This is a genomic window from Acidovorax sp. GW835-FHT14B10 (genome assembly GCF_058793725.1).
Window position 1 is genome coordinate 112710 of record NZ_JBXAGC010000007.1, and the last position, 47249, is coordinate 159958.

The 47249-nt window shown below is 66.4% G+C and carries 43 protein-coding genes, 1 pseudogene and 1 riboswitch (1 of these 45 only partly in view); of the genes and pseudogenes, 29 read left to right on the forward strand and 15 right to left on the reverse strand.

Features of this window, described 5'->3' with window-relative positions:
• The 8 genes from murC to thiC all read left to right on the forward strand — a co-directional run.
• Window positions 1-37, forward strand: the 3' end of a protein-coding gene (murC, locus tag AC1Q5S_RS07745) for a UDP-N-acetylmuramate--L-alanine ligase (protein ID WP_303835231.1). It extends 1397 nt beyond the left edge of the window; the window shows 37 of its 1434 coding nt (coding positions 1398-1434); its start codon lies beyond the left edge, outside the window; it ends in the stop codon at window positions 35-37.
• Window positions 34-1047, forward strand: coding sequence for a D-alanine--D-alanine ligase (locus AC1Q5S_RS07750; protein ID WP_303835229.1), 1014 nt, complete (start codon window positions 34-36; stop codon window positions 1045-1047). Before murC ends, AC1Q5S_RS07750 begins: the two co-directional genes overlap by 4 nt.
• Window positions 1044-1838: a cell division protein FtsQ/DivIB gene (locus tag AC1Q5S_RS07755; RefSeq protein ID WP_303835227.1), complete on the forward strand. Its 795-nt coding sequence runs from the start codon at window positions 1044-1046 to the stop codon at window positions 1836-1838. The genes AC1Q5S_RS07750 and AC1Q5S_RS07755 overlap by 4 nt, the downstream gene beginning before the upstream one ends.
• A 50-nt stretch (window positions 1839-1888) precedes the next feature.
• The gene (gene ftsA, locus AC1Q5S_RS07760; protein ID WP_303835225.1) at window positions 1889-3118 is read left to right on the forward strand and encodes a cell division protein FtsA; all 1230 of its coding nucleotides are present in this window, start codon (window positions 1889-1891) and stop codon (window positions 3116-3118) included.
• A gap of 319 nt (window positions 3119-3437) precedes the next feature.
• Window positions 3438-4679, forward strand: a complete 1242-nt coding sequence (ftsZ, locus tag AC1Q5S_RS07765; protein ID WP_092697651.1) for a cell division protein FtsZ — start codon at window positions 3438-3440, stop codon at window positions 4677-4679.
• 285 nt (window positions 4680-4964) lie between these two features.
• Window positions 4965-5888, forward strand: coding sequence for a UDP-3-O-acyl-N-acetylglucosamine deacetylase (gene lpxC, locus AC1Q5S_RS07770; RefSeq protein WP_303834745.1), 924 nt, complete (start codon window positions 4965-4967; stop codon window positions 5886-5888).
• A gap of 207 nt (window positions 5889-6095) precedes the next feature.
• Window positions 6096-6272 (forward strand): hypothetical protein, encoded by a 177-nt coding sequence (locus AC1Q5S_RS07775; protein ID WP_303834743.1) that lies wholly within the window; start codon window positions 6096-6098, stop codon window positions 6270-6272.
• Between the two features lie 42 nt (window positions 6273-6314).
• A riboswitch (TPP riboswitch) is annotated at window positions 6315-6434 on the forward strand.
• 78 nt (window positions 6435-6512) lie between these two features.
• A complete protein-coding gene (gene thiC / locus AC1Q5S_RS07780) occupies window positions 6513-8405 on the forward strand; it encodes a phosphomethylpyrimidine synthase ThiC (RefSeq protein ID WP_303834741.1) in 1893 nt (630 codons plus the stop codon).
• A 177-nt stretch (window positions 8406-8582) separates the two neighbouring features.
• Here the strand turns inward: thiC and AC1Q5S_RS07785 are convergent, their stop codons facing one another.
• The 10 genes from AC1Q5S_RS07785 to gspG all read right to left on the reverse strand — a co-directional run bounded on the left by AC1Q5S_RS07785 (window position 8583) and on the right by gspG (window position 18135).
• A complete protein-coding gene (locus tag AC1Q5S_RS07785) occupies window positions 8583-9971 on the reverse strand; it encodes a GspE/PulE family protein (protein WP_422205368.1) in 1389 nt (462 codons plus the stop codon).
• A gap of 12 nt (window positions 9972-9983) precedes the next feature.
• Window positions 9984-12218 (reverse strand): type II secretion system secretin GspD, encoded by a 2235-nt coding sequence (gspD, locus tag AC1Q5S_RS07790; RefSeq protein ID WP_303834737.1) that lies wholly within the window; start codon window positions 12216-12218, stop codon window positions 9984-9986.
• Window positions 12219-12222: 4 nt separating this feature from the next.
• A complete protein-coding gene (gspN, locus tag AC1Q5S_RS07795; protein WP_303834733.1) occupies window positions 12223-13038 on the reverse strand; it encodes a type II secretion system protein N in 816 nt (271 codons plus the stop codon).
• A 27-nt stretch (window positions 13039-13065) separates the two neighbouring features.
• Window positions 13066-13608, reverse strand: coding sequence for a type II secretion system protein M (locus AC1Q5S_RS07800; RefSeq protein WP_303834731.1), 543 nt, complete (start codon window positions 13606-13608; stop codon window positions 13066-13068).
• Window positions 13605-14867, reverse strand: coding sequence for a type II secretion system protein GspL (gene gspL, locus AC1Q5S_RS07805; RefSeq protein WP_492238594.1), 1263 nt, complete (start codon window positions 14865-14867; stop codon window positions 13605-13607). Before gspL ends, AC1Q5S_RS07800 begins: the two co-directional genes overlap by 4 nt.
• Window positions 14868-14925: 58 nt before the next feature.
• Window positions 14926-15933: a type II secretion system minor pseudopilin GspK gene (gene gspK, locus AC1Q5S_RS07810; protein WP_422204819.1), complete on the reverse strand. Its 1008-nt coding sequence runs from the start codon at window positions 15931-15933 to the stop codon at window positions 14926-14928.
• A complete protein-coding gene (locus AC1Q5S_RS07815) occupies window positions 15930-16592 on the reverse strand; it encodes a prepilin-type N-terminal cleavage/methylation domain-containing protein (protein ID WP_422204842.1) in 663 nt (220 codons plus the stop codon). The genes gspK and AC1Q5S_RS07815 overlap by 4 nt, the downstream gene beginning before the upstream one ends.
• Window positions 16593-16779: 187 nt before the next feature.
• Complete coding sequence (gene gspI, locus AC1Q5S_RS07820; RefSeq protein WP_026436619.1) at window positions 16780-17139, reverse strand: type II secretion system minor pseudopilin GspI; 360 nt, start codon at window positions 17137-17139, stop codon at window positions 16780-16782.
• Window positions 17136-17525, reverse strand: a complete 390-nt coding sequence (locus AC1Q5S_RS07825) for a type II secretion system protein GspH (protein ID WP_303834719.1) — start codon at window positions 17523-17525, stop codon at window positions 17136-17138. The genes gspI and AC1Q5S_RS07825 overlap by 4 nt, the downstream gene beginning before the upstream one ends.
• A gap of 169 nt (window positions 17526-17694) precedes the next feature.
• Window positions 17695-18135, reverse strand: coding sequence for a type II secretion system major pseudopilin GspG (gspG, locus tag AC1Q5S_RS07830; RefSeq protein WP_303834747.1), 441 nt, complete (start codon window positions 18133-18135; stop codon window positions 17695-17697).
• A gap of 71 nt (window positions 18136-18206) precedes the next feature.
• Here gspG and AC1Q5S_RS07835 point away from each other — a divergent pair, with 71 nt between their 5' ends.
• Complete coding sequence (locus AC1Q5S_RS07835; protein ID WP_422204822.1) at window positions 18207-18662, forward strand: type II secretion system protein N; 456 nt, start codon at window positions 18207-18209, stop codon at window positions 18660-18662.
• Here the strand turns inward: AC1Q5S_RS07835 and AC1Q5S_RS07840 are convergent.
• The 3 genes from AC1Q5S_RS07840 to ilvA form a co-directional block, all read right to left on the reverse strand.
• Window positions 18652-19248, reverse strand: a complete 597-nt coding sequence (locus tag AC1Q5S_RS07840) for a histidine phosphatase family protein (RefSeq protein WP_303834714.1) — start codon at window positions 19246-19248, stop codon at window positions 18652-18654. The genes AC1Q5S_RS07835 and AC1Q5S_RS07840 overlap by 11 nt on opposite strands.
• Before the next feature lie 98 nt (window positions 19249-19346).
• Window positions 19347-20153, reverse strand: a complete 807-nt coding sequence (locus AC1Q5S_RS07845) for an adenosylcobinamide-GDP ribazoletransferase (RefSeq protein ID WP_303834711.1) — start codon at window positions 20151-20153, stop codon at window positions 19347-19349.
• Between the two features lie 85 nt (window positions 20154-20238).
• Window positions 20239-21798: a threonine ammonia-lyase, biosynthetic gene (gene ilvA, locus AC1Q5S_RS07850; protein WP_303834709.1), complete on the reverse strand. Its 1560-nt coding sequence runs from the start codon at window positions 21796-21798 to the stop codon at window positions 20239-20241.
• 358 nt (window positions 21799-22156) lie between these two features.
• Between ilvA and AC1Q5S_RS07855 the strand changes: the two genes are divergently transcribed.
• On the forward strand, window positions 22157-22606 hold the full coding sequence (locus AC1Q5S_RS07855) for an OsmC family protein (RefSeq protein ID WP_303834707.1): 450 nt from the start codon (window positions 22157-22159) through the stop codon (window positions 22604-22606).
• A gap of 43 nt (window positions 22607-22649) precedes the next feature.
• Here AC1Q5S_RS07855 and coq7 read toward each other — a convergent pair whose 3' ends face one another.
• Window positions 22650-23267 carry a 2-polyprenyl-3-methyl-6-methoxy-1,4-benzoquinone monooxygenase gene (gene coq7 / locus AC1Q5S_RS07860; protein ID WP_422204826.1) on the reverse strand — a complete coding sequence of 206 codons (618 nt, stop codon included), beginning with the start codon at window positions 23265-23267 and terminating at the stop codon, window positions 22650-22652.
• Window positions 23268-23752: 485 nt separating this feature from the next.
• Here coq7 and AC1Q5S_RS07865 point away from each other — a divergent pair, with 485 nt between their 5' ends.
• The 10 genes from AC1Q5S_RS07865 (at window position 23753) to AC1Q5S_RS07910 (ending at window position 35774) form a co-directional block, all read left to right on the forward strand.
• Complete coding sequence (locus tag AC1Q5S_RS07865) at window positions 23753-24787, forward strand: porin (RefSeq protein ID WP_303834703.1); 1035 nt, start codon at window positions 23753-23755, stop codon at window positions 24785-24787.
• Between the two features lie 358 nt (window positions 24788-25145).
• Window positions 25146-25496, forward strand: a complete 351-nt coding sequence (locus AC1Q5S_RS07870; protein WP_492238595.1) for a hypothetical protein — start codon at window positions 25146-25148, stop codon at window positions 25494-25496.
• A gap of 366 nt (window positions 25497-25862) precedes the next feature.
• Entirely contained in the window at window positions 25863-26924 is a 1062-nt protein-coding gene (locus AC1Q5S_RS07875; RefSeq protein WP_303834699.1) for a porin, read from the forward strand.
• Window positions 26925-27263: 339 nt separating this feature from the next.
• On the forward strand, window positions 27264-28478 hold the full coding sequence (locus tag AC1Q5S_RS07880; protein ID WP_303834697.1) for a porin: 1215 nt from the start codon (window positions 27264-27266) through the stop codon (window positions 28476-28478).
• Window positions 28479-28756: 278 nt separating this feature from the next.
• Window positions 28757-29737 carry an ABC transporter permease gene (locus tag AC1Q5S_RS07885; protein WP_303834695.1) on the forward strand — a complete coding sequence of 327 codons (981 nt, stop codon included), beginning with the start codon at window positions 28757-28759 and terminating at the stop codon, window positions 29735-29737.
• The gene (locus AC1Q5S_RS07890; protein ID WP_303834693.1) at window positions 29737-30954 is read left to right on the forward strand and encodes a M20 aminoacylase family protein; all 1218 of its coding nucleotides are present in this window, start codon (window positions 29737-29739) and stop codon (window positions 30952-30954) included. The genes AC1Q5S_RS07885 and AC1Q5S_RS07890 overlap by 1 nt, the downstream gene beginning before the upstream one ends.
• A 227-nt stretch (window positions 30955-31181) precedes the next feature.
• The gene (locus AC1Q5S_RS07895) at window positions 31182-32759 is read left to right on the forward strand and encodes an ABC transporter substrate-binding protein (protein ID WP_303834691.1); all 1578 of its coding nucleotides are present in this window, start codon (window positions 31182-31184) and stop codon (window positions 32757-32759) included.
• Between the two features lie 85 nt (window positions 32760-32844).
• The gene (locus AC1Q5S_RS07900) at window positions 32845-33756 is read left to right on the forward strand and encodes an ABC transporter permease (protein ID WP_303834689.1); all 912 of its coding nucleotides are present in this window, start codon (window positions 32845-32847) and stop codon (window positions 33754-33756) included.
• Between the two features lie 36 nt (window positions 33757-33792).
• On the forward strand, window positions 33793-34764 hold the full coding sequence (locus AC1Q5S_RS07905; RefSeq protein ID WP_303834687.1) for an ABC transporter ATP-binding protein: 972 nt from the start codon (window positions 33793-33795) through the stop codon (window positions 34762-34764).
• Complete coding sequence (locus AC1Q5S_RS07910) at window positions 34761-35774, forward strand: ABC transporter ATP-binding protein (RefSeq protein WP_303834685.1); 1014 nt, start codon at window positions 34761-34763, stop codon at window positions 35772-35774. Before AC1Q5S_RS07905 ends, AC1Q5S_RS07910 begins: the two co-directional genes overlap by 4 nt.
• 112 nt (window positions 35775-35886) lie before the next feature.
• Here AC1Q5S_RS07910 and AC1Q5S_RS07915 read toward each other — a convergent pair whose 3' ends face one another.
• On the reverse strand, window positions 35887-36810 hold the full coding sequence (locus AC1Q5S_RS07915; RefSeq protein WP_303834683.1) for a LysR family transcriptional regulator: 924 nt from the start codon (window positions 36808-36810) through the stop codon (window positions 35887-35889).
• Window positions 36811-36939: 129 nt separating this feature from the next.
• Between AC1Q5S_RS07915 and AC1Q5S_RS07920 the strand changes: the two genes are divergently transcribed.
• The 9 genes and pseudogenes from AC1Q5S_RS07920 to AC1Q5S_RS07960 all read left to right on the forward strand — a co-directional run.
• A complete protein-coding gene (locus AC1Q5S_RS07920) occupies window positions 36940-39057 on the forward strand; it encodes a 3-hydroxyacyl-CoA dehydrogenase NAD-binding domain-containing protein (protein ID WP_422204832.1) in 2118 nt (705 codons plus the stop codon).
• A gap of 94 nt (window positions 39058-39151) precedes the next feature.
• Window positions 39152-40351 carry an acetyl-CoA C-acyltransferase gene (locus AC1Q5S_RS07925; RefSeq protein WP_422204834.1) on the forward strand — a complete coding sequence of 400 codons (1200 nt, stop codon included), beginning with the start codon at window positions 39152-39154 and terminating at the stop codon, window positions 40349-40351.
• Window positions 40352-40421: 70 nt separating this feature from the next.
• The gene (locus tag AC1Q5S_RS07930) at window positions 40422-41618 is read left to right on the forward strand and encodes an acyl-CoA dehydrogenase family protein (RefSeq protein ID WP_303834677.1); all 1197 of its coding nucleotides are present in this window, start codon (window positions 40422-40424) and stop codon (window positions 41616-41618) included.
• Between the two features lie 10 nt (window positions 41619-41628).
• A complete protein-coding gene (locus tag AC1Q5S_RS07935) occupies window positions 41629-42759 on the forward strand; it encodes an acyl-CoA dehydrogenase family protein (protein WP_303834675.1) in 1131 nt (376 codons plus the stop codon).
• A 110-nt stretch (window positions 42760-42869) separates the two neighbouring features.
• The gene (locus AC1Q5S_RS07940) at window positions 42870-43700 is read left to right on the forward strand and encodes an oxepin-CoA hydrolase, alternative type (protein WP_303834673.1); all 831 of its coding nucleotides are present in this window, start codon (window positions 42870-42872) and stop codon (window positions 43698-43700) included.
• Between the two features lie 22 nt (window positions 43701-43722).
• On the forward strand, window positions 43723-44952 hold the full coding sequence (locus AC1Q5S_RS07945; protein ID WP_422204838.1) for a CaiB/BaiF CoA transferase family protein: 1230 nt from the start codon (window positions 43723-43725) through the stop codon (window positions 44950-44952).
• Between the two features lie 68 nt (window positions 44953-45020).
• On the forward strand, window positions 45021-46028 hold the full coding sequence (locus AC1Q5S_RS07950) for a Bug family tripartite tricarboxylate transporter substrate binding protein (RefSeq protein WP_303834669.1): 1008 nt from the start codon (window positions 45021-45023) through the stop codon (window positions 46026-46028).
• Window positions 46029-46080: 52 nt separating this feature from the next.
• Entirely contained in the window at window positions 46081-47094 is a 1014-nt protein-coding gene (locus tag AC1Q5S_RS07955) for a Bug family tripartite tricarboxylate transporter substrate binding protein (protein WP_422204840.1), read from the forward strand.
• A gap of 60 nt (window positions 47095-47154) precedes the next feature.
• Window positions 47155-47249 (forward strand): annotated as a pseudogene (locus AC1Q5S_RS07960) (electron transfer flavoprotein subunit beta/FixA family protein); the annotation flags it as partial.

A 47249-nucleotide genomic window follows, 5' to 3' on the forward strand; every position in this document is an offset into this window, starting at 1 on the left:
TAATGAGCTACTGTCGCAGACAGGGAAAGCGCAATGAACACATTTGGTTCCAATATTGATGCGCGTGCGCTGGGCAAGGTGGCGGTGCTGATGGGCGGCGCGTCGGCCGAGCGCGATGTGTCGCTGATGTCCGGCCGCGGCGTGCTGCAGGCACTGCGCTCGCGCGGCGTGGATGCCCACGCGTTCGATCCCGCGCACCGCGATCTGGGCGAACTCCAGCGCGGCGGCTATGACCGCTGCTTCATTGCCCTGCACGGGCGCCATGGCGAAGACGGCACGGTGCAGGGTGCGCTGGAATTGCTGGGCATTCCGTACACCGGTCCTGGCGTGATGGCGTCCAGCATGTCGATGGACAAGATCATGACCAAGCGCATCTGGCGCGCCGAAGGGCTGCCCACACCCGACTGGCGCCTCGTGGCCAGCGCCGAGGAAACCGCGCAGGCCCTGCAGGCGCTGGGCACGCCCATGATCGTCAAGCCGGCGCGCGAGGGTTCGACCCTCGGGCTGACCAAGGTCTCCACGCCCGAGGCATGCGCGCAGGCCTATGCGCTGGCGTCGCGCTACGACCCCGAGGTGCTGTGCGAGCAGTTCATCGAGGGCGACGAAACCACCTGTCCGGTGCTGGGCGAAGGCGCCGGTGCCTATGCCCTGCCGGTGATCCGCATCGTCGCGCCCCAGGGCAACTACGACTACCAGAACAAGTATTTCACCGACGACACGCAATACCACTGCCCGAGCGGCCTGCCCGAGGCCGAGGAGCGCGAGATCCAGCGCCTGGTGGTGCAGGCCTTCCGTTCGCTGGGTTGCCGTGGCTGGGCGCGGGCCGACATCATGATCCGCGCCAGTGACCGCAAGCCCTTTTTGCTGGAAATCAACACCTCGCCGGGCATGACCGGGCATTCGCTGGTGCCCATGTCGGCCCGCGCCCTGGGCATCAGCTACGAAAACCTGTGCGTGGGCGTGCTCGCCACGGCCACGCTGGACACACCGCCGGGCGCCACGCTCAGCCCCGCGCAAGGCCAACCGCAGGAGACCACCGCGCCATGAACCAGTCGCTGCCCGCACCGCTGGACGTCAAGCTCATGAACCTGACCGCATCGGTCCTGTTCCTGTGCTGCGTCCTGCTGCTGCTGGCAGCGGGGACGCGCTGGGTCTTGCGCTACCCCGGTTTTTCGGTGGCGCGCATCGTGGTCCAGGGGGAGTTGGTGCACAACAACGCCGTGACCTTGCGGGCCAATGTGGCGCCGCAGCTGGTGGGCAACTTTTTCACCATCGACCTGCGGGCGGCGCGCGCCGCCTTCGAGCAGGCGCCCTGGGTGCGCAAGGCCCTGGTGCGGCGCGAATTTCCGCGCGGCCTGCGGGTGGTGCTGCAGGAACACGATGCCGTCGCCTACTGGGGGCCCGACACGGGCGCGGCACTGGTCAACCGTGAGGGCGAGGTGTTCGAGGCCAACGTGGGCGATGTGGAGCAAGAAGGCTTGCCCCGCCTGATGGGCCCCCAGGGTAGTTCGGCCGAAGTGCTGCGGATGCATGGTCTGCTGCAGCCGGTGTTCGAGCCGCTGGGCATGGCGGTCGAGGCGCTGGAGCTGACGGGGCGCGGTGGCTGGCGCGCCACGCTCGACAGCAACGCCGTGCTGGAGCTGGGGGGCGGCACGCCGCAGGAGGTGGTGGAGCGCACGCAGCGCTTCACCCGCACGCTGACGCAAGTGGCGGCGCAATACCGGCGCCGCGCCGACGCGCTGGAGTCGGCCGACCTGCGCCATGCCGGAGGCTACGCACTGCGCCTGCGCGGGGTGACGACCGTGACCGCGGAAGCGGCGGCAAAGACGAAGAAATAGCCGCGGGGAGCGGCCGCGACTGGACAGGACAACGAAGGGCAGACACTGATATGGCAAGAGAATACAAAGACGTGGTGGTGGGGCTGGACATCGGCACGGCCAAGGTCATGGTCGTGGTGGCCGAGGTGCTGCCCAATGGCGAACTCAAGCTGGCCGGCCTGGGCGTGGCGCCGAGCAATGGCCTCAAGCGCGGCGTGGTGGTGAACATCGATGCCACGGTGCAGAGCATCCAGCAGGCGCTGAAAGAAGCCGAGCTGATGGCCGATTGCAAGATCCAGCGCGTCTATACCGGCATCACGGGCAGCCATATCCGGGGGCTCAACTCCAGCGGCATGGTGGCCGTGAAGGACAAGGAAGTCACCGCCGCCGACGTGGCGCGCGTGGTCGAGACGGCCAAGGCCATCAACATCAGCAGCGACCAGCGCCTGCTGCTGGTGGAGCCGCAGGAATTCGTGATCGACGGGCAGGACGTGAAAGAGCCCATCGGCATGAGCGGCATCCGCCTGGAGGCCAAGATCCATATCGTGACCGGTGCGCAGAGCGCGGCCGAGAACATCATCAAGTGCGTGCGCCGCTGCGGCCTGGAAGTCGAGCAGCTCATGCTCAACCCGCTGGCCAGCAGCCAGGCCGTGCTGACCGACGACGAGCGCGAACTCGGCGTGGTGCTGGTGGACATCGGCGCCGGCACCACCGATGTGGCGATCTTCACCGGCGGCGCCATTCGCCATACCGCCGTGATTCCGATCGCCGGTGACCTGATCACCAGCGACATCGCCATGGCGCTGCGCACGCCCACGAAGGACGCCGAGGACATCAAGGTCGAAAGCGGCTACGCCAAGCAGTTGCTGGCCGATCCCGAGGCGCAGGTCGAAGTGCCTGGCCTGGGCGACCGCAGTCCGCGCATGTTGTCCAAGCAGGCGCTGGCGGGGGTGATCGAGCCGCGTGTCGAGGAGATTTTCTCGCTGGTGCAGCAGGTGGTGCGCGAGTCGGGTTACGAAGAAGTGCTGTCCTCGGGCATCGTGCTCACCGGCGGCAGTTCGGTGATGCCCGGAATGATCGAACTGGGTGAAGACATTTTCCTGAAGCCCGTGCGCCGCGGCATCCCCAAGTATTCCAGTGCCCTGTCGGACATGGTGGCCCAGCCCCGTGCCGCCACGGTCATGGGCTTGCTCGAAGAGGCCCGGCTGGCGCGGCTGCGCGGCTTCAAGGTGGCGCAAAAGAGCGGGTCGATGAAGACCGCGTTCGGGCGCTTCAAGGATTTCATCGTGGGGAATTTCTGAAATGCAGCGACAACCCCCTGAGCGACTTCGTCGCTTCCCCCTTCTCTCGCGCTGTGCGCGGGAAGGGGGACGCCGCCAGCGCGGCGGGGCGGCCCTTGCGCGGCGGCCCTTGTCTGGGCTGCGCCAGTTTCATGGGCTGTGGGCGGCGTGCGGCACGGGGGATCAATAACATGAAATATCCACTGTGGCTGGCGCGTGGGAGCCCTCACCGAATACCGCGCGAGCGATGGCGATGTACAGGACCGCCACGCACTACAAGAAAAATGACCCCATCTCTCAATTGGCAATTGCATACGAATCTAGAACCAGGAGCTCCAACATGACCATCGAAATGATCGAAGCCGAAGAATTCAACCAGGGCACCCAGATCAAGGTGATCGGCGTGGGCGGTGGCGGCAGCAACGCCGTTGAACACATGATTGCCCGCAGCGTGCAGGGCGTGGAGTTCGTCAGCGCCAACACCGACGCGCAGGCGCTCACCCGCAGCTCGGCCCATCGCACCATCCAGCTGGGCCAGAGCGGCCTGGGCGCGGGCAGCAAGCCCGACAAGGGACGGGACGCTGCCGAGGCGGCGGTGGACGACATCCGTGCCGCCATCCAGGGCGCCCACATGCTGTTCATCACCGCCGGCATGGGCGGCGGCACGGGCACCGGCGCAGCGCCCGTGATCGCGCGCGTGGCCAAGGAAATGGGCATTCTCACCGTGGGCGTGGTCACCAAGCCCTTCGACTGGGAAGGTGGCCGCCGCATGACCAATGCCGACAACGGCCTGGCCGAACTCGAAGCCAATGTCGATTCGCTGATCGTGGTGCTCAACGAGAAGCTGCTCGAAGTGCTGGGCGATGACATCACCCAGGACGAAGCGTTTGCGCATGCCAACGACGTGCTGAAAAACGCCGTGGGCGGCATCGCCGAAATCATCAACGAATACGGCCATGTGAACGTCGACTTCGAAGACGTGCGCACCGTGATGGGCGAGCCCGGCAAGGCCATGATGGGCACGGCCACCGCCAGCGGCCCCGACCGCGCCCGCATCGCCGCCGAGCAGGCCGTGGCCTGCCCGCTGCTCGAAGGCATCGACCTGTCGGGCGCCAAGGGCGTGCTGGTGCTGGTGACGGCCGCCAAGGGCAGCCTGAAGCTGTCCGAGTCGCGCCTGGCCATGAGCACCATCAATGCCTACGCCTCGCCTGATGCGCATGTCATCTACGGCGCCGCCTACGACGACAGCCTGGGCGACGAGATCCGCGTCACCGTGGTGGCCACGGGCCTGTCGCGCCCCAACGCACGCCGCCAGCCCATTTCGGTGGTGCAGGGCGGTCTGCGCACCGGCACAGACAACATGGCCTACCAGATGCCCATGACTGTTGGCGGTGGCATGGGCGGTGCCGTCGGGGTGGCCGGTGGCATGGTCGGTGGTTCCCAGGCCGATTACGGCGGCATGTCGGTGCCCAGCGTCTGGCGCACCAACCGCACGCAGGCGGCCGCCCGCGTGGATGCGCTCTCGTCGGGTGGCATGGACGATCTGGAGATTCCGGCTTTCCTGCGCAAGCAGGCGGATTGATAGAGGACAACCCCCTGTGGCGCTGCGCCGCTCGGGGCAGCCCCCAGAGGTGGCTGCTCTTCGGGACCGTCCAAACCTGCGCAGGCAGGCTTGGAGCCGCGGCCCTCAGCCCCTTCTCTCGCATCGCTGCGCGATGCGGGAAGGGGGACGATGCCCTCGCTGCGGGGCGGCCCTTGCTAGGCATCCCTGGCACGGGTTGCGCCGGTCTCGGCCACTCCGTTTTCTATCAGGGTCATAGCAAGGCGCAGGGTGGTTGGCGCAGGGCTGGCCCACTAAAATCCCCAGATGCTTCAGCAACGCACCCTCAAGACGATCACCCGCGCTGTTGGCGTGGGGCTGCACAGCGGCCAGCGGGTCGAGTTGACCCTGCGGCCGGCACAGCCCGACACGGGCATCGTGTTTCGCCGCGTGGATCTGCCCCAGCCCGTGGACATCCCCATCTGCGCGACGGCGGTGACCGATACCCGCCTGGCATCGACCATTGGCACGGGCAATGCCAAGGTGCACACCGTGGAGCACCTGATGTCGGCCTGTGCAGGCCTCGGCATCGACAACCTGTATGTGGACATCACGGCAGAAGAGGTCCCCATCCTCGATGGTTCCTCGGCATCGTTTGTCTTTCTGCTGCAAAGCGCAGGCATCGAGTTGCAGAACGCGCCGCGCCGCTTCATTCGCGTGACCCGGCCGGTCGAGGTGCGCCAGGGCGAGGGGGCCGCAGCCAAGTGGGCAAGGCTCACGCCCTACCATGGCTACAAGCTCAGTTTCGAGATCGATTTCGACCACCCGGCGGTCGACTCCACGGGCCAGCGGGTCGAGTTCGACCTGGGGGCCGGCAACTACAGCCGCGATATTGCGCGCGCGCGCACCTTTGGCTTCACGCGCGACGTGGAAATGATGCGCTCCAGCGGCCTGGCGCTGGGCGGAGGGCTGGACAACGCCATCGTGATGGACGACTACAAGGTGCTCAACAGCGAGGGCTTGCGCTACGACGACGAGTTCGTCAAACACAAGATTCTCGACGCCATGGGCGACCTGTACCTGGTCGGCAAGCCCCTGCTGGCGGCCTACAGTGCCTTCCGTTCGGGCCACGCCATGAACAACCTGCTGCTGCGCGAGCTGCTGGCGCAGCGCGACGCCTGGGAAGAAGTGACGTTCGAGGACGAGCGCCAGGCGCCCCGCGGATTCCTGCAACCCGCGCGGGCCTGGTGAACATGAACGTCCCCCTGAGCGACCTCGCGCCTCGGTGCCGCCGCCAGAGGCGGCAGCTCTTCAGGCACGTCCAAGCTTGCGCAGGCAGGCTTGGAGTCGCGGCCCTCAGCCTCCAGGGGGACGACGCCCTCGCTGCGGGGCGGCCCTTGCCTGGCGTCCCTGGCCAGCGCTGCGCAAGTTTTCGCCGCGCAGGGGGGGGGCGCTGAAATGCTGCTGTTTCGCTGGCTGTCCATGGCACTGCTGCTGGCTGCAGCGGTTTCCTTTGCGTTCTATGCCGGCACGGGCCAGGCGCGCTACAAGCGCTTTGGCCTGGTGGTGCTGAAGTGGACCCTCATCGCGGCGGTCTTTTTCTTTGCCGTGCTGTTCATCGGGCGCCTGGCCTGAAAACCGGCACGGCAGCAGCCGCCGCCGCGCTGGCCTATACTCGCGCCTGCTCCGGGGTGTGCTGATGCACTGAGATGCGGAGGCCTGAAATGCGGGCCCAGACGCGAACCCGACGAACTTGATCCGGTTCATTCCGGCGGAAGAAGAGCCGATCCCTCCATGCCCCAGTTGTCCCGTGCAGCTGCGGGGGAGCAGGTCCATTCCGGAGCAGCCCCGCCACCGGAACCAGGAGACTGCCCCATGAATGCCCCCGAACCTGTCGCCCGCGAGAAATTCGCCGAACTGCTCGCCCTCACCCGCGAACCATTCCCTGCCTCGCGCAAGGCCTATATCCCCGGCCACCTGCACGCCGACCTGCGTGTGCCCGTGCGCGACATTGCGCTGACCAACGGCGAGCAGGTCAGCGTGTACGACACCTCGGGCCCCTACACCGACCCGAACGCCGTGATCGACGTGCGCCAGGGCCTGGCCAGTGTGCGCGGCGGCTGGATCACCGGCCGCGGCGACGTGGAGCATTACGAAGGCCGCGCTCCCGTGGCGCTTGACGACGGGCAAAAGAGCGAGGACGCCACCCGCCTGGCCCAGCTGCGCACCGAGGCCGCCGCCCTGCAGCGCAAGCCGCTGCGCGCCAAGGCCGGCGCCAACGTAACGCAGATGCACTACGCCAGGAAGGGCATCATCACCCCCGAGATGGAGTACGTGGCCATCCGTGAAAACGGCAAGCGCGAGTGGATGCAGCAGTACCTGGCCGACGCGGGCCGTGAAAAGCGCCTGATGGGCAACCCCCTGGGCGCGAGCATCCCCCGCATCATCACGCCCGAGTTCGTGCGCGACGAAGTGGCCCGGGGCCGCGCCATCATCCCCGCCAACATCAACCACCCCGAGGTGGAACCGATGGCGATTGGCCGCAATTTCCTGGTCAAGATCAACGCCAACATCGGCAACTCGGCCGTCACCTCCAGCATCGAAGAGGAAGTGGAAAAGCTCGTCTGGGCGATCCGCTGGGGCGCCGACAACGTGATGGACCTCTCGACCGGCAAGAACATCCACACCACGCGCGACTGGATCGTGCGCAACTCGCCCGTGCCGATTGGCACCGTGCCGATCTACCAGGCGCTGGAGAAGGTGGGCGGCATCGCCGAAGACCTGACCTGGGAGATCTTCCGTGACACGCTGATCGAGCAGGCCGAGCAGGGCGTGGACTACTTCACCATCCACGCCGGCGTGCGCCTGGCCTACATCCACCTCACGGCCCAGCGCCGCACCGGCATCGTTTCGCGCGGCGGCTCCATCATGGCCAAGTGGTGCATGGCGCACCACCGCGAGAGCTTTCTGTACGAGCACTTCGAGGACATCTGCGACATCATGAAGGCGTACGACGTGTCGTTCAGCCTGGGCGATGGCCTGCGCCCTGGTTGCGCATCTGACGCCAACGACGAAGCGCAGTTCGCCGAACTGCACACGCTGGGCGAACTCACCCAGGTGGCCTGGAAGCACGACGTGCAGACCATGATCGAAGGCCCCGGCCATGTGCCCATGCACATGATCCAGGCCAACATGACCGAGCAGCTCAAGACCTGCCACGAGGCGCCGTTCTACACCCTGGGCCCGCTGACCATCGACATCGCGCCGGGCTACGACCACATTGCGTCCGCCATCGGCGCCGCCATGATCGGCTGGATGGGCACGGCCATGCTGTGCTACGTGACCCCCAAGGAGCATCTGGGCCTGCCCGACCGTGATGACGTGAAGCAGGGGATCATCGCCTACAAGATCGCCGCCCACGCGGCCGACGTGGCCAAGGGCCACCCCGGCGCCCGCTCGCGCGACGATGCCCTCTCCCAGGCGCGCTTCGACTTCCGCTGGCAGGACCAGTTCAACCTGGGCCTGGACCCCGAAACGGCCAAGGAATACCACGACGAAACCCTGCCCAAGGACTCGGCCAAGGTGGCGCATTTCTGCTCCATGTGCGGGCCCAAGTTCTGCTCGATGAAGATCACGCAGGAAGTGCGCGACTTCGCTGCGCAAAAGGGCATGGCCGAGGCCGAGGCGCTGGCGGCGGGCATGGAGACCAAGGCCGAGGAGTTCCAGCGCGGCGGTGGCAGCCTGTATGTGCCGATCCAACCGGTCTGACGGTTGCTATTAAAAAAGAGCTTCTGGCGCTTTCTGTATAGGTGCTGGACGCTCTTTGTGGCGAATGGCGCTTATACGGTAAACGCTTGCAGCCATTGAACAGGTCGCATTGCGCGCCCGAATTTCCCGTGGCGGTACAGGGTGCAACGGCGCCAGCCACCGTCGCACCCCAGGGGATCAGTCCCTCGTTACCCGCACCACTTCTTCGCGGCTGGTGATGCCGGCGGCGATCAGGCGCTCCCCGTCGTCGCGCATCAGCGCCATGCCGTTGGACAGTGCCACGGCGCGGATGTCGGCCTCGGAGGCCTGGTTGTGGATCTGGGCGCGGATGGTGTCGTTGGTCACCAGCATCTCGAACACCCCCGTGCGGCCCGCGTAGCCGGTCTGGCCGCAGGCGTCGCAGCCCTGGCCGGTGCAGTGGGTGCAGATCTTGCGCACCAGGCGCTGGGCCAGCACGCCCAGCAGGGACGAGGACAGCAGGAACGGCTCCACGCCCATGTCGGTCAGGCGCGTGACGGCGCTGGCGGCATCGTTGGTGTGCAGCGTGGCCAGCACCAGGTGGCCGGTGAGCGAAGCCTGGATGGCGATCTGCGCGGTTTCGAAATCGCGGATCTCGCCGATCATGATGATGTCCGGGTCCTGGCGCAGGATGGCGCGCAGCGCCTTGGCAAACGTCAGGTCGATCTTGCTGTTGACCTGCGTCTGGCCCACGCCGGGCAGCTCGTACTCGATGGGGTCTTCCACCGTCATGATGTTGTTGCGCGTGGCGTCGAGCCGGCTCAGCGCGGCATACAGCGTGGTGGTCTTGCCCGAGCCCGTGGGGCCGGTCACCAGCACGATGCCGTGGGGCTGGGCGATCAGGCTGGTGAAGCGCTGCAAGGTGTCGCCCTGCATGCCCACGGCTTCGAGGCTGATCTTGCTTTCGCTTTTGTCCAGCAGGCGCAGCACGGCGCGCTCGCCATGGGCGCTGGGCAGGGTGGACACGCGCACGTCGATGGCCCGGGTCCCCAGGCGCAGGCTGATGCGCCCGTCCTGCGGCAGGCGTTTTTCGGAAATATCGAGGTCGGCCATGATCTTCAGGCGCGAGATCAGCGCCGCGTGCAGCGCGCGATTGGGCTGCACCACCTCGCGCAGGTTGCCGTCCACGCGAAAGCGCACGCTGGAATGGCGCTCGTAGGGCTCGATGTGGATGTCGCTGGCGCCATCGCGCGCAGCCTGCGTGAGCAGGGCGTTGAGCATGCGGATGATGGGTGCGTCGTCTGCCGTTTCCAGCAGGTCTTCCACGGCAGGCAGTTCCTGCATCATGCGCGAGAGATCTGCGTCGGACTCGACCTCGCTCACTACCGTGGCGGCGCTTGATTCACCCTGCGCGTAGGCGGCGCTGATGCGCTGGGCCAGGCCATGGGCGTCGAGCGGCAGCAACTGCTGCACGGGGTGCTTGCGCAGCACCTCCGACAGCGCGCTGGCATTGGGCTGGGGGCCGTGCCACAGCACCAGCTGCTGGCCGTCGTCCTCCAGTAGCAACTGGGCGGTGCGCGCAAAGGCGTAGGGCAGGGGATGGCGCATGGTGGTGCCGCCTCAGGGCGTGCTGACGGGCGCGGGCTCGGATGGCACCGGCGCGGGCGGCGCGGCCTCGGGGCGCAATGCGGGCAGTACCGGGGCAGCCGAGACCGAGCCCATCACGGCGCTGGGCGCGGGTTGCGCGACCTGCTGCAGCGCACGGATGGCTTCGTAGCGGTCGAGCATCAGTGCGTCGCTGGCGGCGGCATCGCGCACCACCACCGGGCGCAAAAACACCATCAGGTTGGTCTTCTTGCGCGAGCGGTTCTCGCTGCGGAACAGGTTGCCCAGCACGGGGATGTCGCCCATCAGGGGCACTTTATCCTCGGCCTGCTGGTAGCTGTCTTCCAGCAGGCCGCCGAGCACGATGATGCTGCCGTCCTCGACCAGCACGTTCGACTCGATGGAGCGCTTGCTGGTGGTGGGGCCGTTCACGTCCTTGAGGGTGTTGCCGTCGATTTTGGAGACCTCCTGGTAGATGGCCATCTTGACGGTGCCGTTCTCGTTGATCTGGGGGCGCACGCGCAGCATCAGGCCCACGTCCTTGCGCTCCACGGTGGTGAAGGGGTTGACCGAGTTGTTGCCGGTGGTGTTGGCGTACGAGCCCGTGACAAAGGGCACGTTGTTGCCGATGACGATGCGGGCCTCTTCGTTGTCCAGCGTCATCAGGTTGGGGGTGGAGAGCACATTGGCATCGCCGCTGTTTTGCAGGAAGTTGGCCAGCGCGCCCAGGTAGTACTGGCCGTTGACGCGCGGCGCCAGTGCAATGTTCAGGCCTCCGCCCAGCGATGCCAGTGCCGTGGCGCTGCCGGTGGCAATGCCGGCGGCCAGGCCCAGGATGTTGCCGCCCGACACCGCCGAGTTGGTGCCGATGGCGCCCACCACGCCGTCGCCCTTGCTGCCCAGCACGCTCTGCCACTGGATGCCGAACTCGGCCAGCTTGCTGGCCGTGACTTCCACGATCAGGCTTTCCACCAGCACCTGCGCGCGGCGGCCGTCGAGCTTGTCGATCACGGCGCGCAGCTGCCGGTACTGGGGCTCGGGCGCGGTGATGATGAGTGAGTTGGTCGTGGGGTCGGCCTGGATCTGCCCGCCGGTGGAGGGCTGGTTGCCGCTGGCGCTGCTGCTGGAGCCCCCGCCTGCACCCATGCCCAGGCCGCCGCTGCCGGCGCCCAGCCCGGCGCTGTTGCTGGCGCTGCTGGCGCCGGCCGTGCCGGAGGACGCCACCGTGGTGGACAGGCCGCTCGTTCCCGCAGAGCCCGACGACGCGGCGTTACCCCCCGTGGCCGAGATGGCTGCGCGCAGCGTGGTCGCCAGCTTGGTGGCATCGGCATTCTTGAGATAGACCACATGGATGTTGCCGCTGGCCGCGCCGCTGCCGGGCACGGGCGGCTGGTCGAGCTTGTCCACCAGCGCGCGCACCTGGGCCACGCGGGCCGGGTTGGCGGCGCGCAGGATCAGCGAGTTGCTGCGCGGCTCGGGCAGCAGCGTGGTCTTGAACGAGGTGTCGGTCTGGCCCTGGGCCGCGGCCGGAGCGGCTGCGCCGCCCCCATCGATGAGCCGTGCCACCAGAGGCGCCAGGTCGGCGGCCACGGCATTCTTGAGCGGGATCACCTCGACATCGCTGGCGTTGGACACATCCATGGCCGCCACGATGCGCGCTAGGCGCTGCAGGTTGTCGGCGTAATCGGTGATCACCAGCGAGTTGTTGCCGGGGTTCACGTTGATGGTGTTGTTGGGGCTGATCAGCGGGCGCAGCACCGGCACCAGGTTGGCCGCGTTCTCATAGTTGAGCTTGAAGATCTGCGTGACGATCTGTCCGCCGCCGGGGCCCGCCGCGCCGCCCCGCGACACGCTCACGCTGCCGCCCTGCAGCTTGGCATCGGCCTCGGGCACCACCTTGTACAGGCCGGCGGACTCGACCACCGTGAAGCCCTGCAGCCGCAGTGCCGCCAGAAATTGCTGGAAGGCCGCCGCGGGTGTCACGGCCCGCTCGGTGATCAGCGTGAGCTGGCCTTTCACGCGCGGGTCCACTACCACATTGCGACCAGTGATGGTGGCCATGGTGCGGGCCACGGCCTCGATCTCGGCGTTGGCAAAGTTCAGCGTGACGGGCTCGCCCGGGCGCACGCTGCTGGTGCCGGTTCCTATCGCCGTTTGCGCATGAACTGGACCACTGGTGCATACCAATAAAGCGCATGCAGCTATCGTGTTGATAGCAAAATGCAGTCGGGGTGAAAGATTGGAAGTCATAGCGTCAACCCACGGTGATGATGGAGCGCGCGCCATTGCGCCGTCCGATGATGTTCAGGAGATTGGCCAGGGCCGCCTCGCGCTCGGGCTTGGCGCTGGCCTCGCCGGTAAAGCGCAGGCGCTGGCCCACCCATTGGCCGCTGCCGTTCAGCCGCAGGTCGCCGTCGAGTGTGTTCAGCGTGAGCGTGGGCACTTCGCCGCCCTGCAGCACGAGCCGGTAGCTGCCCATGGGGCGCAGGGTGGACAGGCGCGAGGACATGGCCCGCGCGTCCAGTTGTGCTGTGCCCGCCAGTACCAGGCGGCCGGCGGTCCACAGGGCTTCGAGACCCTGGGTCTGCAGGGCCAGCTGGCCCTGGGGTTGCAGGGTGTTCCAGGGCGTTCCCAGGCCGGTCAGCAGGCCGGCGGGGAACTGGCTCTGGCCATCGGCGATGGCCAGCCGCGCGCCGCCCCAGCGCGCGTCCACGCGGGCCTGCAGGGGCGCAGCCATGCAGCAGGCGGCGTGCACCTGGGCGTGCAGGCCGGTCCAGCGGGGGCGCAAGCGCCACTCCAGGCGCCCGGGCAGGGCGGTGCGGTCCTGGCTGGCGCCGCCGCCGGTCAGCACCAGCTGGGCCGAACCGGTCCACACGGTGCCACGCGCCTGGGCCAGCAGCACTTGCCCCTGGCTGGCGCGGTCCACTGCCAGGGCCAGCCACCGCGCCGGTGCAAAAACCACCAAGGCCGGCAGCACACCCGCAAGCACGCCGGCCGCCGCCCAGCCCCAGGGTGCGCGCGGGGCTGCCGTGGCATTGCGGCGGGGGCGGGAACGCTGGGAAGAGGGCACGGTGCGCAACACGGAAGAGGCAGTTGGTCAGCGGGCTGGCAGGGCCAGCACCAGGCTGCCATCCCAGCGCGGTACGGCTGCAGCGGGCCCATTGCCGAGGGTGGCGGGGGCCGCAGGGCTGGCCGCTGGCGCACTTCGTGCGAGACGGGCCTCGATCGGCACCGCCAGCGCATTGCTGCGTGCCTGGGCCAGCCATGGGGCCAGGGCGTCGGCGGGCGCTCCCTTGAGCGTGATGGTGGCGCGGTCGCCCGCCAGTGTGAGCTGGGCCGTGGCGCCCAGGCGCTGGGTGAGCGCGCTGCGCAGGCTGGCCACGGCATCGCCGGGTGCGCTGCGGGGTGCGGTCTGCAGTTGCAGGGCTTCGGCCTGCAGGCTTTGCATGCGCTGCAGCTGGGCATCCAGGGCCGCATGGCGCGCGGGGGCCGTGCGCAGCGTGGCCAGGGCCGGTGCCAGGGCCACCCACCACAGCAGCGCCAGGGCCACCACGGCGCCCGCGGCCAGCAGCAGATTCTGCTCGCGCGGGGCCAGGGCTTTCCAGCGGTCTTGCAAGACGGTGTGGAAGGAGGTGTTCATGGTGTGGTCTCCGGGCGCAGCAACAGGCTGCCGTCGTCCAGGCGGGCGCTGTAGCCTGCCGCTTGCAGCCGGGTGGCCAGGGCCGCCTGCTCTTCGGCCGTCAGCGTCACGCCGCGAAGGCGCAGCTCGCCCGCGGTGTATTCGAGTGCATTGGGCAGCTGGCCCGCGGGCAGGGCGGCCCCTGCTGCCGCGAGCAGGGGCTCCAGGTCGCGCGGTGACACGCTGCCGGTGGCCTGGCGCAGCGTGGCCAGTTCGCGTTCCATCTGCACGGGGGCATCGACCACCACCTGCACCTTGGGAAATGTCTGGGTGAGCGCCTTGCGCACACCGGCCTGCTTGGCGGCAAGTGCACCACGCTCCTGCCAGGCCCAGGCGTTCAGGCCCACCAGGTGGGCGGCGGCCAGCAGGCCTGCGCCCCAGCGTGCCGCGCGCCACTGTGGCGCATGCAGAAAGGCGCTGGCGGCGCTGCCGGCCTTGCGCAGGGCGCGGGTGCGCCCGGTGCTGGCCAGGTCGAACTGCGCCAGATCCCAGTCGCTGCGCGCCGCATCGAGCGCGCGCTGACTGGCGGTGTGCAGCACCACCGACTGGCCCAGCGTGCGCTCGGCCAGTGTCGCCACGGCGGGCTCGGCGCGCACCGGCGGCATCGCTTCGCCGGGGTCTCCGGGACGGGTGGCCGGGCCGATCAGACCCAGTGCCGCAGCGGACAGGGGCAGCACGGCCACGCCCTGATCGGGCCCGTGGCCGCAAACCACGAGCTGGGCATCCTCGGGGCTGCCCAGCGCAAACAGCTCGGGCCCGCCGCTGGCGGTGGGGCCCGGTGCAAATTCGGGCACCACGCGCGCGACGCGCCGGCCTGCGGCCTCCAGTGTCTGCAGCGCTTCGCGCAGCCAGGCCCGGTCGCACACGGCCACCCACACCGGCTCGCCGGCGCGGGCACCCGGTTGCAGGGCAAAGTGCAGCTGGGAAGGTTCGTCGAGCAGCTGGTCTTCCAGCAGGCCTTCGAGCACCGAGCGCAGGCGCGGTGTCTGCTGGCCCCCCCCCAGCGGCACACCCTGGGGCAATTGCACGCGCTGCCATGAAAGCGCCGCTGCCGGCACCACCGCCACCACCTCGCCGCCCGGCCGGGCAGGCTCGGGCAGCAGCGGCGCCGGGGCGCTGGCGTGGCGAAGTGCGGTGTGGCCGTCGGCGGTCAGCGTGTAGCTGTAGGCAGTGGCGGACCCGGAAGGTGCCTGGGGCAGGAAAAGGATCAGGGTGCTCATGGGCGGGATTTGCGGGCCATTTTAGGGGGCAGAGTTGACAGTGCTGCGGCAAGGGCGCTCAGCGCGCCGCTGGGGGCGCAGCGGTCGCGCCTGCGCTGTCAAAAGCGCCGCGTTCGCGCCACAGCGTGGTGACGGTGGTGCCCTGGCGCATCACCAGCGAGCGTTCTTCCACCACGCTGGTGCCCAGGCGCAGGCGCCCGCGCACCTCGAAGTAGCGCGAGGCGATGGCATGGTCATCGGCGTTCAGCGCAATGCTGGCGCCCAGCTGGTCGGAGACATCGGTCAACGCCCGGAAATGGCGCGCCTGCCGGGCCTGCACCAGCTTTTGCGCGTCCGCCATGTCCAGCCCGTCGATCGCGGCCGACAGCACATCCACGTCGGCCGTGTTCAGGTTCACCGGGGTGCGCATCGGCAACAGCGTGACATGCGGCGCCAGCACGGTCAGTGTGGCGGGGGGCAGGCCCAGCCAGCCCAGCTGGGCCGGGGTCGGCGGCAGCAGGGGGGCGCTGCTGTTGGCGCCCTGGCTGGCTTTGGCTTCGCGCAGGCCCTGCACGAGCAGGCTCAGTTGCTGCGCAGGCAGGCCCAGGCGCTCGAACAGGCGAGAAAACTGGCGCAAGGAGCCCGCGTTGACCTTGTCGCCATCGACCAGGTTGGTCAGGTTCAGCCGCCCCTGCAGGTCGGTGATCTGGCCGGACAGAAAGGCGTCGGTGGTGTCGGTGCTGGCGTCGTCCACCTGGGTCATGTTGCGGTCGGCCGCCAGAAAGGTGGACAGGCGCGCCTCCTGCAGCGGCACGGCCCAGGGTTCGGCCAGGTGGTCGGCACCGCCGGTGATGCCGTCCTCGCGCAGGATCAGGCGCGACCAGTCGAGCGCGCCCACCAGAATCCAGGCCGACTGCAGCCGGGCGCGCTCAGCCGTCTCGACCTCGACCGCACGCCACTGCTGCCACAGGGCAGCGGCGGCAAAGGTGGCCACCAGCGTTACCGTGAGCATGGCCGCCAGCAGGGCCGCACCGCGCTGGCGGGCGGGGCCTGCAGTGCTTTGCAAAGGGGTGGTGCGGTGCCTCATGACTTGCCGCCACCCAGCACCGGGTTGACCCAATCGCGCGTGATCTGCCCGGCCAGCGCCTGGCCCGGGCGGATGGTGATCTGCAGGCGCACGCCATCGGGCAGCGCAGCGTTGGCCTCGCCGGGCGTCGTGTTGCTGCTGGACTGCGGGTTCGACCAGGCGCCGCCGCGGTAAAAATAGATTTGCCAGTTGTCCAGTGGCAGCAACACCACTTCTCTGCGCCGTTCGGCTTCGTTGGGATTACCGGCCCACTGGGCGGCCTGCTGCCAGGCCTGTTGCCAGTCGGCATGGGTGCGCACCGGGGGCGATTGCCAGCGCAGCCAATGGCTGGCGCCCCGCACGTCGCGCCGGGTCCAGGCCACCACCAGGGCGCCTTCGTCGGGCACGGCGCTGCTGCGCCGCGTCATGCGCAACACCTGGCCGTCCCAGTTCAGCGGCGTGGTGTAGGGCACGGACACGATGGCGTCCAGATCCGCGCCCCACTGCGCAAGCGCAGCCTGCACCACCAGCAGTTCATCGGCCCGCTGGCGTGTCGTCTCTTGCGCCCGCGCCATGCCGTCCAGCCCGCGCCACCCCAGGATGGCCATCAGCGCCATGATGGCAATGGCCACCAGCAGCTCGATCAGGGTGAAGCCGCGCGGCGACGATGCGCCGTGCAGCAGCGTGGGGACTATCAGCCCGCCGCCCGGCCGCCCGAAGGCGGGTTGGGCCCCCTCGGGGGGCAGCGAGCGACACGCAGTGCGCGACCGTGGGGGCCTTGTCAACCCGCCGCCCGGCCGCCCGAAGGCGGGTTGGGCCCCCTCGGGGGGCAGCGACGACACGCAGTGCGGGAGCGTGGGGGTCATTTCAATATCTACCCACGATGGTGGACAGGCGCAGTACCGAGTTCTCGCCATCGAACACCTGCGCATCCACGCGCCGAAAACTCGGATTGGGCGTGGGCCGCACGATCACGGCCACATCGAAGCGTCGCCCCGCCTGCTCGCAGGGCTGGGTGCTGTCGCCCACCCCCGGCATCTGGCGCGACAGGCGGGCCTTGACCAGTTCGTTCTCGGCGCAGAGCTGGGCCAGCACGATGTCCGATTGCCGCAACGCATTGCGCGTCAGCGCCGTGGTGGCCTGCAGGCCCGCCAGAAGGGCAATGGCCACAATGGCCAGCGCCACCAGCACCTCGACCAGGGTAAAGCCCTGTTCTGGCGTTTTCATGGCAGTGGCTCCACCGCGAAAGGCCGCAGGCCGTCGGTGGCCACGCGCAGCGTGCGTTCGGGGTGGGCCTGGTGGGCCAGCAGCACCTGCTGCGGCCCGATCAGCGGCTCGGGCCCCAGTTGCAGGGTGGCGGGGCCGCGCACCGTGGTGCCGGCATCCAGCCACTGGGTGGGAAGCGTGCCGGCGGGCAGGCCCTCGAACCGGAAACCCTGCGCATCGGCGCGCCAGCGTACCGGCACGCCCGTGCCGCGCGACTGGGCCCGGCCCGATTCCAGCAGGGCCGCCAGCCGTGCCGCTTCGCGTTCCAGCTGCGTCTGTCCGCCGTCGCGCAGCGCCAGGCTGACGCCCGCCGTGGCCAACGCCATGATGCTGATGACCACCAGCAATTCAAGGAGGGTAAAGCCCCCCTGAGCCGCTACGCGGCTTCCCCCCTCTCTCGCGCTGCGCGCGGGAAGGGGGACGACGCCAGTGGCCTGGCAAAGCCAGTTCCACGGCGTCCCTGGCCGGGGGCGCGCCAGTTTCATGGGCCTGGGATGCGTGGGGAAAGAAGGCGGGTCACTGCCAGCTGCCGATATCCGCGTCCTTGCCCTCGCCGCCCGACTGGCCGTCGGCGCCGAACGACATCACGTCGATCTCGCCCTTGATGCCGGGGTTCAGGTACTGGTAAGGGCGCCCCCAGGGGTCGTTGGGCAGCTTTTCGAGGTAAGGTTTCCAGTTGCCGGGGATGGGGCCGGCCGTGGGCTTGGCGACCAGCGCCTGCAGGCCCTGTTCGGCCGTGGGGTAGCGCTGGTTGTCCAGGCGGTACAGCTTGAGCGCCTGCATCACGTTGGTGACGTCGGTGCGGGCGGCGGTGCCGCGCGCGTCGTCGGCGCGGTCGAGCACGTTGGGCACGATCAGCGCGGCCAGCACGCCGATGATGACCAGCACCACCATCAGCTCGATCAGGGTGAAGCCCCGCGCAAGGTGCGTGGCCAGGCGGCTGCGGGCGGGGCGCAGGGGGAGGGCGGAGGATTTGTTCACTGCAGGCGGTCTCGGGAGGGTCGGATCGCGTGAATCATAATCCCCGCATGGTGACCAATACACACAGCAAATGGGGCGTGCGCCTGGGGACTCTGGCTCTCTGGGCACTGGCGGGCGCCAGCGTGGTCTATTGGGGGTTGCGCCTGTCGGCACGGCCCGTGGGGCTGGCGGTGCCGGCCGTGGCCCCCGCGCCCGTGGCACCCGATGCCCATGCCATGGCGCGCCTGCTGGGTGTGCCGGCCGCGACCGATGCGGTGGCGGGTCGGGCGCCCGTGGCCTCGCTGGCCAGCCGGTTTGCACTGATCGGTGTGTTGGCGGGCCGCAGCAGCGGCGGTGGTGCCGCGCTGATTGCGGTGGACGGCAAGCCGGCCAAGCCGTTCCGCGTGGGCGCCGCCGTGGACGAGGGGCTGGTGCTGCAGTCGCTGGACCCGCGCCAGGCCCGGCTGGGCGCCAGCGTCGATGGCCCCGCCACGCTGACGCTGGACATGCCCCTCAAGAACTGAGCCGGTCCAGGTTCCGGATTTCCCATTCGCCCCACGCTGGCGCAGCCGCCGGCCACTGCTCCGGCCGGGGCCAGACGCCGTCGCCACGGGCCTGCAGCCAGGCCACGCAGCGCGCCACGCCGGCGTGGGTGATCCACACCACGTCCTGCGCTGCCTGCTTTGCGGGCTGTGGCTGCGCGGCGCGCAAGGCCAGCGAAACGCGGGCCAGCATGGCGCTCAGGCTCTCGCCACCGCCGGGTGCGTAGGTGGCAAAGGCCGCCGTCCACGCGTCGATGGCCGTTTTGCCGATGTGCTCCCAGGCCCGCCCTTCCCAGTGGCCAAAGTCCATTTCACGCAGGCGAGCGTCGGGATTGGAGGCCAAATCGGGCCTGAGCGCTTGCAGGTCATGCGCCAGCAGCGCACATCTTTGCAGCGTTGAATGAAAGACCCGCGCCTTCGGCGGCAGGGCGTCTGCCAGGCGTTGTGCGGCCACGCGGGTGGCTGCGGCGTCGGCTGGCACATCGACTGCACCGTAGCAGGTGCCCGGTGCCACCAGGGGTTGTGCATGGCGCACCAGCCACAGGCGGGCGCCGGCGGGCGGGCTCATTCCATTTTCAGACCCTCCGTGTCGTTGTTGCTTCGCCTTGCCGTGCTGCAGCACTGTCTGCGGCTTCGCGCCTAGACACGAAGGGTCTGGAAACGGAATTACATCCATCGCAGAGCCAGCGCCGCGCCCAGGTAAAACCCGATCTCGCTGACCTGCTGCGTGGCGCCCAGGCAATCGCCCGTGAAGCCCTGCAGGCGCCGCGCGAACCAGCGCGCCAGCCACGCGGCAGCCAGCGCACTTGCCGTGAAAGATGCTATTAAATAAATAGCTGAATGCGTTTGCCATACAAGCGCCAGCGGCATCAAACACCAGAACATGGCGGCCGCCAGGGCGCCCCCCGAGATCTGATCGGCCAGCGGTTTGCTTTTGGACCGGGCCGTGTCGCCCACATGCGGCAGCCCGCGCACGATGAACAGCGGCCACAGGCGCGACAGCACATGGCCGCCCACCAGTGCCGCCACCGCCGCCAGCAGGCTGTGCGCACCCAGCAGCGCCAGCAGGCTGACCTTGGCCAGCAGCGCCAGCACCAGCGCCATGGCCCCGAAGGCGCCGATGCGCGAGTCTTTCATGATGTCGAGCGCCCGCTCGCGGTCATGGCTGCCGCCCAGTCCGTCGGCCACGTCGGCCAGGCCGTCCTCGTGAAACCCCCCCGTCATCAGCACCGTGGCGATGGTGCAGAACACCGCCGCTACGGCCGGCGCCATCGGGTTGGGCGCCAGGGCTGCGTGCAGCGCGGCATACACGCCCGCCGCCAGCGCCGCCGCCAGCCAGCCGATGCCCGGAAAATGCGCGGCACTGGCGCGCAGCATGGCCGGGCTGTAGCCCACCCAGCCGGCCAGCCGCCCGGTGACGGGGATGCGGGTGAAAAACTGCACGGCCAGCAGGTAGTGGCGCAGGGCTTGCATGGTGCGGGACCGTGGGGATGTCAAATTAGATAGCTGCGGGCGCTTGATGGATAAGCGCCCGCAGTCATTTTGCGCAATATCCTGGTCACTTGGAGCGCAAAAACAGCCGGTAGGCCGGGTTCAGCGTTTCTTCCACATACGGGTAGCCCAGCGTGGCCAGGAAGGCATCAAACGCTGCGGCGTCTTCGGGCGGCACCTGCAGGCCCACCAGAATGCGGCCGTAGTCGGCGCCCTGGTTGCGGTAGTGGAACAGGCTGATGTTCCAGGTGGGCTGCATCAGGCTCAGGAACTTGAGCAGCGCGCCGGGCCGCTCGGGGAACACGAAACGCAGCAGGCGCTCGTCCTGCGCCAGCGCCGAGTGGCCGCCCACCAGGTGGCGCAGGTGTTCCTTGGCGAGTTCGTCGTGCGTCAGGTCGAGCGACTCGAAGCCGTGGCGCTCGAAGTTTCTGGTGATCTTTTCCGACTCGCCCTTGCCGTGCGTGGCCAGGCCCACGAACACATGGGCGCGCTGGGCGTCGCTGATGCGGTAGTTGAACTCGGTCACGTTGCGCGGGCCGCCGGGCAGGCCGCCCACCACCTCGCAAAAGCGGCGGAAGCTGCCGCGCTCTTCGGGAATGGTGACGGCCAGCAGCGCCTCGCGTTCTTCGCCCACCTCGGCGCGCTCGGCGACGAAGCGCAGGCGGTCGAAGTTCATATTGGCGCCGCACAGGATGGCGGCGTAGGTTTCACCCCGGGTTTTGTTTTTGGCCACGTACTGCTTGATGGCCGCCACGGCGAGGGCCCCGGCGGGCTCGACGATGCTGCGCGTGTCCACGAACACGTCCTTGATGGCGGCGCACACGGCGTCGGTGTCCACGGTGACGAATTCATCCACCAGGCCCTGGGCGATGCGAAAGGTTTCCTCGCCCACCAGCTTGACGGCCGTGCCGTCGGAAAACAGGCCCACATCGGCCAGCGTGACGCGTTCGTGCGCGTTGACCGACTGGAGCATGGCGTCCGAGTCGTTCATCTGCACGCCGATCACCCTGATGTCGGGCCGCACCGCCTTGATGTAATTGGCCACGCCTGCCACCAGGCCGCCGCCGCCAATCGCCACGAACACGGCGTTGAGCTGGTTGCTGCCCAGCTTTTGCAGCTGGCGCAGGATTTCCATGGCAATCGTGCCCTGGCCGGCGATCACGTCGGGGTCGTCAAAAGGGTGGACAAAGGTCAGCCCCTGCTCTTGCTGCAGCCGCACCGCGTGGTCGTAGGCATCGGAATAGCTGTCGCCCGCCAGCACCACCTCGCCGCCCAGCGCCTGCACGGCATCCACCTTGAGCTGTGGCGTGGTGGTGGGCATCACCACCACCGCGCGCGTGCCCAGCTTGCGCGCGCTCATGGCCACGCCCTGCGCGTGGTTGCCGGCCGAGGCGCAGATCACGCCCTTTTGCAACTGCTCGGGCGCCAGGTGGGCCATCTTGTTGTAGGCGCCGCGCAGCTTGAAGCTGAACACCGGCTGCTGGTCCTCGCGTTTCAAAAGCACCTTGTTGTGCAGGCGGCGGCTGAGGTTCCTGGCGGGCTCCAGGGCTGACTCGACGGCCACGTCATAGACGCGCGCGGTCAGGATCTTCTTCAGGTAATCGAGGGGGGTGAGAGGCTGGGTCATGGGATGGCAGGGTGTGTGCCGCCGCAGCGAAGGTGGCGGGGCAGCCATCATAGGCGCAACGCCTGACGGCCCGGCAGGGGCGGGGCCTGTCCGTACAGTGCTGGGCGGCGCACAGGCAAAAAAAAGCCCCAGGCGGTAAGGCCCAGGGCTGAATCCATCCTTTGAGGAGATGGAGGAGACAATCAGTGCATTGCGGCTGTTGGTGGCCTTGGGCTACCAACCCTTTCTTCCCGAAAGGGCAACGCATGGCGCTATTCTAGCGCGTCGGGTGCTGCAATGCAGCAAAATTCACCGTATATTTTTGAAATGGCGGGCCCATTTCGTCAAAAAAGCCACGCACCAACAAGGAGTGACAGACATGGAATGCACAGTCAGCTGGACCGGCGGCGCCGGAACGCGCTCAGGGATGGGCTTTGTGGCCGAAACAGGCAGTGGCCACATCCTGGCCATGGATGGCGCGCCCGATGCGGCGAATCCGGCCAATGGCGGGCTCAACCTGGCGCCCCGGCCCATGGAAACACTGCTGGCGGGCACCGGCGGTTGCACCGCCTACGACGTGGTGCTGATCCTCCAGCGCGGCCGCCACGATGTACGCGGCTGCAGTGTCAGGCTCACGTCGCAACGGGCCGATGTGGATCCCAAGGTGTTCACCGCCATCCACATGCAGTTCACCGTGACGGGCAAGGGCCTTGCGCCCGCCGTGGTGGAGCGCGCCATTGCCTTGAGCCACGAAAAATACTGCTCTGCCAGCATCATGCTGGGCAAGACGGCACGCATCACCACCGGGTTCGAGATCGTCGAGGTCTGAGATCGTGAACAGGTTCTGCGTGCGTTCCAGGGCCGCGCCTGGTTCAGACGTAATGCGCCGTGGTCGTCATCACCTTGGCGGCCATTTTCATCATCAGGCGGGCGGGCGCTGGCAGGGCCACGGCCCCGGCATCGTGCGCATTGGCGGCGTGGCGCTCTTCGTCGTTCTTCATGCGGCTGACCACGGCGCGTGAGGCCAGGTCCTCGGCCGGAAGCTTTTCCAGATGGCCCTGCAGGTGCTCTGCCACCTGGTTTTCGGTTTCCACCACAAAACCCAGGCTCACACGGTCGCTCACCTTGGCGGCCACCAGGCCCAGCGCGAAGGCGCCCGCAAACCACAGCGGGTTGAGCAGGCTGGGCCGTGCGCCCAGGGCATCAAGCCGCTGCTGCGTCCAGGCCAGGTGGTCGGTTTCCTCGCGGGCCGATTCGAGCAGGTGGCTGCGCAACCGGGCATCGCGCGTGACCGCTGCCTGCGCCGTGTAAAGGGCCTGGGCGCACACCTCGCCCACATGGTTCACCCGCATCAGCGCGCCCGCCAAGCGCTTTTGCGCGGGATTCAGTGCGGCTTCGGCAAAGGGCTCGGCGGGTGAGGTCTCCATGGCATGGGGTTTGGCAAACAGGGTGCGCAGCGCGGTGTCTGCGGCGCAAAGGAATGGGTCCATGGCAAATCTCTTGGAAGAAAAATTGGCGGTGGCGGGTACGGAATATGCTTTTACAAATCCACTTCCCGGTTGCGCACTGGGGGTCAATGCGACGAAGTGTTGCAACGTTCCGGGGGTGTTGCAAGGATGCCCGAGGAGAATGCGACAGTTGTTACAGACAGAAGGGGTTGTCTTGGGGTAATTGGCGATGGTTTCTGTGGTGGCTGCCGCCAATGAGGGGCTGCATGGCGACATTTTTTGTCGCTCCAGGGAGTATGGGCATGGCGCCATGTTGCGCAGGGCTTCTGCGATGAAGATGAATTGTTGCAATGCCGCAACGAAATTGACCCTGTGCGGTGATTTCCTTTGCGCAACCGCGCCCCGTCTGGTGCAATAACACCAACTTCCCCACCAGGAGGTTGGCCCGGGGAACCGGTGGGACTGTGCTGGCGCTGCGCCCCAGACCTCCGAACCGGTGCCCATGTTTAACCTTGGAGTAACTCGCAATGAAAAAATCCCTGATTGCCCTGGCTGTGCTGGCTGCTTCCGGCGCCGCAATGGCCCAATCTTCCGTGACCCTGTTCGGTATCGTTGACACGGCCGTCGGCTATGTGGACCACGCCAACGCAGCTGGCGACAGCGTGTATGGCCTGACCACCAGCGGCAATGCCACCAGCCGCATCGGCTTCCGCGGTGTGGAAGACCTGGGCGGTGGCCTGAAGGCCGGTTTCTGGCTCGAAGGCGAACTCTTCGGTGACGTCGGCAACTCTTCCGGCCTCGACTTCAAGCGCCGTTCTACCGTCAGCCTGATGGGCAACTTCGGTGAAGTCCGCCTGGGCCGTGAACTGGTTGCTGGCTACAGCAAGACCAGCAGCTACGATCTGTTCAACCAAGCCGGTATCGGCCAGTTCATGGGCTGGGGCGCCTGGGATGAAACGGTTGCCGATGCCAACGGTATCCGTAAGAACAACCTGATCAGCTACTACACCCCCAACTTCAGCGGCTTCACCGGTGGCATCAGCTACGGTTTTGACGAGCAAACCACCGGCAAGGCTGGCCGCTACGTTGGTGGCAATGTGGCCTATGACAACGGTCCTCTGAGCGTGGCCCTGTCGTTTGACCGTGCCAACCTGACCAGCACCGTTGAGCGCGACAAGCTGACCCTGGGTGGTTCTTACAACTTTGGCGTTGCCAAGGCCATCGCCATCCTCCAGCAGACCAAGGATGACCGTGGTGCCCTGGCCGAGCGCAAGGTGAACGCATACGCTCTGGGCGTGTCGGCTCCTGTGGGCGCTGGTGAAGTCAAGCTGCAATACGCTCTGTACGACCAGAAGGCCATCGACTCCAAGGCCCACCAGATCAGCCTGGGCTATGTCCACAACCTGTCCAAGCGCACGGCTGTGTACGGCACGGTGGCATTCATGGACAACAAGGATGTTTCCAACATGGGCCTGTCTGTCAAGGGTCTGAGCAACGCCGGAGCCCCTGGCGCTGGCGAAAGCCAGACCGGCGTGCAAGTCGGTATCCGCCACGCTTTCTGATGAGTTGCTGGCCTTGCGCCAGCATTCACGAAGCTGATAAAGCCACTCGTCGCAAGACGGGTGGCTTTTTTCATGGTGCGCCCAGCATGGGCGCACACCTGTGGGTGCAAGTGCCGCTGGGAGCTGGGCACGGTGAGTGACCTGAAGCGCAACTGCGTGAGGGCGACCGAGCATTGTGAACGCGAATGCGAGCGCAATCGGGGCAGGCACAGCGCGGGGTGAGGCGGTGTGCCCCAGCCAGTGACGAAGCCTGCGGTCCGCTCCATGAACACCGGGGCACGGGGTCGGCAAAGTGGATCGCAGGCACAGGCCGCTTGCAGGGGGTGGTGCTGACGAGATAGAGCCTGTTACAGCATGGATGCGGGGCAAGGCCAACAAAGTCGCAGCCGGGGTGGACGGTCCCGACATCGAGCAAACGGCCCAAGTCATCATCGCCCCGGTGCTGTTGGCCGGACGCCATGTGTGGGGCTGGGGGATGTGGTTTGGACTGGCGCAAACACCAAGTTGCGTCTTCTTTGGTGGGCTGCGCGGTAGGAAAGTCGATCGGTTGATGGGTGATCGTCGGAAATTCAGGACATTTTGTTTCATTTTTGAGACAGTGTTTTGTTTTTGCCCTGAGAATTTTGGTGTTGTGTTGCGTTCACTGAACACTTGTTTGAATCAATCGCAACAGAAAAATGATGAAAACAATTGGGTGACACAAGAGTAAAAAGTGTATTTTGTGTTGAAAAAACAACTGAATTCATGGTTTTTTTTGCATTTTTCATGGCCCTGTCGTTCATTTTTTTGCGCGACACGATTTTTGGTGTTGCGCAATGGGAAAAGGGGAAACGGGTAAACCCGAATAGGTGCCAGCAAGGGGTCATTGGTTGAATAGAGGCATTGCTTCGGTCCCGAGAGGCAGACGCCAATGCTCACTTTTCTGGTGGGGAAGTCTGCGAGAAGTTTGTTTTTCGGGGTTCTGAGGCAATAGCGTCCATCAAGGAACCTGTTTCCTGGAGCGGCTGGGTTGGGGTAAGGCGGTACCCGGGCCCAACCAAAACGAAGTCCCCTGTTCAATTCTGGAGTGTTCTCAATGAAAAAATCCCTGATCGCCCTTGCCGTGCTGGCAGCCTCTGGTGCCGCAATGGCCCAGTCTTCCGTGACCCTGTTCGGTATCGTTGACACGGCCGTCGGCTACGTGGACCACGCCAATGCAGCTGGCGACAGCGTGTACGGCCTGACCACCAGCGGCAACGCCACCAGCCGCCTCGGCTTCCGTGGCGTGGAAGACCTGGGCGGTGGCCTGAAGGCCGGTTTCTGGCTCGAAGGCGAAATCACCGGTGACAACGGCAATGCTGCTGGCTTCAACTTCCAGCGCCGTTCCACGGTAAGCCTGATGGGCGGTTTCGGTGAAGTCCGCATGGGTCGTGAACTGACCCCCGGCTACAGCAAGACCGCCCTTTATGACCTGTTCGGCCAAGTCGGTGTCGGTCACTTCATGGGCTGGACCGGCAACTGGTACGGCACGGGTGGTGACTCCGGCAACGGCGTTCGTTCGAACAACATGATCAGCTACTACACCCCCAACTTCAGTGGTTTCACCGCTGGTCTGGGTTATGGCTTTGACGAGCAGACGACTGGCAAGGGTGGCCGTTACATTGGTGGTTACGTTGCCTATGACAACGGCCCTCTGAGCGTGGCTGCGTCGTACGACGAGCGCAGTGTGGGTGCTGTTACGAGCCCCGCCCCGATTGCTGCCTTTGACCGCAATTCCCTGACTTTGGCTGGCTCATACAACCTGAAGGTTGCGAAGCTGATTGCCATCCTGCAACGCACCGAAGACGACCGTCCAGGTCTGAGTGATCGCAAGGTGAACGCATACGCTCTGGGCGTGTCGGCTCCCGTGGGCGCTGGCGAAGTCAAGCTGCAATACGCTCTGTACGACCAGAAGGCCACCGACTCCAAGGCCCACCACATCAGCCTGGGCTATGTCCACAACCTGTCCAAGCGCACGGCTGTGTACGGCACGGTGGCATTCATGGACAACAAGGATGCTTCCAACATGGGTCTGACTGCCAAGAACCTGAACACCGGCGGCCCCGGCGCTGGTGAAAGCCAGACCGGCGTGCAAGTCGGTATCCGCCACGCTTTCTGATGAATTGCTGGCCGGGTGCCAGCATTCACGAAGCTGATAAAGCCACCCGTCGCAAGACGGGTGGCTTTTTTCATGGGGGCATGTTTCTTTCTTGTGCTTTGTGAGTTACCGGCCGGTTATTGCGATCCACTTGCGCTTCTCTGCAAGTGGCCCGGCAAGCGGAGCCGCAAAGTCACCCGCGCTCGTGCCAGACCGGGGTGATACATGATTTTTAAATAAGTGAACGATCGTTCTATTAGGGAAAGCCTGTGTAAGCATTACGCCACAAGCACTTACGAACGGGCGTGCCTTTACTACACTCAATCGGCATCCCCTCAACCACGGAAAGAGACGCGACCCATGAAAAAAACCGATATCAAGAAGCTGTTCGCTTTCGGGGCCGTTGCCCTGGCTTCGAGCTTCGCTTGCGCGCAGACCGCCAGCGCCCCCGCGAGCAGCGTGCAGTTGTACGGCATCGTTGATGTGGCCTATCGCCATACCACCAACGAAGGTCCGGCCACCGACCGAGGCCAGTCGCTGGACCAGATGATTGGTGGCGGCATGTCGCAAAGCCGCCTGGGTATCAATGTCACCGAGGATCTGGGCGGCGGATTGAAGGCGATCGCCAATCTGGAGCACCGCTTTCTCGCCGACAGCGGCACCGTGGCCGCCGCCAATTATTTCCAGCAGTCCTGGGTGGGCCTGCAGAGCAGCAGCCTGGGTCGCCTGACCGTGGGCCGCCAGTACAACATGCTGTTCGACCTGGTGACCACGACCTACGCCTCCTTTCCCTATTCGCCGTACATGGAGGCATACAAGCCCGAATTGGGCATGTCCATGGGCTCGCGTGCCAACAACATGATCAAGTACATGGCCGAGGTCGGAGCGATCCGCGGCTCGCTGCAGTATTCTTTCGATGAAGGCAGCACGGTTGACAGGATGGGCGCGGCTGCGGTCAGCACCGGCGCCATCCGGACGGCTGGCGGTTACCTGCGTTATTCAGCCGATGGTCTTTCTGCCGGCCTGGGCTACCTGAACACCAGATTGCCGGGCGGCACCAAGGTGGATGCCTGGACCTTGGGTGGTTCGTACCGTTCCGGCCCGCTGTATGTGAACCTGGGCTACGCGGAGAACAAGCGCAAGGGCAACTATCCGCTGAGCGTGGCCGGCGTGATCGATAGCGCCGTCCTCGGTGCCTTCTGGATGAGCCCTTCAAGTGGCGGCTTTGTGCCAGGCGCCACGGCAGACCCGAGCAGGCCCGCTACCGTGGTGGGTCTGGTCAACCACGCCAACAAGCGTGAGATGTTCAAGGTGGGCTTTGGCTACCAGATCACGCCGCAGATCAATGGGGGCGTGCATTACTACCATGCCAAGCAGTCCGGCTCGGCTTCGGGTGTTTACAACGGCAAGGCCAACTTCCTGGTGGCTGCCGTGGATTACGCATTCTCCAAGCGCACGGATGCCTATTTCGCTGTGGACCATACCCGCGTCAGCGGCGGTGACGGCATGGCGCTGGCTGCCAACGGTGCCCGTACGCGCACAGGCGTCACCGCAGGCCTGCGCCATCGCTTCTAAATCAACTGGTGGGAGAGGGGCGCTGCTCTGGTGACAGGGCAGCGCTGGTTTCCAAGGAAAAACCGGGTCGCTCGCCAGAGCGACCCGGTTTTCTTCTTTTTGTCGCCAGCGCACGAATGGGTGCATTGCTGCGGTTGCCCGCTGCTGGGCTGCGGTGGCCTGGTGCCTGTGTGGAGGCGACGGATGCACTGGCGTTTTGTGGCGCGGAGTGATCGAAAACCATGGGTTGTTGCGAGAAACTTCCCTGTTAGCATGGTCCATCATTCTTCGCTTTTCTGATGCTTGCATTTATTTTGCGTCGCCTGATCCAGGCAGTCATGGTGATGGTCACCGTGGCCTTCATTGCCTTCATGCTGTTTCAGTATGTGGGCGATCCGGTGGTGTTTCTGCTGGGTCAGGATGCCACGCCTGAGCAGATTCGCAGCCTGCGCGCCGACCTGGGGCTCGACAAGCCCTTCTTCGTGCAGTTCTGGCATTTTCTGGTGAATGCCGCGCAGGGCGAGTTTGGCCTGAGCCTGCGCCAGGGTGCCAAGGTTTCGCGCCTCATGGCCGAGCGCTTCCCGGCTACGCTGGAGCTGGCCCTGGTGGCCGCCGCCCTGGCCCTGCTGGTGGGGGTCCCCATGGGGGTGTATGCGGCGCTCCAGCGCGGCACGTTCATCAGCCAGGCGTTCATGACCTTGTCATTGCTGGGCGTGTCGCTGCCCACATTTCTCATTGGCATCCTGCTGATTCTGGTGTTTGCGGTGACGCTGGGCTGGTTTCCGAGCTTTGGCCGCGGCGAGGTGGTGCACATCGGGTGGTGGACCTCGGGGCTTTTGACGGCCAAGGGCTGGCACCACATCACGCTGCCGGCCATCACGCTGGCGATTTTCCAGCTCACGCTCATCATGCGGCTGGTGCGCGCCGAGATGCTGGAGGTGCTGCGCACCGACTACATCAAGTTTGCCCGCGCGCGCGGCCTGTCCAGCCGCGCCATCCATTTTGGCCATGCGCTCAAGAACACGCTGGTGCCGGTAATGACGATCACCGGGCTGCAGCTGGGCGGGTTGATTGCCTTTGCCATCATCACCGAAACGGTGTTCCAGTGGCCAGGCATGGGGCTGCTGTTCATCCAGGCCGTGACGTTTGCCGACATCCCGGTGATGGCCGCCTATCTGTGCCTGATTGCGCTGATTTTTGTGGTGATCAACTTGGTGGTGGATCTGCTGTATTTTGTGGTCGATCCGCGCCTGCGCGTGGGCCATGCCGGAGGACACTGATGCACAACCCCCGCTGGAAAGTTGGCGGCCGCGCCTTTGCCCATATTGCGCAATACCACCCCGAACTGACGGCCCTTCGCCGTGACCTGCATGCCCACCCCGAGCTGGGTTTTGAAGAGGTGTACACGGGGCGGCGCGTGAAAGAGGCGCTGCAGCTGTGCGGCGTGGATGAAATCCACGAGGGCATTGGCCGCACGGGCCTGGTGGCTGTGGTGCGGGGCCGCAGCCAATCGAGCGGCAGCATGGTGGGCCTGCGCGCCGACATGGACGCACTGCCGATTACCGAGCACAACGATTTTTCCTGGAAATCGTGCAAGCAGGGCCTCATGCATGGCTGCGGGCACGACGGCCATACCGCCATGCTGGTGGGTGCCGCCCGCTACCTGGCCGAAACCCGCAATTTTGACGGTACCGCCGTGCTGATCTTCCAGCCTGGCGAAGAGGGCTTTGCCGGCGCCCGCGTGATGATGGAAGACGGCTTGTTCGACCGGTTCCCGGTGCAATCCGTTTTTGCCATGCACAACTGGCCGGCCATGAAGCCGGGCACCGTGGGCATCAATCCGGGGCCCATGATGGCGGCGGCAGACCGCATCACCATCGAGATCACCGGCCGCGGCGGCCATGGCGCACATGCCTACCAGACGGTGGACGTGGTGCTGGTGGCGGCGCACATCATCACCGCGGCGCAGAGCATTGCGTCGCGCAACGTGCGGCCCATTGACAGCGCCGTGGTCAGCCTGTGCGCCATCCAGGCGGGCGACCTGGGCGCTTTCAGCGTGCTGCCGGGCAGCGCCACGCTGGTTGGCACGGTGCGCACCTTCGATCCGGCGGTGCAGGAGATAGTGGAGCAACGCCTCCAGGAGCTGTGCAGCGCCATTGCCCTGGGGTTTGGCGCTACGGCCACGCTGCACTACGAGCGCATGTACCCCGCCACCATCAACACCGAAAGCGAGGCCGTGTTTGCCGCCGACGTGGCCGAGTCGCTGGTGGGCGCCGACCATGTGGTGCGCGACCTGGAACCCAGCATGGGCGCAGAAGATTTTTCGTTCATGCTGCAGACCAGACCCGGCGCCTACCTGCGCCTGGGGCAGGGCACGGGCGCCAGTGGCAGCGCGCTGCACAACAGCCGCTACGACTTCAACGACGAGGTTCTGCCACTGGGGTCGGCCTTGCATGCCAGCCTGATCGAGCAGGCCATGCCTTTGCAGGCACCCTGAGCGGTTGAGAGCCTTTTGCCTATGCCCGCCTTGCACGCCAAAACCCCCTGCTCGTCGTTGCAAATGCGCGCCATAGCCGGCGCTATGGCTGTGCTTCTGCAGCCCAGGATCAGCGGCGTTTTGACGCGCCTTTCGGGCACGGGCAAAAAACTCTCAGCCTCTGATTCCCCGCTGCGTTCCGGTTGACCGCCTGAGTTCTTGTTCCCGTCCATCCACAGGAGATTCGCATGAAATTTCAGAAGAAAACAGCCTTGGCCCTTGTACTGTCTGCGCTGGCAGCTACTAGTCTGGTAGCAAATGCCCAGACGATCCGGATTGCCAACCAGGGCGATGCGCTCTCGATGGACCCGCATTCGCTCAACGAGTCGCTGCAGCTGAGCACGACCAGCAATGTGTACGAACCGCTGGTGGGGCGCAACAAGGACCTGAGCCTGGCGCCCGCGCTGGCCACGGCATGGAAGCAGACCTCGCCCACCGTGTGGCAGTTCGAGTTGCGCAGGGGGGTGCAATTCCATGACGGCACCCCGTTCACCGCCGACGATGTGCTGTTCAGCTTTGCGCGCACGCAGGCCGATGGCTCGGACATGAAGAGCTACACCAACGACTTCAAGCAAGTGCGCAAGATCAACGACTTTCTGGTCGAGATCGAGACCAAGACGCCTTTCCCCATTCTTCCGGATGTGGTCTCGCAAGTGGCCATGATGAGCAAGAAATGGTGCGAGACCAACCAGGCCCTGACGCCGGTGGACCGCCGCAAGGGCATCGAGAACGCCGCGTCGTTCCGCGCCAACGGCACGGGGCCGTTCCGCTTGCGCGAGCGCCAGCCCAACGTGCGCACGGTGTTCACGCGCAATGGTTCCTACTGGGGCAAGATCGAGGGCAACGCGACCGAAGTCATCTTCACCCCCATCGGCAACGACGCCACCCGCGTGGCAGCCCTGCTGTCGGGCGAGGTGGATGTGATGGAGCCCGTGCCGGTGCAGGACATCGAACGCGTGAACAGCGGCGCCAACACCCGGGCCATCACCGGCCCCGAGCTGCGCACCATTTTCCTGGGCATGGACCAGAAACGCGACGAGCTGCTGTATTCGAACGTGAAGGGCAAGAACCCGTTCAAGGACAAGCGCGTGCGCCAGGCCTTCTACCAGGCCATCGACATCGAGGGCATCAAGAAAACCGTGATGCGTGGCGCCTCCAACCCGTCCGCGCTGATGGTGGGCCCGGGCATCAACGGCTTCCAGCCCGATGCCAAGCGCCTGCCGTATGACGTGGAAGCTGCCAGGAAGCTCATGGCCGAAGCCGGCTATGCCAGTGGCTTCGAGGTGGCCATGAACTGCCCGAACGACCGCTATGTGAACGATGGCCGCATCTGCCAGGCGGTGGCGGCCAACCTGGCGCGCATCAATGTCAAGATCAACCTGCAGGCCGAGACCAAGGGCACCTATTTCCCCAAGATCCTGCGCCGCGACACCGGCTTTTACATGCTGGGCTGGACGCCTTCGACCTACGACGCGCACAACGCGCTCAATGCCCTGATGGCCTGCGTGGACGACAAGGGCGCGGGCCAGTTCAACCTGGGCGCCTATTGCAACCCCAAGGTGGACGAGCTGACCCGAAAGATCCAGGCCGAGACCGACAAGGTCCAACGCAACGCCATGATCAAGGAGGCGTTTGATCTGCATGCGGCCGACGTGGGGCACCTGCCGCTGCACCAGCAGGCCCTGGCCTGGGGCGTGAGCAAGAAGGTCAAGCTCGTGCAGCTGGCGGACAACTACATGCTCTACAAGTGGATGAGCAAGAACTGATCTGCCACCCACCACCTTCCCAAGGGGCTGCAAGGCGGGGCCGCACGGCGCGCCGGGCCTTGCCGCCTGTTTCTGGTTGCCTCCGATGACAAAAACCCTTGCGCGCTGGCTCGACAGCGATGTTGGATACAGCTTTCGCACCTCGCCCATGGCCATGGTGGCGGCCGCGATTGCCGTGGTGTGCGTGTTCTGCGCGCTGGCTGCGGGCTGGGTGGCGCCGCACAACCCGTTCGATTTGTCCACACTCGAACTCAGCGATGCGCGCCTGCCCCCGGCCTGGAGCGCCGAGGGTTCGCGCAAATACCTGCTGGGCACCGACGACCAGGGGCGCGACATCCTCTCGGCCCTGATCTATGGCGCCCGCATTTCGCTGGTGGTGGGGCTGGCGTCGGTGCTGCTGTCGGTGGTGGTGGGCGTGGCGCTGGGCCTGCTGGCCGGTTTTCGGGGCGGCTGGATCGACGCCGTGCTGATGCGCCTGTGCGACGTGATGCTGTCGTTTCCTGCCATTTTGGTGGCCCTGCTGATCGCTGGTGTGGGCCGGGCGCTGTTTCCCAATGCGCACGAATCGCTGGCTTTTGGCGTGCTGATTTTCTCGATCTCGTTGACGGGCTGGGTGCAATATGCGCGCACGGTGCGCGGCTCCACCCTGGTCGAGCGCAACAAGGAATATGTGCAGGCCGCGCGCGTGACCGGTGTGCCCCCGCTGCGCATCATGCGCAAGCATGTGCTGCCCAATGTGATGGGCCCGGTGATGGTGCTGGCCACCATCCAGGTGGCCACGGCCATCATCACCGAGGCCACGCTGTCGTTTCTGGGCGTGGGGGCGCCGCCCACCTCGCCCTCGCTGGGCACGCTGATCCGCGTGGGCAATGACTACCTGTTCTCGGGGGAGTGGTGGATCACCGTGTTCCCGGGGCTGATGCTGGTGCTGATCGCGCTGTCGGTGAACCTGCTGGGCGACTGGCTGCGCGACGCGCTCAATCCACGGCTGCGCTGAAAGCGCAACCACCTCTCCGAAGCAGGCCGCCCTTTCATGTCTCTCCTCGAAGTCAAAAACCTCGTCGTCGAATTTCCGGGCCGGCGCGGCACGCTGCGCGCCCTCGATGACATTTCGTTTTCCATCGCCCCCGGCGAGATCCTGGGCGTGGTGGGCGAGTCGGGGGCGGGCAAGTCGCTCACGGGCGCCGCCATCATTGGTCTGCTCGAATCGCCGGGGCGCGTGGCCTCGGGCCAGATTCTGCTGGAAGGCCAGCGCATCGACCAGCTGGGCGAAGCGCAGATGCGGCACATCCGGGGCCGGCGCATTGGCGCGATCTTCCAGGATCCGTTGACCTCGCTGAACCCGCTTTACACCGTGGGCCGGCAGCTCACCGAAACCATCCAGGCGCATCTGCCGGTGAATGCCGCCGAAGCCCGGCGGCGCGCCATTGCCCTGCTGCAGGACACCGGCATTCCGGCGGCCGAGCAGCGCATCGACCATTACCCGCACCAGTTTTCGGGGGGCATGCGCCAGCGCGTGGTGATTGCCCTGGCGCTGGCGGCCGAGCCCCAGCTCATCGTGGCCGACGAGCCCACCACGGCGCTCGATGTGTCCATCCAGGCGCAGATCATCACGCTGCTCAAGAACATCTGCCATTCGCGCGGCGCAGCCGTGATGCTGATCACCCACGACATGGGCGTGATCGCCGAAACCTGCGACCGCGTGGCGGTGCTGTACGCCGGGCGCGTGGTCGAGATCGGTCCGGTGCACGAGGTCATCAACCACCCCGCCCACCCCTATACCGCCGGCCTCATGGCCTCCATTCCCGACATGGCGCAGGACCGCGAGCGCCTGAACCAGATCGACGGTGCCATGCCCCGCCTGAACGCCATTCCGCCGGGCTGCGCCTTCAACCCGCGCTGTCCGCACCGCTTTGACCGCTGTACCGCCGAGCGCCCCGAGCTGCTACCCGCGGGCGCCACCCGCGCGGCCTGCTGGCTGCACGCCCCGGAGGTGGCCGCATGAATGCAACGACACCGGCCAGCACGCCCCTGGTGCAGGCGCACGACCTGGCCAAGACCTTCGATGTTTCGGCGCCCTGGCTCAACCGCGTGCTCGAAGGCAAGCCGCGCACGCTACTGCACGCCGTGGACGGCGTGAGCTTCGAGATCGAAAAGGGCAAGACCCTGGCCCTGGTGGGCGAATCGGGCTGCGGCAAGAGCACCGTGGCGCGCCTGCTCGTGGGCCTGTACGAGCCCACGCGCGGTGGCCTCACCTTTGACGGGCAGGATGCCCATGCCGCCTTCAAGAGCGGCAACGCCAAGCCCATGCGCCGGCGCATCCAGATGATCTTCCAGGACCCCTATGCCAGCCTGAACCCGCGCTGGCTGGTGGAAGACATCGTGGCTGAGCCGCTGCGCGAGCATGGCTTCATCACCGACAAGGCCGAGCTCCAGCAACGGGTGGGCGAGCTGCTGCAATCGGTGGGCCTGTCGCCACTCGACATGGTGAAGTACCCGCACCAGTTCTCGGGCGGCCAGCGCCAGCGCATCTCGATTGCGCGCGCCCTGGCCACCGAGCCCGAATTTCTGGTCTGCGACGAGCCCACCAGCGCGCTCGATGTGTCGGTGCAGGCGCAGGTGCTCAACATCATGAAAGACCTGCAGCGCCAGCGGCACCTGACGTACCTGTTCATCAGCCACAACCTGGCCGTGGTGCGGCATGTGAGCGACCAGGTGGGCGTGATGTACCTGGGCCGCCTGGTGGAGCTGGCCGACAAACACACCCTGTTCGATACGCCGCGCCACCCCTACACGCGCATGCTGCTCGATGCCATCCCCAAGATGCACGACACTGGCAAGGCGCGCAACCCCGTGCAGGGCGAAGTGCCCAACCCGCTGAACCCGCCGTCCGGCTGCGCGTTCAACCCGCGCTGCCCGCATGCGAACGAGCGCTGCCGCGCCGAGCGGCCCCAGTTGCTGGTCCTGGGTGGCATCCGCATCGCCTGCCATGCGGTGCAGGAGGGGCGGATCTGATGGGAAGGATTGCTCCTGAAATGGGCGCTTTTCGCGCTTTATAGATAGGTTCTATCGGCTGATTTGATGCGTTTTCATGCGCGAAATGCGCGACTACCCCGTACCAGCGGGGTCACGGTGCTGGCAGGCCCGGCGCCGGTGGATTGGCTGCTGGCAGGGCGCGGCCCAGCAGGTAGTCGATGCAGGTGCGCACTGCTCGCGTCTGGTGGCGGTCGGGCATGTAGAGCATGAACATCTGCGTGCCAAAGATGCTCAGGCGCCAATCGTTCAGGGTGGTCAGCACCTCGCCGCTGGCCACGGCGTCCTCCACCACATAGTCGGGCACCAGCCCCACGCCCAGCCCGGCCAGAATGCCCTGGCGCAGGAACGGAAAGTGCTCGGAAATCAGCGTCGGCTCCAGCGTCACCTCTTCGCGCCGCTCGCCCTGGTAGGCGTGCAGGCGCAGCTGGCGCCCCACGACGCCGGCCGTGATCAGTGGTGCGGTGCGCAGCGCCTCCGGCCCCGTGGGCAGGCCGTGCGCCAGGGCGTAGCCGCGCGAGGCGCAGGCGATGTAGCGTACTGCGCCCATGTCGCGTGCCACCAGCGTGGGCGGGGGTTCGGGCATGACGCGGATGGCGATATCCACCTCGTCGCGGATCAGATCGTCCACCCGGTTTTCAAAGCGCACATCGAGCACGATGCCGGGGTACAGGCGCTTGAAGTCGATCAGCCAGTCCGACATCACCATCTGCCCGTAGCCGCTGGGCACGCTCAGGCCCACGCGGCCCTGCAGGCCCTGGCCCAGCGTGGCAATGGTTTCGCGCGCGGCCAGCATTTCGTTCTGGATGGTGCGGCCATGCTGGTACAGGCGCAGACCCACCTCGGTGGGCTCGACCCGGCGCGTGCTGCGGCGTACCAGCTGCACGCCCACCGATTTTTCGAGCTGGCTCAGGTGGTAGCTCACATTGGCACGCGACATCTTCAGGTTGCGCGCCGCCTGGCTGAGGTTGCCCGCATCCAGAATGTCTACCAGCACGGTCAGGGAGGTGATTTCCATGGTGGAACGCTTGAAAAGCGGCCTATGTCAAAGATTATTTGACAGTCTGTCAATCGTTAATGTAATTGTCAAGATTGTTTGGCGCATCAACAATAGCGGGCTCTTTCCCAACCACCAGGAGACTCCCGCATGGGCGCAGCCACCCCCGATTCCGTTGTCACCACCGCCCGCGTGGGTTCCATTCTGGCCGTGACGGTGAATAACCCGCCGGTCAACGCGCTGGGCGTGGCCGTGCGCCAGGGCCTCGCCGCCGCCATGGCGGCCGCGCAGACCGACGATGCGGTCGCTGGCGTGCTGCTGGTGGGCGCGGGCAAGGCCTTCATCGCGGGAGCCGACATCCGCGAATTTGGCAAACCCGCCATGCCGCCGTCGCTGCCCGAGGTGTGCCGCAGCATCGAAGACTGCACCAAGCAGGTGGTCGCGGTGCTGCATGGCGCAGCCCTGGGGGGTGGCCTGGAAGTGGCGCTGTCGGCCCACTACCGCCTGGCCTTGCCCGCTGCCAAACTGGGCCTGCCCGAAGTGACGCTGGGCCTGCTGCCCGGCGCGGGTGGCACGCAGCGCGCGCCGCGCCTGATGGGCGTGAAAGCCGCCACCGAGCTGATGCTCAGCGGCCAGCACCTGTCGGCCAAGGCCGCGCTGGCGGCGGGCCTGGTCGATCAACTGGCCGAGGGCGATGACGCCCTGGCCGTCGGCCTGGCTTACCTGAACGGCCTGCTGGCGCGCAACGCCCCCGTGCGGCGCACGCGCGATATCGCCATTGCCGACCCGGCCGCCGCGCTGGCCGAGCTTGCGGCGCTGAAGGCCGACACGGCGAAAAAGACCCGGGGCCTGTTCTCGCCGCTCAAGATCATCGAATGCGTACAGGCGGCGGTGCAACTGCCGTTTGACGAAGGCATGGCCCGCGAGCGCGCCCTGTTTCTGGAATGCCTGGACAGCCCGCAGCGCGCCGGCCTGATCCATGCCTTTTTTGCCGAGCGCGAAGTGGTCAAGGTGCCCGAGGCCCAGGCCGCCGCGCCGCGCGCGTTCGCCCGCATTGGCATCATTGGCGGCGGCACCATGGGCGCGGGCATTGCCGTCTCGGCCCTGGATGCGGGCTACCCCGTGACCATGGTCGAGCGCGATGCCGACTCCATCGCCCGGGGCCGTGCCAATGTGGAAAAGGTGTACACCGGCCTGGTTGCCAAGGGCCGCATGGCCGAAGAGGCCAAGGCCGCCGTCATGGCGCGCTACACCGGCAGCACCTCCTACGACGATCTGGCGAATGTGGACTTGGTGATCGAGGCCGTGTTTGAAGACCTCGAAGTCAAAAAAGCCGTTTTCAAGGAGCTGGACCGCGTGTGCAAACCCGGCGCTGTGCTGGCCACCAATACTTCGTACCTGGACATCGACGCCATCGCCGCCGCCACCCGCCGCCCGCAGGACGTGATCGGCCTGCACTTCTTCAGCCCGGCCAACATCATGAAGCTGCTGGAAATCGTGGTGCCTGCCAAGGTCAGCGCCGACGTGGTTGCCACCGCCTTCGAGCTGGCCAAGAAGCTCAAAAAAGTGCCGGTGCGCGCCGGTGTGTGCGATGGCTTCATCGGCAACCGCATCCTGGCTGTGTACCGGGACGCCGCCAACCATGTGCTGGAGGACGGCGCCAGCCCCTACGAGATCGACGCTGCCGTGCGCGAATTCGGCTACCCCATGGGCCCGTTCCAGGTGTCGGACCTCGCTGGCGGTGACATCGGCTGGGCCACGCGCAAGCGCAAGGCCGCCACGCGCGACCCCAAGGCGCGCTATGTGGAAATTGCCGACCGCATCGCCGAGCGCGGCTGGTACGGTCAGAAGACCGGCCGCGGCTGGTACCTGTACCCCGAAGGCGCGCGCGTGGGCCAGCAAGACCCCGAAGTGCTGGCCATCGTGGACGCCGAGCGCGCCAAGAAAGGCATCACGCCGCGCAACTTCTCGCTCGAGGAGATCATGCGCCGCTACATGGCGGCCATGGTCAACGAAGGCGCCAAGGTGCTGGAGGAGGGCATCGCCCTGCGCCCGCTCGATATCGACGTGACCTTCCTGTCCGGCTACGGCTTTCCGCGCTATCGCGGCGGCCCCATGCAATGGGCCGACATGCAGGGCCTGGACAAGGTGCTGGCCGACATAGAGGCTTTTGCCAAGGAAGACGCGCAGTTCTGGCAACCCGCCGTCTTGCTCAGGAAGCTGGTGGCCGAGGGCAGCAACTTCGCCAGCCTGAACCAGCGCGGCTGACTTCACACACTCCCTCTCCCGCTGGCGGGAGGGGGGGGGAAGTGGCAAGCAGCTATTGATTGAATAGAAACACAACCCATCCAAGGAGCATCCCATGCGCCAAGCCGTCATCGTCTCCACCGCCCGCACGCCGCTGGCCAAGTCGCACCGCGGTGAATTCAACACCACCCCAGGCCCCCAGCTTGGTGCCTACGCGGTGCGCGCCGCGGTCGAGCGCGCCGGCATCGAGCCCGGCCTGATCGAGGACCTGATCTGGGGCTGCGGCTACCCCGAGGGCACCACGGGCCGCAACATCGGCCGCCAGACCGCGCTGCGCGCGGGCCTGCCGGTGACGGTGGGCGGCACGGTGATCAACCGCTTCTGTTCCTCGGGCCTGCAGGCGATTGCCGTGGCGGCGGGGCGCATCGTGCTGGAGGGCGTTCCGGCCATGGTCGCCGGCGGCGTGGAGAGCATCTCGCTCATGAACCCCGCCGGCCGCAGCGGCGCCGCCCTCCTGGACCCCTGGCTGGTGGAGCACAAGCCTGAGCTGTTCATGGAGATGATCGACACCGCCGACGTGGTGGCCCAGCGCTACGGCATCACGCGCGAGGACCAGGACGCGTTCTCGCTGCAAAGCCAGCAGCGCACCGCGGCGGCCCAGGCGAGCGGCGTGTTCGATCACGAGATCGTGCCCTGCGCCACCACCATGGCCGAGAAGAACAAGGAAACCGGCGAGGTGACCCACCGCGAGGTGGTCGCCAGGATGGACAACTGCAACCGCCCGGGCACCACCTTGGCCGGCCTGGCCAAGCTGGAGCCCGTGAAGGGTGCGGGCAAGTTCGTCACCGCGGGCAACGCCTCGCAGCTGTCGGATGGCGCGGCCGCCTGCGTGATGATGGAGGCCGCCGAGGCCGAGCGCCGCGGCCTGCAACCACTGGGCGCCTTCCGCGGCTTTGCCATCGCGGGCTGCGAGCCCGACGAGATGGGCATTGGCCCGGTGTTCGCCGTGCCGCGCCTGCTGGAGCGCGCGGGCCTGACGGTGCAGGACATCGACCTGTGGGAGCTGAACGAGGCGTTTGCCTCGCAGGCGCTGTACTGCCAGCGCAGGCTGGACATTCCCATGGATCGCCTGAACGTCAACGGCGGCGCCATCTCCATTGGTCACCCCTTCGGCATGACGGGCGCGCGCCTGACAGGCCACATCCTGCTGGAAGGCCAGCGCCGCAAGGCGCGCGGCGAGCAGGTCAAGTGGGGCGTGGTCACCATGTGCATCGGCGGCGGCATGGGCGCGGCCGGTTTGTTCGAGATTTTCTAAAACCTTGCGGGACAGACCCCAAAATTGCGCCGCAATTTTTGCGCTGTCCCCAACCGACCAGAGGCAAGAAATGGATTTGCAATTCACTCCCGAAGAAGAGGCGTTCCGCGTCGCGGTGCGCTCGTTTCTCACAGACCACCTGCCGCCCGCATTGGCCACCAAGGTCAAGGCCGGCCAACGCCTGACGCGCGCCGACCAGGAGGGCTGGCACGCCATCCTGAACAAGAAGGGCTGGCTGGCCTACCACTGGCCAGCCGAGCACGGCGGCACGGGCTGGTCGGCCATCCAGAAGTTCATCTTTGACGATGAATGCGCCATGGCAGGCGCCCCGCGCCTGGTGCCCTTTGGGCTGTCCATGCTGGGTCCGGTGCTGATCAAGTTTGGCAATGCGGCCCAGAAAAAGCACTGGCTGCCGCGCATCCTGAACGGCGATGACTGGTGGTGCCAGGGCTATTCCGAGCCCGGCGCGGGCTCGGACCTGGCCAGCCTCAAGACCACGGCGGTGCGCGCGGGCGACCATTACATCGTCAACGGCCAGAAGACCTGGACCACCCAGGGCCAGCACGCCAACATGATGTTCTGCCTGGTGCGCACCGACAAGCAGGCCAAGGCCCAGTCGGGCATCAGCTTTGTGCTGATCGACATGAACCAGCCCGGCGTGGAGGTGCGCCCCATCCGCACGCTGGACGGCGACGCCGAGGTCAACGAAGTGTTCCTGACCGACGTGAAGGTGCCCCTGGAGAACCTGGTGGGCGAGGAGAACAAGGGCTGGACCTACGCCAAGTACCTGCTGACCTACGAGCGCACGGGCATCGCCGGTGTGGGCTTCTCCATGGCCGGGCTGGAAAAGCTCAAGGCCATCGCCAGCCGCGTGCAGCGCAACGGCAAGCCGCTGAGCCAGGACCCGCAGTTCGCCACGCGCATGGCGCAGGTCGAGATCGACCTGAACAACATGGCCACGACCAATCTGCGCGTGATCGCGTCGGTGCAGGGCGGTGGCGTGCCGGGGGCCGAAAGCTCCATGCTCAAGATCCGTGGCACGGTGATCCGCCAGGAGCTGCTGTCTTTGACGCGCCGCGCCATGGGGCCATACGCGCTGCCCTACATTGAAGAGGCGCAGTTTGCCGAGTACCAGGATGCGCCCGTAGGCCCCAAGGAGGCCGCCACCGCCGCCGCCGCCTACTTCAACTACCGCAAGCTGTCGATCTTCGGCGGCTCCAACGAAATCCAGCGCAACATCATCTCCAAGATGCTCCTGGGGCTGTGAAGGAATCGCCATGAACTTTGAACACAATGAAGACCGCCGCATGCTGGCGGACGCCCTGGGCCGCTACCTGAGCGAGCAATACCCGGCCGAATACCGCAACACCACGGCCTATGGCAGCACCGGCTACAGCGCCGAAACCTACGCCAAGCTGGCCGAGATCGGCGCCATCGGCGCGCTGTTCACGGAAGAGCAGGGCGGCTTTGGCGGGCAAGGCCTTGACATCGCCCTGGTGTTCGAGGCCCTGGGCAACCACCTGGTGGCCGAGCCCCTGCTGGGCGCGCTGCTGGTCGGCCGCGCCTTGACCGAGGCGGGCAGCGAGGCGCAAAAGGCGCAGCTCGAAGGCATCATCGGTGGCTCCACGCTGGCCGCGCTGGCGCACGACGAGCCCGCCAACCACTACGAGCTCAATCGCGTTGCCACCACCGCCAGGAAGAACGGCAACGGCTGGGTGCTGGAGGGCGCCAAGGCCGTGGTGTTGTTTGGTGACCAGGCGCAGTTGCTGCTGGTCAGCGCGCGCACCAGTGGCGCGGTAGGCGACGAGGCTGGCATCTCGCTGTTCCTGGTGCCGGGCAACACCCCGGGCATCACGGCGCGCGGCTATGGCCGCATCGATGGCGGCCACGCGGCCGAGTTGGTCCTGGGCGGCGTGCAGGTGGGTGCAGACGCGCTGCTGGGTGCAGAGGGCGCGGGCCACGCGCTGCTGGAGCGCATCACCGGTTTTGGCCTGCTGGCGCTGGCGGCCGAGAGCCTGGGCGCCATGGACAAGGCCAAGGGTGACACGCTGGAATACCTGCGCACGCGCAAGCAGTTTGGCGTGCCGATTGGCAGCTTCCAGGCCCTGCAGCACCGCATGGCCGACATGCTGCTGGAGGTGGAGCAGGCGCGCTCGGCCGTGATCAACGCCGCCGCCGCCATGGACGACACCGACCGCGTGGCGCGGGAAAAGGTCTTGTCTGCCGCCAAGTACAGCGTGGGCAAGATCGGCACGCTGATCGCCGAGGAGGCGATCCAGCTGCACGGCGGCATCGGCGTGACCTGGGAGCTGCCGCTGGCCCACTACGCCAAGCGCCTGGTGATGATCGATCACCAGCTTGGCGACATGGACCACCACCTGGCGCGCTGGATGGCACTGGCTGCCTGAGGCCGGTTTCTTGAGTCCCTCTCTTTGTTTGAAGAGGGGGTTCAAGATAAAAATAGCGCAAAGCCCTTTCGCAGAAAGCGCAAATAGCTACAAAATGAATAGCATAGGAGATGCCCGTGACCGACAACGCCCTGGATAACGCGCCGGACAGCGCCCTGCTCACCCGCCGCGATGGCGCGGTGCTCGTGCTGTCCAACAACAACCCCGGCGCGCGCAATGCGCTCACGCCGGGTTTCTATGCCGGACTCACGCAGGCGCTGCACGCGGCGGCGTGCGACCCTGCCATAGGCGCCGTGGTGTTGACCGGCGAGGGCGGGCATTTCTGCTCCGGCGGCGACCTGCGCCAGCTCGTCCACCGGCGCGAGCTGCCCATTGCCGAGCGCCGCCAGCGCCTGGAGCTTCTGCACAACCTGGTGCGCGCCCTGCGCGACTGCCCCAAGCCCGTGATCATGGCCGTGGAGGGCGCCGCCGCAGGTGCAGGCCTGTCGCTGGCGCTGGCCGGCGACATGCTGGTGGCGGCGAAGAATGCGCAGTTCTCGGTGGCCTATGTCAAGGTGGGCCTGACGCCCGACGGTGGCGCCACGGCGCTGCTGGCCGAGTTTGTGTCGCGCCAGGTGCTCACCGAGCTGTGCCTGACGGGTGAGCGTGTCAGCGGCGAGCGCATGCACCACCTGGGCGTGGTCAACCGCCTCACCGAACCCGGCCAGGCGCTGCAGGCGGCGCTGGCCCTGGCGCAGCAGATTGCCGCAGGCCCCGAGCTGGCCACCGCGCGCATCAAGCACCTGTGCCGCATGGCGCCGCGCAACACGCTGGAGCAGCAGCTCGATCTGGAGGCGCTGTACATGCCGCTGTCGCAGGAGACCGAAGAGTCGCGCGAGGGCATAGGCGCCTTTCTGGAAAAGCGCACCGCCGATTTTGCGCGGCTGCGCACACCCCGCTGAAACCATTGCAAGGAGACGTTTCATGACCGAAGCCAAGACCCAAGACCTGCCGCTGCAAGGCGTGCGCGTGCTGGATCTGTCGCGCGTTTTTGCAGGCCCCATGTGCGGCATGGTGCTGGCCGACTTTGGCGCAGACGTCATCAAGGTGGAACACCCCGGCCGCGGCGACGACACGCGCGACTGGGGCCTGCGCATCGGCAAGACCGAAACCACCTACTACAACAGCATGAACCGCAGCAAGCGGTCCATCACCGTCGACCTGCAGACGCCCGAGGGGGTGAAAATCATCCACGACCTGCTGCCCCGGTGCGATGTGGTGATCCAGAACTTCAAGACCGGTGGTGCGGAAAAGCTGGGCCTGGGCTACGAGCAGCTCAAGGCCCTCAAGCCCGGCCTGATCTACTGCTCGGTGGCCGGTTACGACAGCTCCGGCCCCGAGGCCAAGCGCCCCGGCTACGACCTGGTGATCCAGGGCGAGGCGGGCCTGATGGCCCTCAACGGCGAGGCGAACCAGCCGCCGCTGAAGTTCGGCGTGGCCGTGGTCGATTTGATGACGGGCATGTACGCGGCCCAGGCCGTGCTGGCCGCGCTGTTCCAGCGCACGCGCACCGGCCTGGGCCGCCATATCGAGATGGCGCTGTACGACTGCGGCCTGATGGTGACCGGCTACTACGGGCTGGACGCGCTCAAGCTGGGCCATGACCCCGAGCGTTACGGCAACGCCCACCCGTCCATCGTGCCCTACGGCATGTACGAGGCCGCCGACGGCCCGCTGATCATCGCCGTGGGCAACAACGCGCAGTTTGACAAGTTCTGCCGCCAGGTCATAGCGCGCCCCGACATCGTCGAAGACCCGCGCTTTGCCACCAACGTGGAGCGCGCCAAGAATCGCCTGGCGCTGGGGCCCAAGCTCAAGGAGCTGGTTGCCAGCTTCCCGCGCGAAGTGCTGCTGCAGCGCCTCACCGCCGCGGGCATCCCCTGCGGCAAGGTGGCAGGCCTGCACGAAGCCCTGACCAGCGAGCGCACCCGCCGCGGCCGGCTGGTGCAGGACATGCCGCACCCGGTGGTGGGCACCACGCCGGTGTTTGCGCCGCCCTATCGCATGGACGGCCAGCGCCTGCCCATCCGCAACGCCCCGCCCACGCTGGGCGAGGGCACGCGCGAGGTGCTGCAGCAGCTGCTGCAACTGCCCGAGAGCGAACTGCAGGCCCTGCGCGACAAGGGCGTGCTGACGCTGCCGCCGCTGGATTAATTCAAAAATGAGTGCTTCGGACTCTTTCCAGGGATTGGCGAGAGTCTGTTTTGTAGAAGGAGATGGATATGCGCTTTTCGCAACCCAACCGCCGCGGCCTGCTGCAAGGCATGGCCGCCCTGGGGGGCAGCAGCCTGCTGGGCACGGCGCTGGCGCAAACGGGCAAGGTCGCGTGGCCCTCCAAGGCGATCCGGCTGGTGGTGCCCTTCAATGCGGGTGGCGCCACCGACATCATCGCCCGCACCGTGGGCGAAGCCCTGTCCAAGCGCATCGGCCAGCCCGTGGTGGTGGACAACAAGGGCGGCGCCGCGGGCATTCTGGGTACCGACGCCGTGGCCAAGGCCCCTGCCGACGGCCACACGCTGCTGCTGTCGCTCAGCACCTCCATGCTGATCAACCAGTTTCTGTACACCAAGCTGCCCTACAGCCCGCAAAAAGACTTTGTGCTGCTGACCCAGGTGGCCGCTGCGCCCGTGACGCTGGTGGTGCACCCTTCGGTGCCCGCCAACAACATGAAAGAGCTGCTGGCCTACGCCAAGGCCAACAAGAGCAAGCTCTCGTATGGTTCCTGGGGCACGGGTTCGTATGCCCACCTGGCCGGTGCCTACATGAGCAAGACCATGGACGCCGACATGGTTCACGTCGCCTACAAGGGCGAGGCGCCCATGATCCAGGAGCTGATTGGCGGCCAGCTGCAGCTGTGCTTTTCCAGCGCGCTCAACACCAAGCCGTTCATCGACTCGGGCCGCGTCAAGGCCATTGGCGTCACCGGCAAGCAGCGGATGGACATCCTGCCCAAGGTGCCCAGCATTTTCGAGCAGGGCGTGCAGGATGACGCCTACTCCATCTTCGGCTGGGTGGCCATGGGCGCACCGGCGGGCACGCCCAAAGATGTCATCGACCAGCTTTATGCCCACCTGCGCGAGATTGCCAAAGACCCCAAGTTGATCGAGCGCATAGTCGCCGCAGGCTTCACGCCTATGATGAACAGCCCGCAGGAGTTCCAGCAGAACTACCAGCGCGACATGCCCATCTGGAAGCAACTGGTCGAAACCGCCGGCGCACGGCTCGACTGACCTTCCCCCTCACACACCACCCCCACACGCCAACCACTGATCAGGAGGCAATATGTCCACATCCCCCACCCCATCGCTCACCCGTTTCACCCGCCGCGCCGCGCTGGCGCTGGCTACCGCGCCGCTGCTCGCCAGCATGGCCGGCGGCGCCATGGCGCAGGCCGCCTGGCCTGACAAGATGATCAAGCTGATCGTCCCCTTCCCAGCGGGCGGGCCTACTGACACAGCTTCGCGCATCGTCGGCCAGAAGCTGGCCGAGCGCCTCAAGCAGCCGGTGGTGATCGAGAACAAGGCCGGCGCGTCGGGCTCCATTGCCGCCGCCCAGGTCAAGAAGAGCCCCGCCGATGGCTACACGCTGATGATGCTGGCCACGCCTACGCTGCTGGCGCCGCACCTCTACAAGAGCGCGGGCTACGACACGGTGAAAGACTTCACCCCCGTGGCCACGGTGTATGACCTGCCCATCGTGGTGGTGGTCAACCCCCAGCAGCTGCCCAACGTGACCGACCTCAAGGGTCTGATCGCCTACGCCAAGACGCAAAAGACGCCGCTCAACTACACCAGTTCGGGCGTCGGAAGTTTTGGCCACCTGAGCATGGAACTGCTCAAGCAGTTGGCGGGTTTTGACATGCAGCACGTACCCTACAAGGGTGGCGTGCCCGCCATTACCGACACCATCGGCGGCCAGGTGCCCGTGATGTATGCCGACCTGGTGGCTGCGCTGCCGCACATCCAGGCAGGCAAGCTGCGCGCCATCGCCGTGGGATCGCCCCAGCGCGTGACTGTGCTGCCCGACCTGAAGACCATTGCCGAGCAGGGCATCAAGGGCTACGACGCCGTGTCCTGGGGCGGCCTGCTGGCGCCTGTGGGCACGCCCAAGGCTGTGGTGGACCGCATTGCGAGTGAAGTCCAGCAAATCCTGGCTGACAAGGACATCCAGGATAAGTTGCGCGGCGCGGGCGCCATCGCCTACTACCAAAGTTCGGCGCAAATGGGCCAGCGCGTGCAGCAGGACTACACCCGCTGGGGCCAGCTGATCCGCGACAAGGGAATTGCCCCCGAGTAACGCCACCATGCCGGCGCGCATATCCGCATTTATTTCTCCAATCCACAAGGAAACCTTCTGATGAAAATCCTCGTCCCAGTCAAACGCGTGGTGGACTACAACGTGAAAGTCCGCGTCAAATCGGACGGCACGGGCGTAGACATTGCCAACGTGAA

Coding starts and splice junctions, on each gene's coding strand:
- ftsZ (WP_092697651.1), top strand. CDS start 3,438: ATGACCATCGAAATGATCGAAGCCGAAGAATTCAACCAGGGCACCCAG.
- AC1Q5S_RS07800 (WP_303834731.1), bottom strand. CDS start 13,608: ATGAACACCTCCTTCCACACCGTCTTGCAAGACCGCTGGAAAGCCCTG.
- AC1Q5S_RS07935 (WP_303834675.1), top strand. CDS start 41,629: ATGAACTTTGAACACAATGAAGACCGCCGCATGCTGGCGGACGCCCTG.
- gspI (WP_026436619.1), bottom strand. CDS start 17,139: ATGAAAACGCCAGAACAGGGCTTTACCCTGGTCGAGGTGCTGGTGGCG.
- AC1Q5S_RS07865 (WP_303834703.1), top strand. CDS start 23,753: ATGAAAAAATCCCTGATTGCCCTGGCTGTGCTGGCTGCTTCCGGCGCC.
- AC1Q5S_RS07840 (WP_303834714.1), bottom strand. CDS start 19,248: ATGAGCCCGCCCGCCGGCGCCCGCCTGTGGCTGGTGCGCCATGCACAA.
- AC1Q5S_RS07925 (WP_422204834.1), top strand. CDS start 39,152: ATGCGCCAAGCCGTCATCGTCTCCACCGCCCGCACGCCGCTGGCCAAG.
- AC1Q5S_RS07855 (WP_303834707.1), top strand. CDS start 22,157: ATGGAATGCACAGTCAGCTGGACCGGCGGCGCCGGAACGCGCTCAGGG.
- AC1Q5S_RS07845 (WP_303834711.1), bottom strand. CDS start 20,153: ATGCAAGCCCTGCGCCACTACCTGCTGGCCGTGCAGTTTTTCACCCGC.
- ilvA (WP_303834709.1), bottom strand. CDS start 21,798: ATGACCCAGCCTCTCACCCCCCTCGATTACCTGAAGAAGATCCTGACC.
- AC1Q5S_RS07945 (WP_422204838.1), top strand. CDS start 43,723: ATGACCGAAGCCAAGACCCAAGACCTGCCGCTGCAAGGCGTGCGCGTG.
- AC1Q5S_RS07895 (WP_303834691.1), top strand. CDS start 31,182: ATGAAATTTCAGAAGAAAACAGCCTTGGCCCTTGTACTGTCTGCGCTG.
- AC1Q5S_RS07905 (WP_303834687.1), top strand. CDS start 33,793: ATGTCTCTCCTCGAAGTCAAAAACCTCGTCGTCGAATTTCCGGGCCGG.
- gspK (WP_422204819.1), bottom strand. CDS start 15,933: ATGAGGCACCGCACCACCCCTTTGCAAAGCACTGCAGGCCCCGCCCGC.
- thiC (WP_303834741.1), top strand. CDS start 6,513: ATGAATGCCCCCGAACCTGTCGCCCGCGAGAAATTCGCCGAACTGCTC.
- coq7 (WP_422204826.1), bottom strand. CDS start 23,267: ATGGACCCATTCCTTTGCGCCGCAGACACCGCGCTGCGCACCCTGTTT.
- AC1Q5S_RS07950 (WP_303834669.1), top strand. CDS start 45,021: ATGCGCTTTTCGCAACCCAACCGCCGCGGCCTGCTGCAAGGCATGGCC.
- AC1Q5S_RS07750 (WP_303835229.1), top strand. CDS start 34: ATGAACACATTTGGTTCCAATATTGATGCGCGTGCGCTGGGCAAGGTG.
- AC1Q5S_RS07785 (WP_422205368.1), bottom strand. CDS start 9,971: ATGCGCCATCCCCTGCCCTACGCCTTTGCGCGCACCGCCCAGTTGCTA.
- AC1Q5S_RS07875 (WP_303834699.1), top strand. CDS start 25,863: ATGAAAAAATCCCTGATCGCCCTTGCCGTGCTGGCAGCCTCTGGTGCC.
- AC1Q5S_RS07930 (WP_303834677.1), top strand. CDS start 40,422: ATGGATTTGCAATTCACTCCCGAAGAAGAGGCGTTCCGCGTCGCGGTG.
- ftsA (WP_303835225.1), top strand. CDS start 1,889: ATGGCAAGAGAATACAAAGACGTGGTGGTGGGGCTGGACATCGGCACG.
- AC1Q5S_RS07835 (WP_422204822.1), top strand. CDS start 18,207: ATGGTGACCAATACACACAGCAAATGGGGCGTGCGCCTGGGGACTCTG.
- AC1Q5S_RS07755 (WP_303835227.1), top strand. CDS start 1,044: ATGAACCAGTCGCTGCCCGCACCGCTGGACGTCAAGCTCATGAACCTG.
- AC1Q5S_RS07955 (WP_422204840.1), top strand. CDS start 46,081: ATGTCCACATCCCCCACCCCATCGCTCACCCGTTTCACCCGCCGCGCC.
- AC1Q5S_RS07910 (WP_303834685.1), top strand. CDS start 34,761: ATGAATGCAACGACACCGGCCAGCACGCCCCTGGTGCAGGCGCACGAC.
- AC1Q5S_RS07900 (WP_303834689.1), top strand. CDS start 32,845: ATGACAAAAACCCTTGCGCGCTGGCTCGACAGCGATGTTGGATACAGC.
- AC1Q5S_RS07915 (WP_303834683.1), bottom strand. CDS start 36,810: ATGGAAATCACCTCCCTGACCGTGCTGGTAGACATTCTGGATGCGGGC.
- AC1Q5S_RS07775 (WP_303834743.1), top strand. CDS start 6,096: ATGCTGCTGTTTCGCTGGCTGTCCATGGCACTGCTGCTGGCTGCAGCG.
- AC1Q5S_RS07920 (WP_422204832.1), top strand. CDS start 36,940: ATGGGCGCAGCCACCCCCGATTCCGTTGTCACCACCGCCCGCGTGGGT.
- AC1Q5S_RS07870 (WP_492238595.1), top strand. CDS start 25,146: ATGCGGGGCAAGGCCAACAAAGTCGCAGCCGGGGTGGACGGTCCCGAC.
- lpxC (WP_303834745.1), top strand. CDS start 4,965: ATGCTTCAGCAACGCACCCTCAAGACGATCACCCGCGCTGTTGGCGTG.
- AC1Q5S_RS07890 (WP_303834693.1), top strand. CDS start 29,737: ATGCACAACCCCCGCTGGAAAGTTGGCGGCCGCGCCTTTGCCCATATT.
- gspL (WP_492238594.1), bottom strand. CDS start 14,867: ATGAGCACCCTGATCCTTTTCCTGCCCCAGGCACCTTCCGGGTCCGCC.
- AC1Q5S_RS07940 (WP_303834673.1), top strand. CDS start 42,870: ATGCCCGTGACCGACAACGCCCTGGATAACGCGCCGGACAGCGCCCTG.
- gspD (WP_303834737.1), bottom strand. CDS start 12,218: ATGACTTCCAATCTTTCACCCCGACTGCATTTTGCTATCAACACGATA.
- AC1Q5S_RS07885 (WP_303834695.1), top strand. CDS start 28,757: ATGCTTGCATTTATTTTGCGTCGCCTGATCCAGGCAGTCATGGTGATG.
- AC1Q5S_RS07880 (WP_303834697.1), top strand. CDS start 27,264: ATGAAAAAAACCGATATCAAGAAGCTGTTCGCTTTCGGGGCCGTTGCC.